Source organism: Hafnia paralvei, assembly GCF_020150375.1.
Taxonomy (GTDB): domain Bacteria; phylum Pseudomonadota; class Gammaproteobacteria; order Enterobacterales; family Enterobacteriaceae; genus Hafnia; species Hafnia paralvei.
Window position 1 is genome coordinate 2,757,685 of the sequence record NZ_CP083737.1, and the last position, 57,441, is coordinate 2,815,125.

Consider the following 57,441-nt stretch of genomic DNA (forward strand, 5'->3'; position numbering starts at 1 on the left):
GTTCACGCAGCAAAATCGCTTCTTCAATGTCGAGTAACGCAAAGCCATCGGTTTTTGCCAACGCTCGCCAAATACGACTTAGCCCATGCCCGTAGGCGTTTGCTTTGACGACTGACCAGATTTTAGCCTCTGGCGTCTGCTGGCGAATCTGATCGAGATTGTGAGTTAAGGCCGACAAATCGATGATCGCACGAATGGGACGAGGCATAGCCCTCTCCTATAAAAATAATACGAAGATGCAGGTGAACCGCAGCCGTATAGAAGGAGTAACGATCCTCCCGCGTAATGCTGATCGTTTAAGAGATCGAGATACACGGGGCTAGCATTAACCGCTCCTGCGGCGTTTTTAATTGTTAGTGTGCGGTATGAATATCGCTTAGGCTACGTCCGCTCTGTTGGCGAAAAGATTTGTCATAGCGTGCGACAGAAAGATCTTCAGATGGAATCGCTGGCGTGACGCCTGAAATAATATCCGCCAACAATTGACCGGAACCACAAGCCATAGTCCAACCTAATGTACCGTGCCCAGTGTTTAAATAAAGGTTCTTGATCGGCGTTTTACCGACCATTGGCGTGCCGTCTGGCGTCATTGGTCGTAGGCCAGTCCAGAATTTGGCCTGTTCAATATTACCGCCGTTTGGATAGAGATCGCGCACAACCATTTCCAGCGTTTTACGTCGCGCGTCCAATAAATGTGTATTGAAGCCCACAATCTCAGCCATTCCGCCGACGCGGATCCGTTGGTCGAAACGCGTAATAGCAATCTTGTACGTTTCATCCAAAACGGTAGACACTGGCGCTCCGTCCGGACGCGTAATCGGAATAGTCAACGAATAACCTTTAAGCGGATAAACCGGTATCGCGAGCATGTCGTGTAACAGCGCCGTTGAGTAAGAGCCAAAAGCCACGACATAGGCATCACCAGTGATAACGTCGTTCCCGCATTGCACACCCGCAATCTGATTTCCCTGTTTCAACAGGCGATCGACCGGCGTGTTAAAACGGAACTCGACACCTTCACGCTGCGCCATTGTCGCTAACTGTTGAGTAAACAGCTGACAGTCACCGGTTTCGTCATTAGGCAACTGCAGGCCACCAGTCAACTTATGCTGTACCTGCGCTAAAGCAGGCTCCACCGAGCCAAGCTCAGTGGCTTCCATTAATCGATAGGGAACGCCAGCGTCTTTCAGCACGTCAATATCACGAGCGGCATTTTCAAACTGTTGAGCGGTACGAAACAGTTGTAGAGTCCCTTTCTGGCGACCTTCGTAATGGATATTGGTTTCTGCACGTAGTGCTTTCAAGCAGTCGCGGCTGTATTCTGACAGGCGAACCATGCGAGATTTATTGAGCGCATAGTGCGAACTATCGCAGTTACGCAGCATTTGCCACATCCAACGTAGCTGATCGGTAGTGCCATCCAACCGAATAGCCAAAGGCGCATGCCGTTGAAACATCCATTTGATGGCTTTCAACGGCACCCCAGGCGCAGCCCAAGGAGCAGCATAACCGGGCGATATTTGTCCTGCGTTTGCTGCACTGGTTTCGAGAGCAGGACCATCTTGTCGATCCAGCACCATGACCTCATGACCAGCCCGCGCCAGATACCAAGCACTCGCAACGCCGACTACCCCACTCCCCAGCACGATAATACGCATAGACAACTCCACATCCCGATGGTTAAAAGCACAATATTCTGGTTACACAAAAATAACCAAATATAAAAATCCGACCAACAACTCTTACTGTAAATGTGAATGAAATCACGATTATTCCAATGTTGCGATATATCGACAGTGTTTTGCCTTCTGTGCCAAAACAAATTTAATTCATTGAAAAATAAAGAATTACAGAATGCAGGTAATTACATATTTGCAACATTTAGTTTAAGCATATGACATTCGTGATGGCTTTGCTTTTATCTGGCGTTTACTTTATGTTGCGTAAATTTTTATCGCCGCAGCTAGTTCTGATTCATTAGCAACAAACCTCTCACTCTCTCTATTATTAAGTTGATACTTGGAATATAACGGTGATTTTCACTCTCACACTTATGGAATTCACCTCTGGACTTTTCCCTAGCTCAACCATCACCCACCTCACTAAAAACCATTTAAAACACAAAACTAAAAACCAACAATTCACCTAAATTGCGAAATAAAACTCCGACAAATTGCATTTTTATCGGCGCTGGATTTTCCCCCTCAGCGTACCAGCCGCCCTAACGCAGCAACTTTAAGTCACTGGTACAACGACAAAACATCTCGCTTTTTCTTCCTTGAGCTACGCTTGTTACAGGGTCTACATATCTGATAGATCCGCTGACAAAGAATCCACTGACAATCATGTTTTCGTCGGGAGATGCGCTAATGACTATTTCAACTCGCAAGCAGGCACGGGAAGCCGCCACACTAAGTGATGGCCCAGATTGGACGTTCCCGTTGCTACAGGAATATTTAGATCAAATCGATCGCGTCGCGAAGCATTATCGACTAGATACCTATCCGCATCAGATTGAGGTCATTACCGCTGAACAAATGATGGATGCCTACTCTAGCGTCGGTATGCCCATCAACTACACCCATTGGTCGTTTGGGAAAAAATTTATCGAAACCGAGCAACTGTATAAGCACGGTCAGCAGGGGTTGGCTTATGAGATTGTCATCAACTCCAACCCCTGTATTGCCTATTTGATGGAAGAAAACACCATCACTATGCAAGCGCTGGTGATGGCGCACGCGTGTTACGGGCATAACTCATTTTTTAAGAACAATTATTTGTTTCGCAGTTGGACAGATGCCAGTTCCATCGTCGATTATCTGCTGTTTGCCCGTCACTACATCAGCGAATGTGAGGAGCGCTATGGCGTGGATGAGGTCGAGCGTTTGCTGGACTCCTGTCATGCATTAATGAATTACGGCGTCGATCGTTACAAACGACCGCAGAAAATATCAATGGAAGAAGAGATTGCGCGTCAGAAGTCACGCGAGGCGTATCTACAAAGTCAGGTCAACGATTTGTGGAAAACACTGCCTCGTCGAGAACGCGAAGAACAGGCGGTTGAAGCCGTACGCTTTCCCAGTGAACCACAGGAAAATATTCTCTATTTTCTAGAAAAGAACGCACCGTTGCTGGAGCCATGGCAGCGCGAGATTGTGCGCATCGTGCGTAAAGTAAGCCAATATTTTTACCCGCAGAAGCAGACTCAGGTGATGAACGAAGGTTGGGCTACCTTCTGGCACTACACCATACTGAATCATCTCTACGATGAAAATTTGGTTAGCGATCGCTTCATGTTGGAATTTCTGCACAGCCACACCAACGTTGTATACCAGCCTGCCTACAACAGCCCGTATTACAGCGGTATTAACCCGTATGCGCTCGGTTTCGCCATGTTCCAAGATATCAAACGAATCTGTCAAAATCCGACAGAAGAGGATCGCCACTGGTTCCCCGCCATTGCCGGCTCTGATTGGCTAGAAACGCTGCACTTTGCCATGCGTGACTTTAAAGATGAGAGTTTTATCAGCCAATTTTTATCACCGAAACTAATGCGTGATTTTAGGCTATTTACGGTATTGGATGATGATAGAAACAACTATCTGGAAATTGACGCAATCCACAACGAAGAAGGTTATCGTCGGATACGTGAACAGCTTTCAGCCCAGTACAATCTCAGTAATCATGAGCCAAATATTCAGGTGTGGAACGTTGCATTGCGCGGTGATCGCTCCTTAACCCTGCGCTATGTGCCGCACAATCGGACACCGCTGGATAAAGGTCGGCGCGAAGTGCTTAAACATTTGCATCGCCTATGGGGTTTTGATGTTTATTTAGAGCAGGTAAACGAAGAGGGGAACGTTGAGCTGTTGGAGCGTTGCCCCTCTCGCCCCAACCCGCTTTAATATTTTGGCACTTTAGCCGAATGCAAAAAGGGCGCTAGATGCGCCCTTTTTCTATCTTATTTGCGACGTGATCAACGACGAAGCAATCAACGACTAGCGACGACCTTCAGCCAAATCGCTTGGGATGGAACCCTGCATGCTATGCCAAATGGCACCGCTGTCTTTACCATAATTACGCACATATTCCATAACTTTCTCGTAATTCTGCTCATGGCACAGCTGGCTCAGCTTGGCATAAAACGAAAGTGCAAGCTTACGCGCGTCAGGATTGGAGAAGTAATAGCGCCCTACGCGAGTGTATAACCCTTTTAATCCATTGAGGATTAATCCATAGATCGGGTTGCCCGAAGCAAATGCCAAACCACGGAAAATACCATAATCCAAATCGGTAAAGGCTTCAGCGTGATCTTCTACCGTTTCGGCTTGTGCCAAGATCTCTTGAACTTTATCAGGATGCTGACGAACCGCAGTGCGGATAAAAATAGAAGCGATGTTTGTGCGTACGGATAACAGGTTATCAATAAGCTGCGGAACGCTGTCGTGATCAAGGCGAGCCAATGTTTCCAAAATGTTTAATCCTGAGGTTTCCCAGAAATTATTCACTTTTGTTGGTTTACCATGCTGAATCGTTAACCAACCATCTCGCGCTAAACGCTGTAGAACTTCACGCAGAGTGGTGCGAGTGACACCAATAAGCTCAGATAGCTCGCGCTCTGCTGGTAAGATTGATCCAGGTGCAAAGCGGTTATTCCAAATACTTTCAATGATATACTCTTCTGCAAACCCTGCTGGACTCTGCGCCTTAATAACCATATTTTTGACGTTCCGTAACGACGATATTCCACTAATAACATAGCGCTCATCATACCAGATCGACTATGGCTGATATAGCATTGATGCTCGCGATTATACGAAACAATAGATCACTCATCACAAAAACCACCTCATCTCGCGGCGGTAATTATGTTGCATGCCTGCATTTCTATGTAAAAAACTCAATCTCTACTTAACACTTACGTAGCAAATAAGAATAAAACTCAATTAGATCTGGATTGATAGCTGGCATGAGAGTTAAAATAAAAATCGTTATCAATCATGTTCAGAGGACAGTATGGATCTTGCAGGTATTTTGATTAGCGCATCCTGTGTGTTGACGACTTCCGCCCTACTGGTGACGGTCTATGGTGGTAGCGGTATGCCACGATTTTTCCGCAAACCTCAGCCTAAGTCTGAACCACAATACCAACAGTCAGTCGAGGCCTCAGCGCTAGAGGATGGCAAATCACCTGATGTTGGTGACCTCAATATTTCGTTGCCAGCCATGAGCGCAGTGGGCGATCTGAATATCGCTCTCCCTGTTGCTCAAACCGTGATCGGTGATATCAGAGAAGCGTACTAACATTTACATTTCTCTCTGGCATAGAAAGAAAACCACCCTGTCAGGTCTCACTCACAGGGTGGAAGAATCACTTCTTTTAAAACCGTCCTCAAATTTGATTAGCCCAGTACGTTAGTACCAAAGGCTCCTTGCCAGTCTTGCTCAAATTTCTCAACCGCTGACTGCACCGCAGGACTGAGCAGCATTTGCTCGGCGATATCAATAGGCAACGTAATGGCTTCGCAGCCCGCCAGCATGCAATCTAGAGCCTGACGAGGCGTTTTGAAGCTAGCCGCTAGCACGCGGGAATCAGGTGCATGCATTTTTAGCAACTGATGTAATTCGCGCACCATACCAATGCCGTCACCGCCCTGCGCATCCACGCGATTCACGTAAGGTGCAACATAAGCGGCTCCCGCCATCGCAGCCAGCAAGCCTTGACCTGCACCGTATACGGCTGTGCCTAACGTCGCGATATTCATCGTGTTCAGCTTCTTGATTGCCGCTAACCCTTCGGCCGTGGTGGGTATTTTCACAATAACGCCAGATACCCGCTCGGTCATCATCACCGCTTCGGTGACCATGCGCTCTGAGTCATTCGCAATGACCTGTGCAAATAGTTTACCCGTCCCACCCAGCGCATCTCGCAGCGCCGGCAGAACTTCCCACAGAGATTTCCCCTCTTTGGCAATGATGCTTGGGTTAGTGGTGACACCCTGTAATGGCAAAACGCGCGCCAATCTTTTCACCGCAATAACGTCTGCCGTATCCAGATACAGTTCCATTTACTTCCCCTCACGAAAATGTGCTCAACGTCTAATTGTGAACACTATAAAGCATTAAACCAATCTCTAGTTGATCAATGTCAAACTCACTTTCATTCGAAAGTGTATTAATCTTCGTTAGAAATATTTGCACAATTAATACGCTTCGGAGTTCGCATGCTATTCAACCTGCAACGCTATTCCACTCATGACGGTCCAGGTATTCGCACCGTGGTATTTCTCAAAGGATGTTCTTTGGGTTGCCGTTGGTGCCAAAACCCAGAAAGCCGTTCACGTAAACGTCAGGTGCTGTTTGATGCACGTCTGTGTATCGAAGGTTGTCAGCTGTGCGAGCAATGTGTGCCACAGGCCATTCTTCATGGCGATAGCGGCATTGCGATCAACCGTGAAGCACTCAGTGAAGCCGATTTAGATCGTTTACAAGAGTGCTGTCCCACTGGCGCGTTATCTGTGTGCGGTTCCACGCTGGATCTAGAAGAAGTGATGGCCATCGTATTACGCGACGCCCCCTTTTATCAGCGCACTGGCGGAGGATTAACACTCTCCGGCGGCGAACCATTTATGCAACCCGAAGCCTGCTCAGAATTACTCAGACGTTGCCATGAACACCTGATCCATACGGCGGTAGAGTCCTGTCTGCACGTACCTTGGCACAATATCGAACCCAGTCTTGAGTACCTAGACCTGCTACTGGCCGATCTTAAACACGTCAACGCAGAGACCTTTAAGCTGTGGACTGACGGTTCTGCAAAACGCGTTATGGATAATTTTCGTCGTCTTGCCCAGCGCGATGTAAACATGACCATCCGCGTCCCCCTTATTCCCGATTTCAACGCCGATGAAGCCTCTATTCGCGCCATTACCGATTTTGCCGCTGAAGAGCTTGGCGTTAAAGATATTCATTTTTTGCCCTACCACACCCTTGGTATTAACAAATACCGTCTGTTAGATATGCCCTATCTAGCCGCGGACAAACCATTGGATAATCCAGAGTTACTCGACTTTGCGCAGCAATACGCCCGCGATAAAGGTCTAACGGCTCTGTTACGAGGATAATGCTATGACTCAACTTGATTTGACTACGCTGTCGCCACGCATTCGCGCACATAAAGAAACTCTGATCCATATTGGTAAACCGCCGGTATGTACCGAACGCGCTCAACACTACACCGCAATGTATCAACATCATCAGGATAAGCCGTTACCCGTTCGCCGCGCGCTGGCGTTGGCTCACCATTTGCAACAGCGCACGATCTGGATCAAACACGATGAATTAATTATAGGTAATCAGGCCAGCGAAGTCCGTGCCGCGCCAATATTCCCAGAATACACCGTCAGTTGGATTGAGCAGGAGATCGATGAGTTAGCCGATCGTCCTGGCGCAGGGTTCTCTGTTTCAGCAGAAAACAAAGCGGTATTACACAAAATTTGCCCATGGTGGCGTGGACAGACGGTACAAGACCGCTGCTACGGTATCTTTACCGATGAGCAGAAAGCATTGCTAGCGACGGGCATTATCAAAGCTGAAGGGAATATGACCTCCGGCGATGCCCATCTGGCGGTGAATTTTCCGTTGTTATTAGAAAAAGGTTTGGATGGACTGCGTGAAAAAGTCGATGAGCGTCGTGGCCGTTTGCAGCTCACAGACTGGGATGACTTGCATAAAGAGCAGTTTCTTAAATCTATCGATATCGCATTAGCCGCGCTGAGCGAGCACATTTTACGTTATGCTGAATTAGCGCGAAAAATGGCGAAGCAGGAAACCCGTGCCGAGCGCCAATCTGAGCTCATTCATATCGCTGAAAACTGCGAGCTGATTGCCCATCAGCCACCGCAAACATTCTGGCAGGCACTCCAACTCTGTTATTTCATCCAGTTGGTATTGCAGATTGAATCCAATGGTCATTCGGTTTCGTTTGGCCGCCTCGATCAATATCTCTATCCGTGGTACCGATGCGACGTGGAGTTAACTCAACATATCAGCCGTGAATTTGCGATTGAGCTTCTGCAAGGTTGCTGGCTGAAACTGCTCGAGGTGAATAAAATCCGTTCGGGGTCTCACTCTAAAGCGTCTGCGGGAAGTCCGCTGTACCAAAATGTCACCATAGGCGGACAAACACTGCTAAACGGACAGCCGTGTGACGCGGTTAATCCCCTCTCCTATGCGGTGTTGGAGTCTTGCGGCCGTTTACGCTCAACGCAGCCAAATCTCAGCGTCCGCTATCACGCGGGAATGAGTAATGATTTTCTTGATGCCTGCGTGCAGGTCATTCGCTGCGGCTTCGGTATGCCTGCGTTTAATAACGATGAAATTGTGATTCCAGAATTTATCAAGTTAGGCGTTGAACCGCAGGATGCCTACGATTATGCCGCTATTGGCTGTATTGAAACCGCCGTCGGCGGCAAATGGGGATATCGCTGCACCGGCATGAGTTTTATCAACTTTGCTCGGGTGATGCTCGCCGCGCTGGAGCAAGGACGTGATGCCACCAGCGGCAAAGTTTTCCTCCCTCAAGAACGCGCCCTGTCGAAAGGCAATTTTAATGATTTCGATCAGGTCATGCAGGCATGGGACGAGCAAATTCGTTACTACACGCGCAAATCCATCGAAATCGAATGTGTGGTTGATACCGTGCTGGAAGAAAATGCGCACGACATCATTTGTTCCGCGCTGGTTGACGACTGCATAGAAAGGGGCAAAAGCGTGAAGCAAGGCGGAGCTAAATACGATTGGGTATCCGGTCTACAGGTAGGGATCGCCAATTTGGGTAACAGCTTAGCCGCCGTGCGTAAACTGGTGTTTGAGCAAGGCGCCATTGGTCAACAACAACTGGCCGCCGCATTGGAAAATGACTTTGATGGTTTAGACGGAGAACTGCTGCGTCAACGCTTGATGAACCACGCCCCTAAATACGGCAATGACGTGGATGACGTCGATAATCTGCTGGTTCGCGCTTATCAAACCTATATTGAGGAGTTGAAGCAATATCACAATACCCGCTATGGTCGCGGCCCTATCGGCGGCACCTACTACGCAGGGACATCGTCCATTTCCGCCAACGTGCCTTTTGGTGCAGCCACTCAAGCCACGCCGGACGGACGCAAAGCCAACACACCTTTAGCCGAAGGCGCTAGTCCAGCATCAGGAACCGACCACCTAGGACCAACAGCGGTATTTAACTCACTGGCTAAATTGCCAACCCAAGCAATACTGGGCGGCGTATTGCTGAATCAAAAATTGAACCCGGCAACGCTCGAAGCTCCTCGGGATCGTGAAAAGCTGATGCTGATGTTACGCACCTTCTTCGAAGTCCATCGCGGCTGGCACGTTCAGTACAACATTGTTTCACGCGAAACGTTGTTAGAAGCCAAAGCGCATCCAGAGCACTACCGCGATCTCGTTGTTCGCGTCGCAGGCTATTCTGCCTTCTTTACGGCCTTATCTCCTGACGCTCAGGATGATATTATCGCCCGTACCGAACATACGCTTTGATGTGTGGCGACTCACCTCTGAACCATCGGTGGCTGCGGCCACCGATGTGATGCGACGCTAAGCCAAGGAACTCATGAATTCAAGACAGCAAGCCATTCTGCAATATGTTAACGATCTACGCCGTGTCAGCGTGGCGGATTTGTCACGTAATACCGGCGTTTCAGAAGTTACGATCCGTCAGGATTTGAATCTGTTGGAAAAACGTAACTACCTTAAGCGCATACATGGCTACGCCGTTGCCTTTGAGAGCGACGACGTTGATGCTCGAATGATGATTAACTTCACGCTAAAGCAGAAGCTTGCCGCCTATGCCGCCTCGTTGGTCACCGATGGAGAAACCATTTTCATCGAAAACGGCAGCACCAACGCCCTACTGGCTCGCTATTTGGCAGAACGCAAACGGGTCACGTTAATCACCGTCAGTACCTATATCGCCCACTTATTAAAAGAAACCGAGTGTGAGGTCATCCTGATGGGCGGATTATATCAAAAGGGAAGTGAAACCATGGTTGGGCCGCTCACCCGCCAATGTATTCAGCAGGTCTATTTCAGCAAGGCTTTCCTGGGAATTGACGGCTATCATGCCGAAACCGGTTTTACCGGACGCGATATGATGCGCGCCGATGTCGCCAACACGGTGCTAGCCAAGGGCGTGGAGAATATCATACTTACCGACTCATCAAAATTTGGGCAAATTCATCCTAATCCGCTGCAACCGCTGAAGGCTATTTCCCGAGTCATTACCGATTATCGCCTTGCCGATGGGTATAAAAATCACCTTAAACACCAAAATATTCTTGTTGATACTGTTGATGAAGATCAGGCCATGCTATGAGTGAAATAACGTTCAGCCGTGACCAAACGGCCCACATGGTGGATAAACTGCAAAAGTATCTGCAGCGCGAATTAGACGTGGAAATCGGCGATTTTGACGCTGAGTTTTTGCTGGATTTTTTCGCCAAAGAGCTCGGCGCTCATTTCTATAACCAAGGTATGGCAGACGCACTACGCGTGGTGGAAGAAAAAACTGAAAGTTTGGTTGATACTTTAACCTGGCTGCAAAAGCCAATTGATTAACTTAGCGAGGCAGACATTCTGCCCCGCTAAATCTATGCATTAGTATTCAGAGTTGACGATAACCTCTTCCCCCAACGCACCGGCCTTCGGCAACGGCTGGTAGCTTGAGTTTGAAGCACGCAACACGCGGATGCCTCGGATCCCAACATCACGAGCCGCGTTGATGTCTCCATCAGAATCACCGTAGTAAATCTTAATCTTCTTGTCCTTAATCCAATTCACCTTGGTATTTTGCCCAGGCAAATCGCCTGCAAAGATCACCGAATTCATACTGGCAGCCGGAATTGAGAAATCGTCGCGCAGCGTCTCTGTCACCGTTTCAGTTTTCGTTGGGCTGCGTCCGGTGATGAAATAGATGCTATCCCCACGTTTAAGATGCATGGCGATCAAATCTTTGCCCACCTGCTTTGGCATACTGAAACTGTCCCAGCCGTTGTTCATCTTTTCCCAAAACTCAGGATTCTTCAGATAGCTTTGATCTTGTGGCGAATATTCCTTCTGTCCACGATAAAAACCGGGGCTGGAAAAAAGTACGGTATCGTCAATATCAAAGCCGACTGCCATCGCAGGAATGCCTTGTAAACTGTTCTCAATCTGTTCTACGGACACCCAGTGAATTGGCATTTGGTGCGCCAATTGGGCCACGGTCACCCCAGCATTAAGCGGCGTATCCGTTGATATCTTTGCTTGTACCGAGTGGTTTAGACCAATCACAAGAGCGATAGCACTGAGTGCCAAGGTAATCTTACGCATGGAGGATCCTTTTATTTGTTGTTTTTCACATAAAATTGCTTCTATACCCAAACTAAAACATCGCCAATGGAGCGTTGCACAGCCAAGTTATCGCTAGTTTACCTAGGGTCTTTATCACAATGAGGTTTCATAATATGCAGCATAAACATTAGAAAATGTGCACTGGCTCGAATTTGGCATGCTACGCAGAAGCATAAACCGGAGGCGGTTCGCAGATTCAGGGAAAAATGTGGCGATAACGACTGAGAAATCAAAAAATATTGCTTGTACAGTATTGCGTTAGATTTACAGTGACTGTATATATATACAGTATATTATGAATGCGGAGGCGACCATGCGCATTGAATTAACTTTGGATAAACGCAACAAACTCCCAGAGGGTGCTCTGGAAGCATTAAACCATGAATTTTCTAAGCGAGTAAACCATATCTATCCTGATACCGCTGTACAGGTACGAATGACTAACTCGAATACGCTTACCGTTATGGGTGGCTTAAAAGCGGATAAAGAACGCATCGAGGAAGTCCTGCAAGAAACGTGGGAAAGTGCCGATGACTGGTTCGATAACGGATTTAGCGAATAACTCAATTCAACAGCATAAGAAAATATCAATCTTGTGCCAATAATAGGCCTAGTTCACTGCCTGTAATGGGTGACAATAGGCTATGAGTTCCATCTCCGTTAGCCATAGGCTATTTCTACGGATATCTGCGGATATAATAAAATACGTAGGCCGGGAGTCGCTTCCCGGCTTTTTTTTACCTAGCGCTAACGACATTTTTCATTCACCGAGCTTACAACACGGCCTTTCGCTACGTGGAATCAAACGCCCCTGTAATAACAAGATCAGCGTTTTAATCATCAGCAACGCGATCACTCCGTTAGTAAAAATAAACATCGGTACAGCAAGCGCTGAGAACAGACCGTCCTGCTCACCCACGCTGAGGTGCAAAGCAGTGGTCGCGAGCGCTGAGATACCAAATGAAAAACTCCAGAACGACGCGTTAAACGGCTGTTTTAAATACCAAGGCATCAGCCTGAACATAAAAATCAGCTGCAACAAACCGTAGCCAAACAGCATTTTGGCGACAAAATCGGTGTGCCCGCCGTTGACGCTGAGATAGGCACTGCATGCCACCAGCGCAGGCGCTAGCTGGATCCCTAGCGATGTTCGCACCGGTTTTGCCATCTCTCCGTGGCTACGCATACGGTGTAGAATTGCGGGTTCTAGACTCAGCCATGAAAATACGCCTGCGCCAAAAAACATGATTCCCAGATCGTGAAAACCCAACGCCCCACACGCCATCGCGCTGATGAAATTATTTGCGACCGTTGGTAAATATAGCCCTGGAGTGGTGGCCTCTGCCGGATGCTCGCCACGCCATAATCCCGCACTTTGCCATGCGGCGTAGCACAACTGCACGCACGCTCCCACAAAAAATAGGATATCGGCTAAAAGACGCGTCTGTGAATAAGCCGCTAGCCCAATGGATACCAGCATGGTCGTCGCCGGAAAAAGGCTGACAAAACTACCGGTCAGTGGATGGCGCATTTCGGCAACAACCAACGAGGGATAACGTAAAAGGCGGTATACAAAAGCGAACGCTAAGCTCAACCAAATAAGCGTGGCGACCGCCACTAGCCCTTCCCCTATGAAAGGCGAAACCGGCCAGATCGTTGATGCGTAACGCCACGCAAACCCCATACCGATGATACCCAGCACCATACCAAAGTATCCCGCGGGAATATTGATGACTTGAGGAGCTCGCTCAAGCGTCGAAGGATGCAAAGAACTATTCATAAAAATCTTAACCAGCCAAAAACGGGACGCAAATTATAGCGGATACGGCTTTGAACGGATCGCCGTTCATCCTACAAAAGCGAAAAGCAGCATTATTTTTACGAGTTATGTCTTTTGTACATCCTCATAAATCTCCTTTGTCTGATGGTATTGGTATAAAAGAGTGGTCTACGCTTAACTTCAACATGTGGTTTAGATTTCATACCCTAGGACATTTGCCAGAGGAGCAGCAGTAATGAACAGCGACAACCCTGAACATGCAATGACATTTGGTGAGCTTCTAGAACTGATTCACGATCAGCAGCGGAGAATCAATGTATTGGAAACTGCCTTTTCCTATTTGGCATTCGGTCTCGAGAAAAAAAGCTGCCAATTGCTGACTCATAGCTTGAAATTAGAAGCCAACAACCAAACCTATGATGAAAAGACGCAGCAGTATTTCGCCAAACTTGCTGAGCTGTTTGAAATGCGTAATTCAGGAATGGGGGACGTTCCGTCTACTAACAGCGATCGCGTCAGCTAAGTCGATTTTTAGCCAAACCGACATCACAAAACTTTTTTAGTAAAAGAACGCAAAAAAGGCGCCATTCAAACAGTTAGATGCGTATACTGAAAGTGCCCAGTCATTATGGGCCACATAGATCCTGGTTAGTAGCTCACGACAGTCACTATGTTATAGGGGGTCTTTATGAATGGAAAAGATGAAGTAATTCAGACACACCCAGTAGTTGGTTGGGATATTAGTACTGTTGATAGCTATGATGCTCTAATGATTCGCCTGCACTATCTTTCTTCACGCGATCAAGATCCTGAGAAAGCGGAAGTGGATCGCACGCTGTGGTTAACCACTGACGTGGCGCGGCAGCTCATTGACATCCTCGAAGCCGGAATTGAAAAAATAGAGTCCTCGGAATACCAAGACATTGATTACCTCAAACATTAGTATATTTTTGCAACGCTAAAACACCGCCCCTCACAAGGCGGTGTTTTTTTATCTTTCGATTGCCCTACGCCTTCGGTGCAGAGGTTATCATCAGGTTGTAAAATAGATTATAGATGTTGTGAATTCCAAATGATTGAAACAACACAATACTGGTTTCGAACAATAATGGCGCAATCATGGAAAAAGCCATGACACGGAGGATCCCCTATGAAGTACGATTTAGCTATCATTGGCTGTGGCTCTGTCGGTGCAGCAGCCGGCTACTATGCCGCTATGTCCGGCCTCAACGTCCTCATGCTCGATAGCCATACCCCGCCCCATCGTCATGGTAGCCATCATGGTGATACTCGTATTATCCGTCATGCCTATGGTGAAGGTGAGAAATACGTTCCATTAGTGCTTCGCGCACAGCAGCTTTGGGAGAAACTGGAGGACGTGTCCGCCGTCCAACTTTTCCATCGTAGCGGTGTACTTAGCATCGGCCCTGCTACATCTGAATTCATGCGTAACGTAGAAAACAGTGCGACGCACTATCAGCTCAATGTTGAAAAAATGAACGCCAGCCAGCTACAACAACGCTGGCCAGAATGGAGTGTCCCCGATGACTACATCGGCATATTAGAATCCAACGCGGGATATCTGAAATCAGAATTAGCCGTTGGACTATTGAATGAGAAAGCGGCTGAGGCGGGAGCGACGTTGCATTTTAACTGTCCGGTGACTGCCATTACCCCTGAGCAGGACGGCGTTAAAATCTCTACCGCCGAGGGTGAATTCAGCGCAGCGCGGGTCGCAGTAACAGCGGGAACATGGGCAAAAACATTGCTACCTGAACTTCCTATGACGCCGGTGCGTAAGGTTTTTTCTTGGTATCAGGCTGATGGGCGCTATAGCGAGAACAATAAATTCCCCGCGTTTACCGTTGAAACTCCCGATGGAGATCAGTTCTATGGTTTCCCATTCAACAACGATGGATTGAAGCTCGGTAAACACAACGGCGGCCAACCGCTCAGTGGACCTGAACAACGACGTCCGTTCGGTTCAAATCCTCAGGATGGTAGCGAAGTTTTCGGCTTTTTACGCCGATTCTTACCTGGTGTCGGCGTTTGTTTGCATGGTGAGGTCTGTACTTACGATGTTTCACCCGATGAAGATTTCATTATCGATACTCTGCCAGACGCCCCTCAAATCAGCGTTGTGACGGGTTTAAGCGGTCATGGTTTCAAATTCGCTACCGTTCTCGGCGAAGTTATCGCACTACAGGCTGCTGGGAAACCGGTTCCGTATGATCTTTCCGCGTTCAAACTTAATCGTTTCTAATTTATTGCCTATCTGCCCGCATGCCTATGCGGGCAAGTATTAATGAAATTCATCGATATCCAGTCAGATTGTTATTTTTAAATTGACAACCACGGTTTAAAACCACTAAGTTATAAGGGATTTGATTATATAAACATTAGTGCTCGACATAACACGTTATTTTCAAGGATGATGAATGAACGTATTAATTGTAGACAAATGTCTCTACACACGAATAGGTATTTCTTGTTTTTTTTCAGAAGCGCCCGCTATAAATATTCACCATGTGAATTCAGTCATTGATGCTTCCGAACAAAATGATATGCCTAACCCCGATGTTATTCTGGTAAATCTGACAGATTATTGTCGAATTAATGGGCAGGACTCAACGTTACTCCATTTTTTCACCCAGTTCTCTTCGGCTAAAATATTCATATACATCGATACCGAGTATCCGAACAGCGCCAGACCCGTGATACTAGACAGTCATGTCTATATCATTAATAAACAAAACTTAATCCCGTTACTAGTCACCCTGTCAGACCTTCACCTTAAGCCTAACCTGCAAAAAACGTTACAGCAATATTTTGGCGATTACCCTGTGCTCACTGAACGAGAATCCTCTATCATCCAATATTGGATGGAGGAAATGCCTAACTATAAAATTGCACGTAGACTCAATATATGCAGTCGCACAGTTTATGTTCACAAGCAACATATTACCGAAAAGATGCATGTTAGAAATCGTCTTGAGTTTTGCTATCTCTATAACGTTATCAAGTATGTTATTTTTCCAGCACCAGCAAGAATAACGACAGCTTAATTCAAACTTAAAAAGCCCGAACAATCGGGCTTTCTTATATCAAACTCGTTTATATCGTGATGTAAATTATTGCATACTTATTTATACAACAATTAAATAATGCAATGCATTAATTTACAGTACTTTGGTTATTTTGTAGAACAAGGTCATGCTCTTTTCGCTGACGGCGTAAGCGTAGCTTATGGATCAGTGCCTTAGCCTCAGCCTTCGTGGCAACGGCAGGAGCCGAACCGCGTAGCGGTTTACGTGCGGTTTCTCGCATAAACATCACCGTGATCGCACCAATCACACCAGCCCCCATCAAATAGTAAGCAGGTACCAGATGATTACCCGTGGTAGACACCAACCATGAGGTAATCAGCGGCGTAGTACCGCCAAACAAAGAGACGGAGATATTAAAGCCGACGGCCAACGCGCTATAGCGTGTTTGTGTAGTGAACAACGCAGGCAGTGCCGATGGCATCGTCCCACTAAAGCAGGTATGCAATACGCCTAAAATCATGAGGCCAGCGAACACCGCCCACATACTGCCAGTACCAATCAGCATCAACGATGGAATAGCCAGTACAATCAAACCAAGCGCACCAAACATAATCACCGGTTTACGTCCTAACCGATCGTTCCAGTGCCCCCACAGTAACGTCAGCGGCATCATGATAAACATCACCACCATAATCAGCATCAGGCCACTCAATTCACTCAGGCCTAACACGCCGGTTAAGTAACTCGGCATATAGGACGTCAGCATATAGTTTGAAACGTTAAACAACAGCACTAGGCCGATACATTTCAGCATCTGCTGCCAGTAGGTTCCCATCATTTCGAACAAGCCCATTTTTGGCTTGCTCTCTTCGATAGCTTCCTGCTTTTCCATATGTTTTTGGAACGCTGGTGTTTCCTCCAGCTTCAGGCGGATATAAAGGCCAAATAGTCCCAAAGGTGCGGCAATAAAGAACGGAATTCTCCAGCCCCAAGCAAGCAAGGTTTCCTCTGGCATCGCCGCGGTTAAACCCGTGACCAACATCGCACCAAGCAAATAACCGCCAAAGGTGCCAAACTCTAACCAGCTCCCCATAAATCCGCGGCGTTTGTCCGTGGAGTATTCCGCGATAAAGGTCGCCGCACCACCATACTCACCGCCGGTCGAAAAGCCTTGTACCAAACGAGCAACCAGCAGCAATATAGGCGCCGCAATACCAATACTTTCATAGCTAGGGATGAGGCCGATACAGAATGTCCCTACCGCCATCATAATCATGGTGAAGGCCAGCACCTTCTGACGACCGATTCTATCGCCTAAGGGACCAAAGACCATTCCGCCCAATGGACGAACTAAAAATGCTGCAGCAAAGGCGGCGAAAGTCGCAATCAACTGTGCCGCGGGACTTCCGCTTGGGAAAAAGACTTTACCGATGGTGACGGCTAAAAAGCTGTACACACCAAAATCGAACCACTCCATAGCATTACCTAACGCAGCCGCGCCAACAGCGCGCTTGAGCATGCTGCGGTCTACGATAGTGATATCATCGACGGTCATTTCTGGTTTTTGATTTGTCTTCTGGTTTTTACGCCAGAAAGCGAGATGTGAAGAATGTGGTTGCGCGCTATTCTCTCGCGAATTGGATACGAGTGTATCTTTAGGATCAGTCATAGTTACCCTTGATGTGCATTAAATTAATTCTCAGCAGCACCATAGATTTCGCGTCCCCGTAATTACGGCTTAATCACATTTAAGGATCGCAGCGTGAGGCGAGATCTATGCAGCAGCGTTAACGAAAACTCGTTAATTTTACCCGTGAAATTATTGTATTAATTATCGCTCCTTAGCTGTTTTTTTATTTCTTGCTTGGTCTTTACATATCTTTATATTGACACATTTTAGTGACATTGGTCAAGTTTTTGACTTTTTGTCTAAGATAACTCACCACTAATTTCCTGACGTTACCAATCTAGCCAATTCAGATTAATATCTATATATTTCAGTTAATTAAAATAAAATCATCGCCATTTATAAAGCATGAAAAACGGTAAATCACACGCTAATTTCAGTAAGAAATATGCCTCTTTTTCTGAGGATAATGGCAGGACGAATTGACAAAAAATGACAACTTTATCAAGCAAAAATACCGTTCAAAATAGTCACAAAAAAGTGATGATAAATATCCGTGTCACATTGTGATTTGAAATATAAAAATTTATAATTTCCGCAACGACATTTTTGAGTAGCACTCATGTTTGACAAATTAATTCAGATGATTATTAACAATGTTCGTAGCCATCTGGTCTTTTATCTCGCTATTTCGCTTTTGCTACTCCTGTTAGATATTTATCTTTTCTACGCTTAAAACCGCCGTTTTGCCGTCTCCCCTTCACGAATAGAAGGGGGCAAGCAGAACAGCGAATGTCTAAGATGCTTTCCTCTCGTCAATACCTTCCCCCAGTAAAACGGCAAACCGAGAGCCAACCGGAGTCAGCTCCAGAAGAATTTTCACCACAATAGTTAGCGGTACTGAAAGCAACATGCCTATCGGACCCAGCAGCCACCCCCAAAATATCAATGATAGAAATACCACTAGCGTCGATAACCCCAAACCACGCCCCATGACTCGTGGCTCCAGAATATTGCCAAACACCATATTGATGGCGATATACCCTGAAGCCACCATGACTGCATCACCAAAACTGTTAAACAACAGCGCTTGAATAACCGGTGGAATAGCGGCAATCACCGACCCAATATTCGGAATATAGTTGAGAACAAAGGCTAAAACCCCCCACATCATGGCAAAACGAATGCCCATCAGATGCAGCATGAGCCATACCACTACCCCCGTAATCAGGCTGATCCCCGTTTTGAGCGCCAGATACTGCGTTACACCGTCGAGCGCACGCTGAATACTCCCCATCCCTGCATCGGCGTTTGATAGGGATTTGCGCAATTTATAGGGCAAATGAGGAACTTCCATCAGCATAAACACCACGGTCATCAGCAACAGAAACAGGCTCGACATGGCGCCCGATAGCTGCGTAACTATTCGTGTCGCCATATTCATCACCACGCCGGGATCGAAATGGTTCGCCAACTCTACAGCTGAAAAGTTTAAATTTAATCGCTCAGCAATATGCTGCAAAGCCACCAATTTGCTGGCGAGCATTCCACGATATTGTGGCAAGGTTCGGCTAAAGTCATTCAGCGATGCTCCCAACATGCCAATCATTAGCGTCAAACCTAGAATAATGATGACCAACACCAGTCCCACCGCGGCGGAACGAGGCAGGCGTAGCTTCATTAAAATTTTTACTAGCGGGTTGAGAATGATGGCCAGAAACAATGCCAGAAGAAATGGCACAATAATCTCTGATGCGGCGCGAACGCCGGCCAAAATAATGACTAAGGCTGAAGCCATAATCGCGATACGCGTCCCCTGAGCGCTCAGTACAGTTCGGGACATAGTATTTCCTTGTATAAATGCATCCTGATCGGCGCGTTCCGCCCCCAATCTTGCTAACCCAATATTTTTTGCCAGCTGTCTCTATTCAGAAACCCTAACTCGTTATAGATTATCGCAAGAAAGCTTCTCATGACCAATATAGGTAAACAAGCTCAGCGAATGAGATGCATTGGTAAGTAATTAATTGATTATAATGTATTTAGTATCAACATATTGATGGTTATCCCATTCAACTTACTAAAATCACGTATACTGGCGTTTTTACTCTCTTTGATCCGGATTCCGAATGCTGTCGTTTAACCTCGATCGCCACGACTCATTGTCGCTGCAAAAACAGATTTATCAGCAAATTCATACGGCGCTGCACAACGGAGTGTTAACCAATGGAGAACGACTGCCATCCATTCGAGAACTCGGAGAGAAGTTACAGGTTTCGCGCAACACGATTACCGCTGTATATGAAAAACTGGTGCTCGAAGGTTTTATCGCCAGCCGCCCAGGCGTTGGCTATAACGTCATTCGCTCTTCTCGCGTTGAGCTGCCCGAGATAAAAACACCGCAGAGTGATTTAGATCATCCGCCAAGCGTCTTGCAGACTCAGGCTCCAGACACCTATGTAGACGTCGATAGCCCGATGTTCTTCAGTCTAGGAAATCCAGATGAATCTTCATTTCCGTGGCAGCGCTGGCGCAGTTGGAATAATAAGGCGTCACGCAGCAAACATCTTTTGATGACGCGCTACCACCCCCCTGCTGGACTGATGTCTTTACGCCAAGAGTTGGTGAAGTATCTGGCGAATGCACGTGGTATTCATACTGACCCTGACCACATCATCATTACTAATGGCGTTCAAGAAGGACTCGCCTTAGTCGCGCGCACGTTGCTAACGCCGCAGGAGCATATTGCGGTTGAATCCCCCTGCTATTCCGGCGCATGGAATTTGTTCAGTAGCTGTACACCACACAGGCACGCCATTCCCGTTGATGACTTTGGTCTACAAACAGAGCGCTTACCAAATCAGCAATGCGCGCTCGCCTATGTAACCCCCTCTCACCAGTACCCCGTGGGAGGAACGTTACCGCTCGAACGACGAAAAACACTACTCGAATGGTCGCGACGTTCCAATGCGTACGTGATTGAAGACGACTATGACACCACGTTTCTTTATGGGACTCAGCCACTGCCCGCACTTAAATCGCTAGAAAATGCCAATAACGTGATTTATCTCAGCAGCTTCTCAAAGACGTTGGGACCAGGAATGCGAATTGGTTTCATGGTGTGTCCTGAGCGCTTAGTGGACCCCATTCTGAATTTAAAAGCGCTATGGAATCACGGCGCAAGCTGGCTGTATCAGCAATTTTTGGCTGATTTCATGCATGATCAAGGCTACCACCGCCATTTGCGTAAGCTGGAAATTGAATACGGCGCGCGGCAAAAACTATTGTGTGAAGGTCTAATGACGCTTTTTCCGCAAGCGAAGTTGCTCGGCATCTCTTCAGGTTTACATATCACCTTAAAAACCGCGCTATCTGCTGATACCGTGAGTCAGCTACGTGAGCGCTGCCTACATGAGGGGGTGCGTTTCGACACCTTAGGCAGCATGTGTAACGGTTCCGAGAATGCCTATCTGGCTGAAAATCAAGATACACTGATGTTGTTTGGCTTCAGCGCACTGTCGCAGGGACATATTCGGTTGGCACTCGAAATCATCGGCAAAGCCTGCCGGGAACTGGGGATCTCGTCCTCCGGCAAAGCTTGATTGATTATTCGTCGCGGTTGGGAATACGAAGACGCAGCGGTTTGTGGCGTGATTTATTAAAAATCATATTGCCGTTTTCACGCCCTGCGCGACGAGCGCGCTGCTCTTCTATCGGCAACACACTTTCTTCCTGACACTCGGGGCTACAGCAGCCGCTGTATTTCTCGGCACAGACTGGGCACTGAATAAACAGTAAATGACAGCCGTCGTTTAAACAGTTGGTGTGCGTATCGCACGGAGTACCGCACTGGTGACAATGCGATATCACGTCGTCGGTAATACGCTCGCCCATGCGCTCGTCAAAAACGAAATTCTTGCCGATAAACTTCAGCGGTAGCCCCTGCTCACGCGCACGTCGCGTGTATTCTATGATCCCGCCTTCCACATGATAAACGTTGTTAAAGCCGTTATGCCGCATGTATGCGCTGGCTTTTTCACAGCGGATACCTCCCGTGCAATACATAACAATCTTCTTGTCTTTATCCTGCTGAAGCATGTCCACCGCCATCGGGAGTTGCTCGCGGAAAGTATCTGATGGAACTTCCATAGCGTGAGTAAAATGGCCGACTTCATATTCATAGTGGTTACGCATATCCACAAAAACGGCATCAGGATCGTCCAACATGGCGTTGACTTCTGCTGCGTTGAGATATTGCCCCACGTTTGCCGCATCAAAACTTGGGTCGTCTATACCATCGGCTACGATACGCTCGCGCACCTTCATACGTAGCACCCAGAACGATTTTCCATCGTCATCTAGTGCCACATTCATTCGTAGGCCGTCAAAATCGGGATGAGCCTGATATAAGGCTGCCTTCATGGATTCATAACGGCTAGCTGGCACCGAAATCTGCGCGTTTATGCCTTCTTGGGCAATATAAATTCGCCCAAAAACGCTGAGCTCACGAAAAGTGATATACAGCGCATCGCGAAAGCGTTGCGGGTCGTCGATACGGCAATATTTGTAAAATGAAACCGTGGTGCGTGGTTCCGTCTCAGCCAGCATGCGGGCTTTCAGTTCCTGATTTGAGATTTGGTTATGTAACACTGGCATGGTGTCCATTTCCTTTTATATTTGGCGTTGCAGGTGAATCTGGCTAACGTTATCCCGCCATACTGGTCGCAGCCTCCGAGCCCACGCATTTGCAGGTCTGATGCCACTCCAACTATTTTAGATATAACGAGCAGAAATCGTGTAGGGCGGCGATTATGGATATTCATTGATGAATATTCCACCGACAGAGTGTGTGGTTATCTAAAATAGTTGCCCGTCAGACTTCACGCTGCATCTTAGTGGGCTGTGAATAATGCACAATGTTATGGAATTTTGCGACCGCTGAACCACGATTGCGATAGCTGTGAGTCTGCTCGGCGCAGAAGCGTAAAGGCTTGGAAACGGTAACGCTATGCCAGGTTCCTTCTACTTGTACTTCCACCTCACCTTCAATCATTAAAATATCTTCCACGACGCCTTTATCATGCGCATAGGAGTTATGGGTGTAACCTGCCTGTAGCGTAATCAGCAGCACCTCATAGCCGAGTTGGGCATCATAGCCAAGCAGCGTCTGGGCGGTAATCGCTTCATCCTCATGATGAAGGCTTGCAGGTTCCGCGTCGGTTAACTGTTTGGGTAAAAACTCACTGAATGAAGCTTGTAAACCACTGGAGATACGCCACAGCGTCACCACCGTAGGACTAGATTCTCCGCGTTCAATCTGCCCGAGCATCGCTTTACTCACACCTGTCGCCTGTGCGGTCTTGTCTAAGCTCCATCCCCGCTGCTGACGCAGGTCACGCAAAGTTTGTCCAATATGGAGGGAAAGATCGGTCATGAGGTTCTCTTTTTTGTTTGTGCGTTATAACGCACAGTGCTAATCTTTGACCTTGTGCGTTATAGCGCACATGTCCGGTGAAATTGTAGCTCAGTACGCGCATGTCACCAATCGTCTCAAATAAATAATTCGGACACCTTAATGCAGGCTATTGTGTACGGCGTGATCGCCTCCCTATTTTTCGCGTTCACCTTTATTCTAAATCGCGCAATGGAAATTGGCGGTGGTGACTGGATGTGGAGCGCGAGTCTGCGCTTTTGGTTTATGGCGCCCATGCTATTCGTTTTAGTCGCATTGCGTGGCCAACTGCGCCAAAGTCTCAGTCATTTGTCGCAGAATATTGGCACTTACCTGCTGTGGAGCACCTTAGGGTTCGGCCTGTTTTATGCCCTAATTACCCTCGCCAGCACCTATGGACCAGGCTGGCTAGTCGCCGGAACGTGGCAGTTCACCATCATCGCGGGATCGCTGCTGGTTCCATGGCTTGGTGTGAAAGGTGAGCCTCGACACAAAATCCCGTGGTATGGACTACGCTGGTCGCTGCTGATCCTTCTTGGTATTGCCCTGATGCTATGGCAGCAGGCTGAGCATATCAGCGTATTTCAGGCTGTTGCAGGGCTGGTTCCCGTACTTGTCGCCGCATTTTTATATCCACTAGGCAATCGTAAGATGATGAATATCTGCCATCACAACGTGGATACCTTACAGCGTGTTTTGAACATGACGCTCGCCAGTCTGCCGTTTTGGCTGCTGCTCTCGCTCGTTGCTTACCAACGCGTAGGATGGCCTTCCACGACTCAAGTCGAACAATCGGTTCTGGTCGCTCTCTTTTCTGGCGTGATTGGCACCCTGCTCTTTTTTGCCGCCACGAACATTGTGCGCAATGACCCCACTCAACTGGCCGCCGTTGAAGCGACTCAGTCTGGAGAAGTGCTATTTACCCTACTTGGCGAAATGATTTTTCTTGGTGCTACACTGCCTGCACCGATATCGTTACTCGGTATCACGTTAGTCATTTTAGGCATGATTGCACATAGTCTGGCGTCCACTCGCGGATCAGGCAAAACGCGGGTCAGACGCAAAACGGCTAACCAGAAAATCGAGGAACACACGTAATGTCGTGGGCATAAATTGGCGCGACGTATAAACGCCATATATGCCCAACGTTTCAGGCTGATAATCAGGTAACACTTCCAGTAGTTGCCCCTCTTCTAGCAATTGATTAACTAAATAACGCGGCAGCAAACTAATACCAAATCCTCGTAGCGTAGCCGACGTGAGTACCGTTGCGCAGTTGGCACTGAGGTTACCGCTCACAGGGACCACTACCGAGTTTCCATGATATGTGAACCCCCATTGATGATGGGAATAGTGCTCATGTGTTAGGCAGTTATGCTTACTCAACTGCTCTATTTTTTGAGGCAAAGGATGCCGCTCCGCATAGTTAGGCGACGCACACATCACGGAATAGCAGGTGCCTAAACGACGAGCTATGAGATTTGAATCGAGCTGGTTCGTGATGCGAATAGCGAGATCAATACGTTCATCAACCAAATTAAGCGTTTTTTCCTGTCGGCAAATGTCAATTTGCGCCGGCGGATTGGACGTTAAATAGTCACATACAGCATCCGTAAGAAAAGCTTGAATCAGTGATTGGCTGCTCGTTATTCGCAGCAACCCTCGCGGAATTTGCTGGTTATTATCAACGATCTGTTCAATCTCATCACTCAGCAATAACAGTGCCTTACAGCGAGCGAGAACCTCTTCTCCGGCGCTTGTTAAGCTTTGGCTGCGAGTCGTACGGTGTAACAAACGTCCACCAATCCACTTTTCCAAATCAGCCAGATAGCGGGAAACCATCGCACGTGACAGATTCAGCTTTTCTGCAGCGCGGCTCAAACTGCCTTGCTCAACGACACAAACAAAAACCCGCATCGCGCTGAGTCGATCCATGTCCTTCCCCCTTCAATTTGCTCGATTTGGTTAACAGTATGTCTACTATTCTGACGTATTTCTTTCGCCAAATGCTGAATATACTGCCAAACAGTAATAACTCACATTAATAATAAAGGCCTGTCATTATGCAACCAATCATCGCAGTTAAACCTCTGGTTTTGTCACTTATTCTCGCAGGAGCCGCTTTTGCTACTCAGGCAAAGCCGCTTGAAATTTCGGTCTATAATCCCGGTGCTACCAGCCTATTCCCCGTCTCATCAGAGCTCATTACCGGCGACAAGGAAGCGGTGCTGATTGATGCACAATTTGAGAAAAAAGATGCTAATGCTCTGATCAACATGATTAAGAAAAGTGGCAAAACGCTGACTACGATTTATATCAGCCACGGAGATCCTGATTTCTATTTTGGTCTAGATAGCCTGCTGGCGGCCTATCCACAGGCTAAAGTGGTAGCAACTCAGCCCACGGTAGCGCATATCAAAACCACCCAACAGGCCAAGCTGCAATACTGGGGTCCTTTGATGAAAGATCAGGCTCCAGCGAAAATCATCACCCCCGAGGTGTTATCAGGCAATGAGATTGTGCTTGAAGGCCAAAAACTGATTATCAAAGATCTTGATAGCGCTTCCCCAGATCGTACCTATGTGTGGATCCCATCGCTGAAAGCCATCGTTGGCGGTGTGCTCGTTTCAGCTAATCAGCATATCTGGACCGCAGATACGCAAACCAAAGCTTCGCGTGAAAATTGGATTATGGCCTTAGACCGCATGCAGGCACTTCATCCTGAAACCGTCGTTCCTGGTCACTATTTAGGAACCGCACCAAAAGGCGATGCCGCTATCGTCTTTAGTCGTGACTATCTGAAAAAATTTGAGCAGGTGCTCAGCACCAACAAAAACAGTCAAGCTGTCATTAACGAAATGAAAAAGGCTTATCCGACGCTCAAAGATGCTGAAAGCTTAGATCTCAGTGCCAAAGTGAATACCGGTGAAATGAAGTGGTAATTAGACAGATAATTTGATGTTTTTCATCAAGATTATCTAATTACTTACGGGCCTTAATGGCCCGATAATCCCCACACTATTGACTCATGCTGTTCATTTAAGAGATACACGGGCTAGTACACCGCAGGGCACTCCGGCGGTTTCGCCGCTACGCCCCCATCGGTGTACTTCCCCTAAAATCGGGCTTACCTGACAAGCATTACACTCTATTTACCCAATACTTTTTCTATTCGTGCAGATAAATGCCCTGCCTACTAAGGATGTAGCAATGATCACTTCATTAAATCAGTCTTTTACACGTTTAACCGATCATCAGGACGGCGGCAAACTATTGCTACGACTCACTTTTGGCCTACTCATGTTATTCCATGGCGTCGCGAAAATTGAGCATGGCATTGGTTGGATTTCAACCATGCTACAAGAACAAGGCTTACCCGGTTTTATCGCCTATGGCGTGTTTATTGGTGAGATCGTGACGCCTATTCTGATCATTTTAGGGCTATTCACTCGCCCTGCCGCGTTGATTTATGCCATCAACTTACTAGTCGCCACTCTCATGGTGGGCACAGGTAAGTTCTTTACCTTGACCGATGTCGGCGCATGGGGACTGGAAAATGAAATGCTGTACTTTATGGGCGGCATTGTCGTTATGTTATTGGGGAGCGGGCGCTACTCAATTATGCGTAATGAAGCGCTGAGATAACGGAAAACACGCCGCTAGAAATAACACTTTCACTCTTGATTCAATCACCAAGAATGAATTAGCTACGGCAAGTTTCATTAAGCACCATGCACGTGAAACTTGCTATAAAAACTAAACTCCCCATTTATCCCACCACTGTCGACTACGCGATATAAAATCACACCACCACTCCATTGCTCAGAGTATTTAACCAGCAGGCTGATGTCTTGATTAAAAACATGCTATGGCGATGACAACGATTCTTAGCGACTAACATCAACAAAACCTCACAATCGTCGATGTTTACCCTGCTTAACACCTCATTTCCGTTACAAAAAACCAAATAACTGTTCACAAAACAACGATTTTGATGATAAAAAGATGACCTCGCGTGCAAATCTATGTTAGTTTCCAAATCCCGCATTATTAATGAATATACGAATAACATGGCAAAAGCCTGATTGTTCATTAATAAATGCTATAAATACAAGAAGTTAAATATTTAAATTTTAAGTTATCAATCATACGCTCTCGTTCTTTGCGTATAGTTAATGGGAATACAACATGCAATCCTCTGATAATACTCAGCAAGGCCGTACTTTCCTCGGTCATCCCTATCCACTCGGTTCGCTGTTCTTCACCGAGATGTGGGAACGATTCTCTTTCTACGGTATTCGTCCCCTTCTGATCTTATTCATGGCCGCCAGCGTTTTCGAAGGCGGAATGGGCATTCCACGCGAGCAGGCTTCTGCTATCGTCGGTATTTTTGCCGGTAGCATGTATCTTGCCGCTCTGCCCGGTGGATGGCTGGCTGATAACTGGCTAGGACAGCGCCGAGCCGTTTGGTATGGTTCGATTCTGATTGCTCTCGGTCACTTAGCCATTGCGCTATCCGCGCTATGGGGCAATACCCTGTTCTTTATCGGCCTGCTGTTGATTGTTCTTGGTACCGGTCTATTTAAAACCTGTATTTCCGTCATGGTTGGCACCCTGTATAAAGATGGCGATTCCCGTCGCGATGGCGGATTCTCGCTGTTTTACATGGGCATTAACCTAGGGTCATTTTTGGCGCCATTGGTCACCGGTTTGCTGGTCGGCGAAAAAGGCTGGCACTGGGGCTTTGGTATCGGTGGTCTGGGAATGCTGGTGGCATTGCTGATCTTCCGTTTCTTCGCAGTGCCTTCTATGCGTCGTTACGATCGCGAAGTTGGTTTAGACTCCAGTTGGAATCACGCTGTCGTTGAACGTAAAAACGTAGGCCGCTGGATTTCACTGTTGGCCGTCGGCGCGATTGTACTGATCGGTCTGCTGTCTTACGGCATTATCCCTATCAATCCTGTGTTGATCGCCAGCGTCATGGTTTATGTGATTGCCGCTTCGGTGACCCTGTACTTTGTTTATCTGTTTGCCTTTGCCGGCTTGGCCTCCGAAGAGCGCGTTCGCTTGCTGGTTTGCTTTATTCTTTTGGTTTCCGCCGCGTTCTTCTGGTCAGCGTTTGAACAAAAACCGACCTCATTCAACCTGTTTGCCAACGACTATACCCAACGTCAGTTTGGTGATTTTGAAATCCCAACCGTTTGGTTCCAGTCTCTGAATGCGCTGTTTATTATCATCTTAGCTCCGCTGTTTAGCTGGTTATGGCCTGCGCTGGGTCGCCGCAAAATGCAGCCAAGCAGCATGGTAAAATTTGTTATCGGCATCCTGTTTGCCGCAGCAGGTTTCGGCATCATGATTTTAGCTGCGCAAGATGTACTGGCAACCAGTGAAGCCGTTTCGCCATTCTGGTTAGTGGGAAGTATTCTACTGTTAACGTTGGGTGAACTGTGTCTAAGCCCAATTGGACTGGCAACCATGACTTTACTGGCACCCGACCGCATGCGCGGACAGGTGATGGGACTCTGGTTCTGCGCAAGCTCATTAGGTAACTTAGCCGCGGGCTTGATTGGTGGGCAGGTGAAAGCCGACCAACTCGACATGCTGCCAGATCTGTTTGCGCGTTGCTCTATTGCATTGGTGATTTGTGCCGTGGTTCTGGCGCTGCTGATCAAACCGATGCGCCGTATGATGCAAAATGCGGAAATCTAAACCAATCACCTCTACTCCCATCAAATAAAATAACGCACTTAAGGCACCCTACTGGGTGCCTTTTCTGTTATTTAGGGATGAAGACCTGACACATACCGCCATCCATTTTGCGCTAGATTTACATTTGTCATACTAAAAACATGGTAAAATACAAGAAAAGTAGGTGAATCATTTTTCAAAAGAACGTTACGGGAACCCCCCATTTGAAAAATAAGCCTATTTGCCAATTAAACTATCAATAAGCAGTAAATTGATGAGCGGTATCTCCGAAACTTCGTGGCATTTAGATTACAATGACCCCATGAGCTCGGTTTTTCCAAGTACACTTTGATCACATAGCGTACGCAGTCATAAAGGTAGAGTAATGGAAGTAATTAAAGAGATCCTGCACGCTCTGTGGGCCCAGGACTTCACCGTGCTAAGCGACCCTAAAATGATATGGGCGATTTACGGTATTTTATTCACCACGCTGTTATTGGAAAATGGGCTTCTTCCTGCAGCATTTTTACCCGGTGATAGCCTGCTATTACTAGCCGGCGCGTTAATCGCCAAAGGTGTGCTACCTTTCTTTCCCACCATCAGCGTTCTGATTATTGCGTCAAGCCTCGGCTGCTGGATGAGTTACATTCAAGGGCGTTGGTTAGGTGACACTAAGCTGGTACAAGGATGGCTAGTACAGTTACCTGCGCATTACCATCAGCGTGCCTATCACATGTTCCATAAGCACGGCTTGGTTGCGCTGCTTGTTGGTCGCTTCTTGGCTTTTGTGCGGACTATTTTGCCTACTATCGCGGGTTTATCGGGGCTCAAGAACGCCCGTTTTCAGGTATTTAACTGGCTAAGTGCATTGCTATGGGTTTGTTCTGTGACAGGGGTTGGCTTAGCCATCAGCTATATTCCGTTCGTCAAACGCCACGAAGATCAGGTCATGACCTGTTTGATGATTTTACCTATCATTTTGCTCATTAGCGGATTGGTGGGAACCATTGTGATGGTTGTACGTAGAAAGCGTCAGACCACGGCGCAATAAATCAATACGTTATGGATACAGTCCTGTAAGCCCTCAAACTGACCTTACAGGACTGAGATAACCGCAGAACAGCCTGACTCAAAGCTCTTCGAATCGCAGCAGTTCCGCCTTCAGTTCCTCATAAGATGTGAAGAGCTTACCTGAAGGCAGTAAACGCTCTCCCTGGGCACCAACCACGACCAGAGCAGGAACACCCTTCACATTATGTCGGTCCAATAAACGCTGAGTATCACGCAAACAATGCTCATAGCGGCGTAATAATGCTTCTGTTGGTCGAGAAACGGCCAAGGCTTCTGTTTCAAACCCCTCACGTTCTAGGATTTCAACCACTCCCTTACTGCTGGAATTATCTAAGCCCTCAACATAACGTGCTCGCTGTAACGTTTTCAACACGGCGAAAACGCGCTCAGGCTCGCTGAGTTCGGCGGCTATCAATGCTAACGTGGCAGAGAAAGAATCAAACACGCCACCTTGATTCAGCACATTTTCACGATAGTCTTCACTAAATACTTGTCCAGTTGCCGATTCAATACGCATATCATTTTGCCACGCATATTGAGCAAACTCGGGTGTCAACTCTCGAGCGCCTTCGCGAGCAAACAAACCTGTCGGGCGGAAAGTGACGTGAAAATCGGGATCGTCTATCAGTTGGCTAATTCTTGGCGACGCGCCATAACACCAGCCACAAAGGGGATCAAAAAGGTAAACAAGTTCTCGGGTCTTCATTCGGACTCCTTGATGTTGTTCAGCTCATAGCACCATGGGTACTGCAATAGCTATTATGGATGCTTGTGATGCAGCCAATATTCGACATGCGAATAATTTATAGTCTGGCTCAAAATCATAGAGTTGCCACCTGCTGCCAGAATTCGCCGTCGTTTAATCCATAAATAACGTTAAAGTTCGATGCTACGGATACTTTTATTTCGTCGCGATTTTTTAGGTTTAATGTCAGGATCTGAGTAGTAAGACCACAGAAACAACAGTATCCCCCCAGCGGCGAGGCCTGCACCTACCCAACCTGTCGAAGACCAGCCAAATCCTGCAGCAATGCTTACACCGCCCAACCATGCGCCTAACGCGTTGGCAATATTAAACGCCGAATGATTCAACGCCGCAGCCAACGTTTGAGCATCTTCCGCAACATCCATTAAGCGCGTTTGCAAGGCAGGCACCAACGCAAAGCTACCGCCGGTGAGCAGCACAACCAGCACCGTTGCCCAGGCAATGTCAGCGACCCAATAGAAAGTGGTGAGGATAACCACATTCCAGATCAACACGCCGACTATGGTGCCCATCAGTGAACGATCTGCCAGACGCGAACCGAAGATATTGCCTAAAATCATACCGACGCCAAAAATAATCAGCACTAAAGGCACGCTAGATGGCGACATTCCCGTTTGATGAATCAGTGTCGGCGCGATGTAGCTAAACACCGCAAATAGTCCCCCCGATCCAACAGCGGCAATACCTAGCGTGAGCCAGACTTGCTTACGCTTCAAAGCCCCCAATTCACGCAGCGGGCTCGCCCCTTCCTCCACGCGATCTTTCGGCAACCACAGCATAACCAGAAGCGCGGTCAGAGCACCGATAACCCCAACCATCACAAAAGCCGCTCGCCATCCCATCAGTTGACCAATCCATGTTGCAAGCGGTGAGCCTAATAATGTTGCCAGCGTCAGCCCAAGCATGACCCGCCCTACGGCTTTAGCTCTCTGCCCGACGCCTGCCATCGAAGCCGCCACCAGCGACGCCACACCAAAATACGCACCATGCGGTAACCCACTAATAAAACGGAACACCATCAGGTTGCCATAGCTAGAACTCAGCGCGCTGGCAATATTCCCCACGGCGAAGAGCACCATTAACAGCAACAGCAGCGTTCTACGCGACAGACGCGCCGCGAGCGTAGCGATGACTGGCGCACCAATCACCACTCCCAGAGCGTAAATACTGATGACGTGTCCGGCCTGAGGGATCGAAATCGCCAGATCTTTGGCGACATTAGGCAACAATCCCATAATGGCAAATTCGCCGGTGCCGATCCCGAAACCGCCAACGGCCAATGCAATTTCAGCGCCGCGGCGATGCGCCACCGGTGATGGTGTCGGTGGCAATGATGATGTTGACATATCGGCCCCTGATATCAGAAAAATATTCGTGTCACCGTTCATGACAGAAATAGTGATTTAGGTCACATTATAAATAAGGTGAGCAGAATACCGAAGCTACCTATTAGCTTCTACTATTTTGTTAATTTTTCGTTGAATTTGCGGTTCTGTGTTGTTGTGGTCGATGTGCCTGCGATGGCAGGTAGTGCAGCTTAATTCTGAATTACGTTATTAAGCTGAGTATCTCGCGAGAGTCCCATGACGTAGCAATATGGTCAGGTTAAGATTTCTCCCCTAAAAATGGCCAATGATATAAGGACATCCATGTCGCCATTCTCGTTACTCGATCAACATTTGCTCCGCCAGCGAAATGCGCCTGAGCTCACCGGAATACGTCGATTCTGTACTGAATTTTGGTATTTTGGACTGAAAGAAGCGCGCGCCTGTCTATTTGTCGGCCTATTTTTTATCGCCGTTTTCTCTGTGCCACGCGCTGGTTTTCTCCATATTGCTCGCTACGATCTCTTATTTATTATCGCTATTTTTATTCAGCTATGGATGGTCGCCAGTAAGTTAGAAACCTGGGATGAGCTAAAAGCGATCACTCTTTTTCACATGGTAGGATTTGCGCTCGAGGTATTTAAAACGTCCGGTAGCATACAGTCATGGAGCTATCCCGATTTTGCTTATACCAAACTGTTTGGTGTTCCTCTGTTTGCCGGTTTTATGTATGCCTCGGTAGGTAGCTTTATCATTCAGTCATGGCGCCTATTCGATCTGAAAGTTCGTCACCACCCGCCCTATTTTTACAGCACCTGCGTTGCGATACTGATCTATATAAACTTCTTCACTCATCACTATATCGGTGACTATCGCTGGTACATTACGGCTTTTATATTAGGCATTTATGCTCGTAGCACGGTGATTTTCACACCTTACGATCGCGAACGTAAAATGCCACTGCTGTTGGCCTTTATTCTCATTGGATTTTTCATTTGGCTAGCGGAAAACATCAGCACTTTCTTTGGGATCTGGAAATATCCTAATCAATTAGGTGCATGGTCGGCCGTACACGTCGGCAAATGGAGTTCATGGGCGCTGCTCGTTATCATGACGTTTACGATTACCACCTTTCTGAAAAATATTAAGCGACGTATCCATATCGCCCAGTAGCCCATGATTCGAAGCAGATACCAGAGACAAAAAAGCCCACGGCGTTTCCCCCGTGGGCTTTTATCAAAATCTGACCATTAGAACAGCGTAAAGGCCATCATCCCGACAATACCGCCCACGGTTCCCAAAATGGTCTCCATCACGGTCCATGTTTTTAGCGTTTGCAGTTCGTTGGCTCCGGTAAATTTCCCGAATAGCCAGAAACCGGCATCGTTCACATGGCTAAGCACAATTGACCCACCAGCGATACAAATCGCCAATGCCGCCAGTTGTCCCCCGTTTAACCCTAGTTGAGCAGTGACTGGCAAAACCAATCCCACGGTCGTTAAACATGCCACAGTGGCAGAACCTTGGATCACACGCACTGCGGCAGATAATACAAAACAGGCAACTGCGATTGGCAAACCCGCGCTAATCAGCGCATCCCCCAGCGCAGGGCCTACGCCTGAATCGACTAGGATCTGCTTAAATACACCGCCCGCACCGGTCATCAGCAATATGATCCCCGCCGGCTGAATGGCTGCCGAGCAAATAGACATGATCTGTTCTTTGCTCATGCCGCGTGGCTTTGCCAGTCCGTAGATGACAATGAGGCAGGCAATCAGAATCGCGGTAAATGGATGGCCGATAAATTCTAACCAATCATACAAAGAGGTATTCGGTGTAACAAATCGCGCTCCAATGGTTTTCATCCCGACTAACACCAGCGGACATAGCACCAGTATCAGGCTAAGACCAAACGACGGCATATTGGACTTATCCAGTACTGGCGCATTCTCTTCCTCTGGCATTGGCCAGCTAACATGTTTGCTAATGAAGTTACCAAACAATGGACCCGCTAGCAGCATCCCCAAAATAGCAGCCACTAAACCGATAGCAATCATCCAGCCAAAATCCGCATTCATCTGAGCCGCCAGCAACATCGGTACGGGGCCAGGCAACAAGAACGCAGCAGCGCTGGCCACGCCAGCAAACAGTGGGATCGCCATTTTGACAACGTTACCGTTAGTGCGACGCGCTACGGCAAAGACCACGCCAATCAGCAATACAATGGCGACATCGAAAAACAGCGGTAGTGCACAGACTAAACCCGCAATCCCTAGCGCATAGTGAGCGCGTTTTTCGCCAAAGCTTTTCAGCAGATGAGCGGCGATTTGATCCAGCGCCCCTGTTTCATGCAGAATTTTGCCAAACATTGCGCCTAGCGCGACAACGATAGTCAGGAAGCCAAGGGTGCCCCCCATACCATCCTGCATAGCCTGAGTAATTTTGCTCAATGGCATGCCTGAGAAAATACCAGCACCAATAGAGACCAGCATCAGTGCCACAAAAGCATGCAATCGTGCTTTCATGACTAAAAAGAGTAATAGCAATACAGAGCCGACAGCGGTGCCGACGAGAGTCATGGTATCCACAGATTTATTCCTGAATCGAACGTTGTTGGATGTGTTTCAACGTGTCAGCAATGACCGCGTCGAGTGGCTGATTGATATCAATGGCGCAAACATCCTGTTCATCCGCGTTAGGCACTTCCAGTGCTTCAAACTGAGAAACCAGCATTTGAGGTTTGAAGAAGTGTCCCTTACGGGCCTTCATACGTGATTCGATGAGATCGAAATCGCCATCCATATAGATAAATGAGAGGTTAGCGTTACCTTCACGCAGTCGGTCGCGGTAACGTTTTTTCAGTGCAGAGCAGACAATTACGGATACATCGTTGGTGCGCTGCATGGCAAATGCAGCGTCGTTCAAAGCACTCAGCCACGGAGCACGGTCTTCATCATTCAGCGCATGACCTTCGGACATTTTATTAATGTTGCTACGCGGGTGTAGAAAATCGCCATCTAGGAAACCACACGACAATTTTTGAGCCACTGCGCTTGCGACAGCAGATTTGCCGCTGCCAGATACGCCCATCACGACATACACATGGTGAGGTTTTAGTGTGTTTTTCATAGATTGGCTCCAGACATTGAATGGTTGGTTGGCGCCGAATAACTATTCTTCGCCAATGTTACCGGTAATTGTTATCGGTAACATTGTCAGCGGCTTTACATAAACTTGCAATGTGAGCCAGCGCACAAAACCTTCTTGTGTGATCTATATCTCATAATTAATTAGCATCAAAACAATCACCATGAGAATAGATAACAGAAATGTAACAGTTATTGATGCACTGACAGGCTTGAGCTAAATTGCCTTTAGCCCCAACTTTGTTGATGGGAGTTATTATTTCTATATAAAATCAGTTAGTTAATCGATTATGAGAGCATAAAAAAAGAGCGCTTATGCGCTCTTTTTGCTAACGATAGACTGCCACTACTGCCCATAATATGCATTCGCTCCATGTTTGCGTAAGTAATGCTTGTCGAGCAGTTCTTGCTGCATATCCGACAGCTGTGGGCTAAGCTGACGCGTAAAAATAGCCATATACGCCACCTCCTCCAATACCACAGCATTATGCACTGCGTCTAACGCATCCTTACCCCAAGCAAATGGCCCATGTGAATGAACGAGCACAGCAGGCATCTGATCGGGATCTAGATGAGATTGCTGGAAAGTTTCAATTATCACCTGACCTGTCTTCCACTCATAATCATGCTGAATCTCTGACTCAGTCATTAAGCGTGTGCAGGGAATGTTGCCATAGTAATAATCAGCATGTGTTGTTCCCCAAGCGGGAATGTCCAAACCAGCCTGTGACCAAATCGTCGCGTGCCGCGAGTGCGTATGCACAATTCCGCCAATATGAGGGAATGCCAAATAAAGCCCGCGATGAGTTTCGGTGTCTGACGATGGTTTCCATTTACCTTCCACCACTTCACCGGAAACGATATCGACCACGACCATATCATCAATACCCATTCCTTCGTAATCCACCCCTGATGGTTTGATGACCATCAGTCCACTTGCGCGATCAACCCCACTTACGTTGCCCCAAGTGAAAGTGACCAGACCATATTTTGGCAACGCCAGATTGGCCGCCAGCACCTGTTGTTTCAATTGTTCCAGCATGAGTTATCTCCCGCGTTAATAACCTTATTGTCTAGAACACCATCCGGTTCGGGTATGGGAGAACTGGCTACAAAGCGCGAGTGAATTAGCTGAATAAGAAAACGTGGGAACATCGACAGTCGTGGTTCTTAGCACGATAAGCTAAAAGGCAGTGATTCAAAATAAGAATATTTACCTATTAGGAATTTAGCAAATGAATATACTGAGCCGCACTTGTGACATGCTGTTATGCAGAATTATATTTTGCAAAAAACGATTTTTGCGAGCACTACCCATGGGGCAACCTATATGCAGCAGCTAATTTCTCGCACAAATCATGTCCTATACTTATAGAGAAATATAATCGTCAGAAACTTAAAAGGAGTAAGTGATGAATACCACTATGAAACGTTTTGCAGCGGCAGCACTGGCAGTGACGCTGGTTGCTTCTCTAAGTGCCTGCTCTAACTGGTCTAAGCGTGACCGTAACACCGCAATCGGCGCAGGCGCAGGTGCTTTGGGCGGTGCCGTTCTTACCGATGGCAGCGCGCTCGGTACCGTGGGCGGCGCAGCTGTTGGCGGAATTATCGGCCATCAGGTTGGTAAATAATATGCCACGGGCTGAGAATCATCTCAGCCCGTATAAAACAACATGGATGAGTGAGATCTACTTTGAGGTAATGCTTAGCCACCAGCCAATTTGACTTTATGCCCTTTGGCTTCCAACAGTTGCTTAAGTAAGTCTCGTTTATCCCCCTGAATTTCAATCACGCCCTCTTTCACCGCGCCACCGCAGCCACATTTTTTCTTCAGTTCAGCAGCCAGCTTTTGCAATTCGGCGTCATCAATATCTAAACCCGTAATCAGACATACCCCTTTGCCTTTTCGCCCACTGGTTTGCCGTTGAATTCGGACAATACCGTCCCCTTTCGGGCGTACCACTGGTACTTTTTCTTCATCGATTCGGCCAGTATCCGTTGAATAAACTAGTCTGCTGTTCTTGTCCTGCATAGAACTTCCTGCTTAAGCTAAAGAATTTAAAATGGAGCGCAATGTTTCTGCTGGCGTCGCAGATTGGGTAATAGGACGGCCAATCACCATATAGTCAACGCCCGCTTGAACCGCCTCAACCGGCGTCATAATTCTACGTTGATCGCCTGCTGCACTGCCTTCGGGACGGATCCCCGGTGTTACCAGTTTGAAATCTTTACCGCAGCTATTTTTTAAACGCGTTGCCTCATGAGCTGAACACACAACCCCATCGAGTCCACAGGCTTTAGTGAGTTTAGCCAGACGTTCAGCGTAATCAGCGGGTGATTGTTCAATGCCAATGCCACGCAAATCTTCCGCTTCCATGCTCGTCAAAACGGTAACGGCGATCAACAGCGGTGCATCTTTGCCGAAGGGAACCAGTGCCTCACGCGCTGCACTCATCATACGAGCTCCGCCACTGGCATGGACATTCACCATCCATACACCTAATTCAGCCGCAGCCGCAACTGCATGCGCAGCCGTATTAGGAATATCGTGAAACTTCAGGTCGAGAAAGATTTCAAATCCACGTTGTTGTAGCTCGCTAACCAACTGAGGGCCATACAGAGTGAACATCTCTTTGCCCACTTTTAGGCGACAGTCACGCGGATCGATATTATCGACAAACGCCAAAGCGGCATTTTTATCTGCATAATCAAGAGCAACTAGGATCGGTGACGAGGTAGCGTTTGCCTGAGATGGCGTAGAAATGGACATGGCAACTCCCTGAAGCTGGCGGTAAATGAAATAAGGCCTTTATCAGGGAGGGCATTGTACACAGCGTTAGACCGTGTGCCTAGCGCAGAGAGGCGCTAAATTACTGCCCATCAAGTCCGCGAATCGGTTTGATGGTTGCCCATGCGCGACACGACGGACAATGCCAATACATCGTATGGGCAGTAAACCCACATTTCATGCAGCGGTAGCGCGGCTTAGTGCGAATTTGCTCGCCAACCATATCTCGCAGCAATTGCAGGCTCTCTTTCGCTCGGCCCTCTTCGGCTTCCGCCAAATGGTAATCCATCAAGCGATAGAAGGTGCGCATAGTTGGATGCCGCTGTAATTGACGTCCAACGTAAACCTGTGCCGCCTCAATGCCTTCATTTTGCTCCAAGACCTCGGCCAACATAAGTTCAGCCGCAGCGCCCGTATTTTCCTCTACACAGCGACGTAAAAAAGCCACCCATTGCTCGGGCTGATTGAGCTGTTGATAGCAATCATGCATCATAGGCAAGACTTCGCTGACCAGATCCTTGTCCTGGTCTAAAACCTGAGACAACGCTTCGACCGCCTTGGCGGGTTCATCTTTGGCAATATAGATCCTACCGAGCATCACAGACACGCGCGCACAATTTTTATCTGCTGAGGCGGCCTTTTTTAGCAGCGCCAGGCCTCGTTCTAAATCATCGCTCCCCATCGCCTGCAGCGAAAGCTCGCAGTAAAAATGTGCAATTTCGATGCGCTGCTGATCTTTGCCCTGCTTAACCAACTTCTCAGCCACGTCTATCGCTTTTTGCCAATCGCTAGTGGCTTGGTAGATAATTAATAATTGCTGTAACGCCGAGACCTTAAAGTCTTGCTCATCGACCAACTGATTAAACATTTCTTCAGCGCGATCATAAAGCCCCGCGGCCATATAGTCGCGCCCAAGCTGCTGAACAGCCAACAAACGCTGATCAAAAGTCAAAGAAGCACTCTCCATCAGAGCCTGATGGATTCGAATAGCGCGGTCAACTTCGCCACGCGAGCGGAATAAGTTACCTAACGTAAGATGCGCTTCGACCGTATTGCTGTCCTCTTTAAGCATATCGAGGAACAGGTCAACCGCTTTGTCCTGCTGGTTAGAAAGCAGAAAATTTACCCCTGCCACGTATTCACGCGAAAGGCGGCTGGCTTCCTGCTGCTTATCCTGCTGAGCACTTCTGCGTCCCATATACCAGCCATAGGCGGCAGCAACGGGAAGAAGCAGAAACAGCAGCTCTAACATAGTCTCTATTCCTTCAGCGTCGCGGGAGGCGCCAGATTATCAGGCTCCGCAGGCGCAGCTTGCTGTTCTAAGCGGCGAATTTTACGCTCGGCACGAACCAACCCCAAACGGACGCGTATATAAAATAAGCCGCAGATAATCCAACCCAGAATGAACCCACCCGCGAACAGCGTCGCAAGTAGCGTAGAAAGGCGGTATTCACCTTGGGCGATCAAATAATTGAACGCAACAGTCTGATCGTTATGCGCACCTAACGTGACGGAAAGCACAAAAACAGCCAAGATGATCAAAAAAATTAGCAGATATTTCACATTTCTTCCTGTAAATCAGGTTAACCGGATGAATTATGCCAAAGAAAACAGCACCCGAATGCTTAAATTATCATTTAGTTATATCGTAGGGGAACCCCACGCAGCACTAAAACCCTGTTTCAGTACTCCCAGATCTCATTATGTCTCATGCAATTCACTTTTGAGATTCAAAGGTATCCCAGTCAAACAACCAGTATATAGATATGAGAACTATATGGGGGTTATCCCCTAAAACTTCAAGTTTTCCTTGAAGTTACTCGTCTTCAGTGCGTTGTTTTATCTCTTGAGATTCCGGTGCACTAATATCTAAAGAACCGCAAAATCGTTGTACCAGCGCGCACGATATCGTCACTAATACCCAGCTAATTAAGGTTGCGACAATCAAGTCCTGCGGCCAGTGCATCCCTAGCACTAAACGACTTCCCATCACACTAATAGCCCAAATGCTGATCACCAACGTCGAAATGTATCGACGTCGTGGAAGCAACAACCCAAACGCGAGCAAAGCCCACGTTGCAACAAACATAGTGTGCCCTGAAGGAAACGCAAAACCGGTTTCAAATGCCCAATGGCCTTTTAACCACTGTGGGATACGCGTTTCATTCTGTAGTTGTTCAGTCACCAAATCACCGCGAGCACCACGTTTGAGGCTATAAAATGCCTTCACATCAACATTGTGTTCACCTTCCAACCACATGACATAAGGACGAGGCTCTTGCACCCAATTTTTAATTGTCGATTTTATTTGTTGTCCCACAACAACAGTTATTGTCAGTATAATAAATAAGATAACCGTTGCTTTGATCCGAAAGCGTAAACACCACAGAAACCATCCTGCCAATACGATGCTAGTGAGCGCCCCCCACGGCGAGGTCACCGTTTCTGTCATCGCAAACAGCGCTTTGAGAATGTAATCAGTCCCCCCTGGCTGCCAGTGCCAGCCGCTCATCCAGACGGTCACGGGCATGGCGAGTAACACAATCAGACCTACCGTGGTACGCTTTGCAATCTGTAACATCAATTAATCCTTTCTTTCTATTGAATATTCAGTGTAGCAATACCATATCAATGAAGCCTATCAGGAAATATCACGCGGTGTTTTATTGAACGCTTAGAACAAAAAAGACGCGGTCATCACCGAAAACTGCTGTATCGCCAATAGTTGTGGCAAAATAGGCGTCATATTAAAGATTCGGTTTTTCCGGATTTACTTCGGTTGTGCCTGCACTCACCTGCATCGGCAGCACACAATAACCGGTGTCCATAATGGGCAGTATCTAAAAAGATGTAGTTGTGGAGATCAACATGCAGCTTAAACGAGTGGCTGAAGCAAAATTGCCGACACCTTGGGGTGACTTTTTGATGGTCGGCTTCGAAGAAATTGCTACCGGCCATGATCATCTAGCCTTAGTCTATGGTGATGTGTCTGGCGCAACACCCGTGCTTTCGCGCGTACATTCAGAATGTTTAACCGGCGACGCACTCTTCAGCTTGCGCTGTGATTGTGGTTTTCAGTTAGAAGCTGCACTTGAGCACATTGCAGAAGAAGGTCGGGGTATTTTGCTGTACCACCGCCAAGAAGGTAGAAACATCGGACTGCTGAACAAAATCCGCGCGTACGCTTTACAAGATAAGGGCGCAGACACGGTGGAAGCAAACCATCAACTTGGCTTCGCTGCTGATGAGCGCGACTTCACCTTATGTGCGGATATGTTCAAACTCTTAGGGGTAGATCAGGTTCGGTTACTGACAAATAACCCGAAAAAAGTTGAGATTCTGACCGAAGCGGGCATTAACATCACCGAGCGCGTTCCTCTTATTGTTGGCCGTAATCCGAAAAACGAGCGTTATCTATCGACTAAAGCCGCTAAAATGGGTCATCTGCTCGATTAATTCCGCATCACACCATTATACCGACAAAAGAAAGGAGGCCATGGCCTCCTTTCTTTTTCTTCATAGTCCAATCACGGATTAGTGATTACGCATGTATTCGTCCATATCCGTTTTTAAGTTATCTGATTTGGTACCAAAAATAGCCTGTACGCCTGAACCAGCTACCACAACGCCTGCGGCACCTAATTTCTTCAAACCAGCCTGATCCACTTTCGCCACATCCGCTACGCTCACACGTAGACGAGTGATACACGCATCCAGGTTAGTAATATTGTCTTTGCCCCCAAACGCAGCCACTAACGCCGCAGACATTTCGTCACTGCTCTGGGCCTTCTGTTCTGAAGACGAATCTTCACGGCCAGGTGTTTTCAAGTTCAGTTTGGTTATTAGCACGCGGAAAATAACGTAGTACACCAAACCGTAAGCAATCCCCACAATAGGGAACAACCAAATTTTGCTGCTGTGACCACTTTGTAAAATAAAGTCGATCAGCCCAGGAGAGAATGTCGTGCCATCACGCATTCCCAACATGATGCAAATAGGGAACGCCAGACCGGCCAAAATAGCATGAATAGCATACAAAATTGGGGCAACAAACATGAACGAGAACTCGATCGGCTCGGTGATCCCCGTCAGGAAAGAGGTCAACGCCGCCGAGATCATAATCCCGCCGACTTTAGCGCGGTTTTCTGGCTTAGCAGAATGCCAAATCGCAATCGCCGCTGCCGGCAGACCGTACATTTTGAACAAGAAGCCACCAGACAGTTTACCTGCTGTTGGATCACCCGCGATATAGCGAGGAATATCGCCGTGGAACACCTGACCGGCCGCATCAGTAAACGAACCCACTTGGAATTGGAATGGGACGTTCCAGATGTGGTGCAAGCCGAAAGGTACTAACGCACGTTCAACGGGGCCATAAATACCAAATGCTACTTTTGGATTTTGATAGGCCGCCCACTGGGAGAACCACTGAATGGCCGAACCCACCGGTGGCCAAATAAAGGCCAAGGCAATACCGAACGCAATAGCAGTTAGGCCTGAAATGATCGGAACAAAACGTTTCCCCGCGAAGAAGCCCAAATAGTCAGGCAGCTTAATGCGGTAGAAGCGGTTAAACATATAGGCTGCGATAGAACCTGCAATGATCCCCCCCAGCACACCGGTATCGGCTAAATGCTTTTCGGCAATCTCAGCAGCCGGAATATGCAATACCAGCGGTGCAATAACGGCCATGGTTTTCACCATGATGCCATACGCAACCACTGCAGCCAGCGCAGAAACGCCGTCGTTATTGGTAAAGCCAAGTGCGACACCAATTGCAAAAATCAACGGCATATTGGCGAATACCGAACCACCGGCTTCAGCCATCACGTGCGAGACTACTGCGGGTAGCCAAGTGAAGTTGGCCGAGCCGATACCCAGCAGAATGCCTGCAACGGGCAAAACGGACACCGGCAGCATTAGCGACTTACCTACTTTTTGCAGGTTTGCGAATGCGTTTTTAAACATAGTTGAGAGTGCTCCTGAATAAAATAGTGCTCTTTTATTAGCGCGTTCGCGTATACCCGAGAATCACGCCACGCGCAGGAAGAGAACCTGAACGCAGTAGAAGTGTCGTTGCACTTCCTTAATTTTTACACAGGGTAAAATAAATACCCTCTAATGTGTATGATGGTTGTCACGCTTCAGCAAATACAGAGATCTAAATAACACTTTTGGTATTTAATCGTTAAAAAAATCACCACTGTGATGCGTATCAAACCTTTGAAAAGCTATTTTCGACCAGAAAGATACGCGTTTGAATGATTAATTACGAGCTATAAAATAAATAGATATTATCCACGTTGCGGCAAAGCCACTCCAAACAGGCTAACAAAGTTATCTGTCGTTTGTTGCGCTAAAGCCTCTGGCGTCATTCCTTTTAGCACCGCAAGATATTCAGCGACGTCACGCACATAAGCGGGCTGATTCTCTTTACCACGATGTGGAACAGGAGCCAGATAGGGAGAATCGGTCTCAACCAGCATTCGGTCAATCGGTACGTAGCGGGCAACTTCACGCAACGCATCGGCGTTACGAAAAGTCACAATGCCAGAGAATGAAATGTAAAAACCCATATCCAACAGTTGGCGAGCCGTGTCCTGATCTTCAGTGAAACAGTGCAAGACGCCACCACATTCATGCACCTGCTCTTCTCGCAAAATGTCTAATGTGTCCTGACGCGCATCTCGCGTATGAACAATCACCGGCTTATGCAACTCACGGCCGATGCGGATATGCTGGCGAAATGACTCTTGTTGCAAAGGAATATTGTCTTTCTGATAGAAGTAATCCAGACCCGTTTCGCCCATGGCAACCACGTCTGGCGCGCTAGCAAGCTGACGCAGCTCGGCATAATCATAGCCGCCATCCAGATTGAGTGGATGTACACCACAGGAAAATGCAACATTATCGCGCTGACCAATTTGCTTGCGCATCGCCAGATATCCCGGCAGCGTCGTTGCTACCGCCAATACAAAACCCACATCACGAGCTTTTGCATCGGCTAAAACGCTATCGACGCTTTTGTGCAGGTTTTCGTAGTCCAGTCCATCTAGATGGCAATGGGAATCAACTAAATACATAATTTATAACCTGATAAAATAGCTAGCCGTGCAGCCGTCAACGACGTTACTACACGGCAGGAGGGAAAGACTCGCTCCACAAGCACAACTGACGCGTGAGCATAAGCTCACGATTCAGCCCAACGGTGGTGAGAAGCTGATGGCGGCAGAAAATCCATTGCTCTAGCTGCTGTTGCAGCACTAGGGTTGCCTGAGTTGATGCTAACTGATGTACCAGCGGCTGTTGATCCAAATTCATGAGCGCCGTAGTGACACCCTGCTGAAGTTTTATTGCATCCAGTAACAATGCACATAACCATGTAAGACGATGATCAACGTTTTCATGATTCAGCAGCGGCAATAACTGCATCCACTGACGCTGAGTAATGGCCTGCTGCAATCCCTGACATAGTTGAAGGCGTTGTTTCCAGATAGTTGGCTCAAGCAGTGCTAACGCAGCAACTGGGGCGCCTCCATTCAGGCGTAATGCCGTACGCATCGCCGTTTCGTCACCTGGCTGCTGTGTGTGCAACCAACGTAGGCTTAGCGCTTCGTCAGGAACAGGAAGGTGGAGATAGAAGCAGCGGCTACGCAAGGTAGCCAGTAAGTTTGCCGGTTCGCGAGTACCTAAGAGAAAATAGGTTTTCTCGGGTGGCTCCTCAAGCGTTTTCAAAAGCGCATTGGCCGCCGCTTCTGTCAAGGTTTCAGCCAATGGCAAGAGAACGACTTTTGCGCCCCCTTGCTGAGCATGCGCATAGAGTTGCTCGATAATCTGGCGTACGGGTTCGATCCCGAGGCTAGATTTCCCTTTTTCTGGCTGTAAGTGATACCAATCGGGATGATTGCCGGCCAGCATCAAACGGCAGCTATGGCACTCGCCACAGCTTTTATCGCCGTTTGGCCTTTGACACATCAGCCAGCGCCCAAGAGCATACATCAACGAATCATCGCCACATCCTGCAATCGCATGAACCAGCAAAGCATGATGCCCTCGTCCAGCCTGATGTTGCCCTACCAGTTGGCGATAAGGTGCACTCAGCCACGGATACCAGTTCACTCGCCATGCTCCTGCTGTTTGAACCAAGATTCAAGCGCTAAGCGAATCGCTGCGGTTACTTCAGGAAGCGTTTGTGATGCATCAACGGTGATAATGCTTGCGTCCTGCGCCGCTAATTCCAGATAACGTGTGCGAGTACGCTCAAAAAACGCCAAAGATTCCTTTTCAATACGGTCTAAAGCACCTCGACTACGCGCACGCTCTAGGCCTATCGCCGGCGGTAAATCCAGATAGAGCGTTAAGTCCGGTTTGAAATCACCCAAGACAGTATCGCGCAGCGACTGCATCAACCGAGAATCAATACCACGTCCACCGCCTTGATACGCCTGTGAAGAGAGATCGTGACGATCGCCGACCACCCACGCCCCACGAGCCAGCGCAGGTTTAATCACGTTATCAACCAGCTGTACCCGCGCGGCGTAAAGCATCAACACTTCTGCTTTGTCGGTAAGTTTTTCGTTCTCGACGCCCTGTTTGACGAGATCGCGTAGTTTCTCTGCCAATGGTGTACCGCCGGGCTCACGTGTGAAAACGATATCCTGAATCCCCTGCTGACGTAATACATCAACCACGGTATCACGCGCTGTCGTCTTCCCTGCCCCTTCAAGGCCTTCTATCACGATGAACTTACTTTCCATTCTTTTCCCTTAGCACCTGCAAATAATCCCGCACGGCTTGATTATGACTCTGTAAGTTGGTGGTAAATACGTGCCCACCTTTACCATCAGCGACAAAATATAAATAAGATGTTTTATCTGGATGCGCCGCCGCCTCTAATGAGGCTCGGCTTGGCATCGCAATCGGCGTTGGCGGCAATCCTGATATAACGTAGGTATTGTATGCGGTTGGCTGCAGTAAGTCGCGCCGCGTCAAGTTGCCGTTGTAAGCGTTGCCTAGGCCATAAATGACGGTAGGGTCGGTTTGCAGACGCATCCCAATACGCAGACGATTGATAAATACCGAAGCAACTTTACCTCGCTCCTCGCCCACACCCGTCTCTTTTTCGATAATTGACGCCATAGTGACTAATTCTTCCGGCGTTTTATACGGCAGATTTTTCTCACGTCCCTGCCATATTTCATCAACTTCTTTGTTCATGCGGCTATAGGCGCGCTTAAGCAACATCTCATCACTGTTACCTGCGGTGTAATGATAGGTATCAGGATACAGCCAGCCTTCAAGGGATCGCCCTTCGGGTAAGCCAAGCATTTTAGCAATTTCAGCCTCGCTTTTATTGGCTACGTTTTGCTTCAAACTAGGCGATGCAGCTAGTACCTGCATCCAATCCTGTAAACGCGTCCCTTCGATAAAGCGCACCGTAAACTGCGCTTCTTTGCCACTTTTCAGCAACTCAAGAAACTGACGTACGGTCATCCCCGGCGTAATGCGATACGTGCCCGCTTTAAAATTAGCGAGCTCTGGTTCTATTTGTAATAACCATGGGAAGTAATAAGAATGAGTCATCAGTTTATCTCTCACCAATAACCCTTCAAGCGCAACGCGGCCAGTTCCAGCCGGAAGTTTAAAGAGTGTTTCCTGAGAGATCGCCAAAGGCGTTCGGGCAAACTTCTGCACCTGATAATAGCCCCAAAACAGGGTCGCCATCAGAATCAGCATGCAGACAACAAGGAGTCCAAACAGTTTTTTCTTCATTCAACCGCCAATCTTTACTCACGCCACGGGGCTAAGACACCCTGGTAATAAATAGTTCGCCAACTGCCGAGAATGGAAGTGATACTCCCCCACTTCATTTACTGGCAGTAACGGCATTAAAGAGTTACATACAAAAACTTCATCCGCATCCTGCAATGTCTGCATAGGTTCGGAAACCACGGCTAATTCGTACACGCTGTCTGCTAGCAAGGCCATAATCCGTTGGCGCATCAAACCGTTTACCCCTGCGTACTCAAGAGACGGAGTGTAAACCTGCTTTCCTTTACGCCAAAACAAATTAGCCGCACAGCATTCCACTAGCCTATCCTTGGTGTCAAGCACCAAAGCCTCATGCGCGTCTGTCTGCTCAAGACTTGCCTTAATCAGTATCTGCTCCAAACGATTAAGATGTTTTATGCCGGCTAAGGTAGTGTTGATGCCTAGACGGATTGGGCTAATCGCGAGTGAGATACCCCTCTGCTGCCATTGGGAATATTGCGGCGGCAACGGGCCGTTAGTGAAAATGCGTCTTGGCTGATCGGCTCCCGCAATAGAATAACCGCGGCCTCCACTCCCTCGAGTAATGATAGCTTTAACAAAGCCATCCCCAGCAGATCGTGCAACAAAAAGAAACTCATCTCGCCACACAGTCCAGTTCACATTGCCGATCAGCAACTGTTCACAGGCCGTCTGCATTCGATTTAAATGTGCTTCTAGATGATCGATTTTTCCCTGCACGCAGCGTGCGGTGGTAAAACAGCCATCACCGTAGTGCAACCCCCGATCGTCGAGCGGTATCGTCTCTGCAGGTTTCCCATTAAGCCAAAACATAACAAACTCCCGACGCGGCCCAAGACACGCTATCTCAGTGTGATTTTCATATTTTAGCGTTTCAAATTACGCAGGTAAAAAAAATGGCCCCATAAGGGCCATTCGATTTATGCAGATAATAACGCTACCCGCTAACGTAGCTTAGATTTTGCGAAAAATCACAGAACCGTTAGTGCCACCAAAGCCGAAGGAGTTACACAGCGCATATTCCAGCCCCTTCACCTGACGAGCTGCACCAGGTACAAAGTCAAGGTCGCAACCTTCATCTGGATTATCCAGATTAATGGTTGGCGCAACGATTTGGTCACGCAGTGTCAGAATGGTAAAGATGGATTCAACCGCACCAGCGGCACCTAAGAGGTGACCTGTCATCGATTTGGTAGAACTCACCATGACTTTACCGGCATCTGCCCCGTATACGCTTTTCACAGCCTGAGCTTCTGCTTTATCGCCCGCCGGAGTAGAAGTTCCGTGAGCGTTGATGTAGCCAACCTGAGATGCATTCAAGCCCGCATCACGCAAAGCATTCACCATCGCCAGTGCTGCACCTTCACCGTTTTCCGGTGGAGAAGTCATGTGGTAAGCATCGCTACTCATACCGAAACCTACGATTTCAGCATAAATTTTTGCACCACGCGCTTTCGCATGTTCGTATTCTTCAAGAACCAGAATACCAGCGCCATCACCGAGAACGAAACCGTCACGATCTTTATCCCATGGGCGGCTTGCCGCTTGCGGGTTATCGTTACGCGTTGACAGTGCGCGTGCGGCACCAAAGCCACCAACACCCAGAGGCGTGCTCGCTTTCTCTGCACCACCTGCCAGCATGACGTCTGCGTCGTTGTACGCGATCATACGTGCTGCATGTCCGATGTTGTGCACACCAGAAGTACACGCCGTTGCAATGGAAATGCTCGGGCCACGTAGACCTAACATGATGGTCAAATGACCTGCCACCATATTCACGATGGTTGAAGGCACGAAGAATGGGCTGATTTTACGTGGTCCGCCTTTAACAAGCGCACCATGGTTTTCTTCAATCAGGCCAAGCCCGCCAATACCAGAACCGATAGCGGCACCAATACGTGGAGCATTTTCTTCTGTAACTTCAATCCCAGAATCTTTAAATGCCTGAATACCGGCAGCGATCCCGTACTGAATGAAGGCGTCCATCTTGCGTGCATCTTTACGCGAGATATAGTCTTCACTATTAAAATCCTTTACTAAGCCAGCAAAACGCGTTGCATAGGCGCTAGTATCGAAATGGTCGATTAGGCTGATGCCACTCTGCCCGGCCACGATAGCATCCCAAGTGGAATCTACAGTATTGCCGACAGGAGACAACATGCCCAGTCCGGTCACAACAACTCGACGCTTAGACACGTTTGTCCTCCAGGGAGGGAATTTAATTTGAAACTCTATGAGAGCAGGAAAAAACGTAGGCGGTCGAATGACCGCCTAGATGTGTTCGATTACTTGTTCGCAGATTCGATGTAGTCGATTGCTGCTTGAACAGTAGTGATCTTTTCTGCTTCTTCGTCCGGAATCTCAGTATCAAACTCTTCTTCCAGAGCCATAACCAGTTCAACGGTGTCAAGAGAATCAGCACCCAGATCGTCAACGAAGGAAGCAGCATTCACGACTTCGTCTTCTTTAACACCCAGCTGTTCGATAATGATTTTCTTAACGCGTTCTTCGATAGTGCTCATACTCTTAAATTTCCTATCAAAACTCGCTTTCGCGATGGTTTTCGTAGTGTATTGAAAGTTGAAAAAGATGCAACTAAATCCCGGCTGGTCAAACCACGATTTTGCGCTATTTTGCGGTCATTCCCTCAAAAAACGCAAATTTTTTTCGTGATTTTTAGATCATATACATGCCGCCATTGACATGTAAGGTCTCACCGGTGATATAGCCAGCTTCATCTGAAGCTAAAAAAGCAACAGCATTCGCGATTTCTTTTGCATCACCCAAGCGGTTAGCCGGGACCTGCGAAAGAATACCGGCACGCTGTTCATCCGTTAACGCACGAGTCATATCAGTTTCAATAAAACCGGGTGCCACGACGTTAACGGTAATGCCACGAGAAGCAACTTCTCGTGCTAGAGACTTACTAAAGCCAATCAATCCTGCTTTAGCGGCCGCGTAGTTTGCTTGTCCTGCATTACCCATTGTACCAACAACAGAGCCAATGGTGATAATGCGGCCACAGCGTTTTTTCATCATAGCTCGTAAAACCGCTTTTGACAGACGGAATACGGAGGTCAGATTTGTGTCTAAAATATCCTGCCATTCGTCGTCTTTCATACGCATCAACAGGTTATCACGAGTAATACCGGCATTATTGACTAAAATGTCAATTTCACCAAATTCAGCACGGATAGCGCTTAAAACTGCATCAATAGAAGCCTGATCGACGACGTTTAGGTTATAGCCTTTGCCGTTTTCACCAAGGTAAGCGCTAATATCTGCAGCACCCTTATCGCTTGTTGCTGTGCCAATAACGCGTGCGCCACGGGCCACTAAACTTTCAGCAATAGCGCGGCCAATACCACGGCTAGCGCCAGTGACCAGTGCAATTTTTCCTTCGAAGCTCATCATTTTCCTCTTCTTATTGTGCAAGCGCTGCGGACACTGATGCGGCATCGTTAATCGCTGCTGCAGTCATAGTGTCTACAATACGCTTGGTCAGGCCAGTCAGAACTTTGCCCGGTCCAACCTCCAGCAGATGCTCAACGCCCTCACCTGCCATAAATTCTACCGACTCGCTCCAGCGAACTGGGCTATACAATTGGCGAACAAGTGCATCGCGAATCGCCTCTGGAGAGGTTTCGGTTTTCACATCGACGTTATTGATTACTGCAAACTTCGGAGCATTGAATGTCACTTCTTGCAGCGCAACGGCCAATTTCTCAGCCGCTGGCTTCATTAGCGCACAATGCGATGGCACGCTGACAGGCAACGGCAACGCACGTTTTGCCCCGGCAGCTTTGCATGCAGCACCGGCACGTTCAACGGCATCTTTGTTACCAGCAATAACAACCTGACCTGGCGAGTTAAAGTTTACAGGAGAAACAACTTCCCCTTGCGCAGACTCTTCACACGCTTTAGCAATAGCGTCATTATCCAGACCGATAATGGCAGACATCGCACCTGTTCCTGCTGGAACGGCTTCCTGCATCAGCTTGCCGCGCAGCTCAACCAGACGGATCGCCTGTTTGAAATCCAGCACACCGGCACAAACCAGCGCGGAATACTCGCCCAAGCTGTGACCCGCCATCATCGCAGGCTGTGCACCATTCTGCTGCTGCCATACACGATAAATAGCGACAGACGCCGCCAACAGCGCTGGCTGAGTCTGCCAAGTTTTATTCAACTCTTCGGCTGGACCTTCCTGAACCAGTTTCCACAGGTCGTAACCCAAAGCATCAGAGGCTTCAGCAAAAGTCTGCTCTACAATCGGAAATTGAGTCGCGAGATCGGCCAGCATGCCGACAGTCTGCGAACCCTGCCCCGGAAATACCATTGCGAATTTAGACATTTTTATATTCCTGATATTCTATTTCTAATTCAGCACGATAGAACAAAGTTACCCTGTCACTTAGGATAACTTCATCCCACACATTATTAGAAAAAGCTTAACAATTAAAAGCGAACTAAAGCAGAACCCCAGGTGAAACCGCCACCAAAGGCTTCGAGCAGAATCAGTTGACCACGCTGGATACGACCATCGCGCACCGCTTCATCTAGTGCACAAGGCACCGATGCGGCAGAAGTATTACCGTGACGATCCAGTGTTACCACCACATTATCCAACGTCATACCCAGCTTTTTCGCCGTCGCGCTGATAATGCGCAGATTTGCCTGATGCGGAACTAGCCAATCCAAGTCACTGCGTTCAAGGTTATTCGCAGCAAGAGACTCGTCAACAATGTGGGCGAGTTCTGTCACAGCAACTTTAAACACTTCGTTACCTGCCATCGTCAGGTATGCTTGATCGTCGGTATAACGCTGGCGATTTGGTAACGTCAGCAATTCGCCATAACGACCATCAGCGTGAATGTGCGTAGACAAAATACCCGCCTCGTCAGAAGCGCCCAGCACCACAGCTCCCGCCCCATCACCGAATAAGATCACCGTGCCGCGATCTTGAGGATCCAATGTGCGGCTCAAAGTATCAGAGCCAATCACCAACGCATGTTTTACCGCACCGTTTTTGACATATTGATCGGCAATGCTCAGCGCATAGGTGAAGCCAGCACAAGCGGCAGCAACATCAAACGCCGCGCAACCTTTGATCCCCAGCATATTTTGAACTTGGCAAGCGGCGCTTGGAAACGCGTGAGTCGCAGATGTTGTCGCAACAACAATCAGGCCAATCTCATCTTTATCAAGCCCAGACATCTCAAGCGCATGCTTAGCCGCTTCAAATGCCATGGTTGACACGTTTTCATCCGGCGCTGCAATGCGGCGTTCGCGGATACCTGTACGGGAAACAATCCACTCATCAGACGTTTCAACCATACGTTCTAAATCAGCGTTGGTACGCACTTGTACGGGCAGATAGCTCCCCGTACCGAGAATTCTTGTATACATGTACGATCAATCACTCTTGGGTAATATCGCCTCAAGGCGCAGGGCAATTCGCTGAGGAATTTGCCTTTGCACCGCCTGCACAGCCTGTTCGATAGCAACAGCGAACGCTTTTTGGTTCGCTGCGCCGTGGCTTTTAATCACGGTGCCACGCAATCCTACCAGACAAGCTCCATTATACTGGTCGGGGTTCAAGTCACCGAAACGCTTAGCGATTCTTTTTTGTATCCAGCGTCCCAATAACTTTAACCACCAGGAGCGTCTGCGCTTCTCTCCCGGTGATTTAAGAAGGGACAGGAACATACGCACCACCCCTTCCATTGTCTTTAACGTAACATTACCCACGAAGCCGTCACAAACCAACACATCTGTTTTGCCCGTTAGCAAATCATTGCCTTCCAGATAGCCGATATAGTTAATCGCTGGCGTGCTCTTAAGCACAGCGGCGGCTTCGCGGATATTGTCTAAACCTTTACACTCTTCTTCACCAATATTTAGCAGGGCTACGCGTGGCGTTGCTACGCCAACGAGTTCTTCGGCCATTACCGCACCCATCACGGCAAACTGCACTAACATGGCGCTGCTACTTTCAACGTTAGCGCCTAAGTCCAGCACTACCGTTTTACTTTTTTGCTGATTAGGCAAAACCGTCATTAACGCTGGACGCTCAATACCGTCTAAAGGCTTAAGCATCATTTTTGCCAGCCCCATCAGCGCTCCGGTATTTCCCGCGCTAACGACGGCCTGCGCTTCACCATTCTTCACTAAGTCGAGAGCAACGCGCATCGATGTTCCCTTGCTCGTACGGATCGCGTGCGAAGGTTTAGCATCGTTGGAAATTACAGACTCAGCAGGAACCACACGCAAACGTTCTTGAAGCGACGGATCGGCTTTAGCAAGATAAGGTGCGATGGCGTCGGGTTGTCCGACAATCAGAAGGTATAGCGACGAAGTAGAGGCCAGTGCCTGCAAAGCTGCAGGCACTGTGATGCAAGGACCAAAATCCCCGCTCATAGCATCTAACGCTAGGGTTAGACGAGTCAAAGTATCGCCTTGTAAATACTAAAAGTATTACTTAACGATAACCTTGCGACCGCGGTAGAAACCGTCCGCAGTGACATGGTGACGCAGGTGAGTTTCACCGGAAACCTTGTCAACAGAGACGGTAGTCGTGGTCAGCGCATCGTGTGAACGACGCATACCACGGCAAGAGCGGGTTTTTTTGTTCTGTTGTACGGCCATTGACCTTACTCCTTGATTACTTACGCTTTAAACTGGCTAATGCGGCAAATGGGTTTGGTTTCTCCGCCTCTGGAGGCAGTTTGCCAAAGACCATGTCCGCTTCGGACACTTCACAGTGTTCAGATTCATGCACCGGAACTACCGGCAGGGCGAGGATAATTTCATCTTCTACCATTGCCAGCAAATCGACTTCACCAAATTCGTTGACTTCGATCGGCTCGTAAGCTTCCGGCAATGCCTCAGCCTGCTCGTCATTGGCGACCGGGCTGAAACAATACGTTGTATGGACTTGCTGTTGGAACGTCTGATTACAGCGCTGACAACATAACGTTACCGTTACGTCGGCATGACCAGTAATCACCGCTAACCGCTGGTTATCAATATTAAATGACAACGACACGGCAACATCGCTATCCACACTGACCACAGATTCAGCAACTCGCGTTACCTGCTCAGACGAATAGAAACCAACGTAATCTAATCGTTTCTGTGCAGTACGAACTGCATCGAGGGTCAAGGGTAATTTTACCTTTTGCATAGGGCGCGCATATTAACTTTGTAAAGACCGAGAGTCAAAGGAAAAGGCCTTGTGGGCGCACTTTCCCTCCAATATTCGCTTCCTGAGCGGCGGACAGTTTAAAATGTCAGATTCAATTACGCCATGCTTTATGGAAAAAATATGTCACCTTTGATTCTAGCCTCTACTTCGCCTTACCGCCGAGCTTTGCTTGAAAAGCTTGGCGTTGAGTTTATCTGCGCAGCGCCCGATACCGATGAAACGCCGAAAGATGGGGAGTCAGCAACCGATTTGGTTCAACGTTTGGCGTTAGAAAAAGCGCTATCGCTGACAAATAAATTCCCAAATAATTTTATTATTGGTTCCGATCAGGTATGTGTCATCGATGGAAATATCGTCGGTAAACCGGGTTCGGTGGAGAATGCACAGCGCCAATTACGCGCCGCCAGTGGAAAAATGATCACCTTTTATACCGGTCTGTGCGTAGTTAATAGTCACACCATGCATAGAGAGATGATCTGTGAAACATTCCACGTTCATTTTCGTTATTTAAGTGATGAAGAAATTCGCGCTTATATCGAGCTAGAAATGCCACTCAGCTGCGCAGGAAGCTTTATGTGTGAAGGTGCGGGAATTTTACTATTTAGCCGTCTCGAAGGCCGAGATCCCAATGCGCTGATCGGCCTCCCGCTGATTGCGCTCAATGAAATGCTACTTAAATCAGGTTACAACGCCCTGCTACACAGCAAAAACAAAGCATAAAAAAAGCCGGAATCACTCCGGCTTATTCATGAGCAATAAGAAAAGTATTACGCCTTTGTCTTGCGCAATACGTCAAGGCAATGGCGCAATTTCTTATCCAACGGCGCTTCAACACGCATGGTTTCCCCCGTATTCGGGTGCTCGAAACGCAATGCTGCAGCATGTAGGAACAAGCGATCCAAGCCCGTGCCTTTCAGTTCGCTATCAAACTCGCGATCGCCATAGCGATCGTCAAAGGCAATCGGATGCCCCGCATGCAGCGTATGAACACGAATCTGGTGTGTACGTCCCGTGACAGGACTTGCTTTCACCAGCGTAGCATTCTCAAAGCGCTCCTCCACTTTGAAGCGAGTCTCTGACGGTTTGCCCTCGGCATTCACCCGCACGATACGCTCACCGCTTTGCAGAATGTTCTTCAACAATGGCGCCTGCACCACTTTACAGTGCGACTGCCACTGTCCACGCACCAGTGCGAGATAATCTTTCTGCATGCCCTTCATACGCAGTTGTTCATGCAGTGCACGCAAAGCAGAGCGTTTTTTAGCCACTAACAGCACACCCGAGGTTTCACGGTCCAAACGATGAACCAATTCAAGGAAACGCGCTTCAGGGCGCAGTGCACGCAATCCTTCGATAACACCAAAGCTTAGGCCGCTGCCGCCGTGAACCGCTGTCCCAGAGGGCTTATTCAGCACCAACAAATAATCATCTTCAAAGATAATGCAGTCGTTGAGCGCGGCGACTTTGTCCAGTTTCGCGGATACAGGCGCTTCATCTCGCTCCGCAATGCGCACCGGAGGAATGCGAACCTCATCTCCAGACTGCAGTTTATATTCTGGTTTAATGCGTTTTTTATTAACCCGCACCTCGCCCTTGCGCACGATGCGATAAATCATACTTTTTGGCACGCCTTTCAGCTGATTGCGCAAAAAATTATCAATACGCTGCCCAGCCTCATCGGCGGCAATCGTGACTAACTTTACTGAGGTGTTATTCATATTCATGGGCGCGATTTTAAAGAGGCAACTCTCTGCATGCCACTTCTTTTTTGAACTCGCCGAAGATAATCATGAAAGGAATGAAAAAGAGACGATGTGGACACGGTTGAGAGAACGTTTGCGCCCGCATTATGCCTAATATACGAGCAACCAGACAGCCTTGTTGTGAACTACTGCAAGAATCTTCCGGATAAGGGCAAAAGTCGTCTTGCTATACAGGGCATTGCAGTGGAATAATGACAAAGATTTCCGCGTTTATTCTCATTAAGACAGGGAAAACGACGGGATTTGACGTTTACTTGATGACACAGAAATGCAGCAATGGCGTAAGACGTAGTGTGAAATCAAGTAATTAGCGGGCTGTGGGTAGCAGTCTGACCAAAATCATGGAATCAGTAATACTCAAATTTTGTAGGGTTATCTACTGATAAACAGTGCTCTGTTTCACAAAGCTGTTTTTTCGCTAAGAAACATAGGCTTACCGAAATATGCGCCCCTATGCAGGCGACAACCGTGAGGTTGACGACTTTGCGATAAGACTCGGGGTCATCGGTCTTCCTCTCGGTCAGGACGTTATTTTGCCCGCAGCTTAGTTGCCAATGCAAAAAAAATGAGTAAGTTTAAGATGAAAAGAATGTTGATTAACGCAACTCAGCAGGAAGAGTTGCGTGTTGCCCTAGTAGACGGACAGCGTCTGTACGATCTGGATATTGAAAGCCCAGGCCACGAACAGAAAAAAGCGAATATCTACAAGGGAAAAATAACCCGTATTGAGCCAAGTCTGGAAGCTGCTTTTGTAGATTACGGTGCTGAACGACATGGTTTTCTCCCCCTCAAAGAAATCGCCCGCGAATATTTCCCTAGCAATTACTCCTCTCATGGCCGCCCAAACATCAAAGATGTTTTGCGCGAAGGTCAGGAAGTTATTGTTCAGGTTGATAAAGAAGAACGTGGAAACAAAGGCGCAGCGCTAACAACGTTTATCAGCCTAGCTGGTAGCTACTTGGTATTGATGCCGAACAACCCGCGTGCAGGTGGTATCTCTCGTCGTATCGAGGGTGATGACCGTACAGAATTGAAAGAGGCCCTTTCTTCTCTGCAGTTGCCTGATGGAATGGGTCTAATTGTTCGTACCGCAGGCGTGGGTAAATCTGCCGAAGCTCTGCAATGGGATCTGTCATTCCGCCTGAAACACTGGGATGCCATTAAAAAAGCCGCTGAAGGCCGCCCTGCTCCATTCCTAATCCATCAAGAAAGCAACGTTATCGTTCGCGCATTCCGTGATTACCTGCGCCCTGATATCGGCGAAATCCTGATTGATAACCCAAAAATTCTCGATCTCGCCAAACAGCATATTGCAGCGTTGGGGCGTCCTGATTTCAGCAGCAAGATTAAACTGTATACCGGTGAAATCCCGCTGTTTAGCCACTACCAGATCGAATCCCAGATTGAGTCTGCATTCCAGCGTGAAGTACGCCTACCTTCCGGCGGCTCTATCGTTATTGACTCGACTGAAGCCTTGACCGCTATCGATATCAACTCCGCTCGTGCAACTCGCGGCGGTGATATCGAAGAAACAGCGTTCAATACTAACCTTGAAGCGGCTGATGAAATTGCTCGCCAG

Annotated in this window: 59 protein-coding genes (2 of these 59 cut by a window edge); 23 read left to right on the forward strand and 36 right to left on the reverse strand. The window is 47.9% G+C overall.

What is annotated here, in order from left to right; translation table 11 throughout:
* Together dadX and K9N75_RS13070 are read right to left on the reverse strand one after the other, a co-directional pair.
* Nucleotides 1-208: the 5' end (the start) of a catabolic alanine racemase DadX gene (dadX, locus tag K9N75_RS13065; protein WP_224451715.1), read on the reverse strand. Its footprint begins 863 nt before the window's first position; only the first 208 of its 1,071 coding nucleotides appear in the window; it begins with the start codon at nt 206-208; its stop codon lies off the left edge, out of view.
* Between the two features lie 145 nt (nt 209-353).
* Complete coding sequence (locus K9N75_RS13070) at nt 354-1,658, reverse strand: D-amino acid dehydrogenase (protein WP_008813755.1); 1,305 nt, start codon at nt 1,656-1,658, stop codon at nt 354-356.
* Between the two features lie 711 nt (nt 1,659-2,369).
* On the opposite strand from K9N75_RS13070, the gene K9N75_RS13075 reads away from it, so the two are divergent.
* Nucleotides 2,370-3,905 (forward strand): SpoVR family protein, encoded by a 1,536-nt coding sequence (locus K9N75_RS13075; protein ID WP_224451716.1) that lies wholly within the window; start codon nt 2,370-2,372, stop codon nt 3,903-3,905.
* A gap of 93 nt (nt 3,906-3,998) precedes the next feature.
* On the opposite strand, the gene fadR is transcribed toward K9N75_RS13075, so the two are convergent.
* A complete protein-coding gene (gene fadR / locus K9N75_RS13080; protein ID WP_004093015.1) occupies nt 3,999-4,718 on the reverse strand; it encodes a fatty acid metabolism transcriptional regulator FadR in 720 nt (239 codons plus the stop codon).
* Nucleotides 4,719-5,016: 298 nt separating this feature from the next.
* Between fadR and K9N75_RS13085 the strand changes: the two genes are divergently transcribed.
* A complete protein-coding gene (locus tag K9N75_RS13085; RefSeq protein ID WP_008813757.1) occupies nt 5,017-5,304 on the forward strand; it encodes a hypothetical protein in 288 nt (95 codons plus the stop codon).
* A 98-nt stretch (nt 5,305-5,402) separates the two neighbouring features.
* On the opposite strand, the gene fsa is transcribed toward K9N75_RS13085, so the two are convergent.
* Nucleotides 5,403-6,068 carry a fructose-6-phosphate aldolase gene (gene fsa, locus K9N75_RS13090; protein ID WP_004093003.1) on the reverse strand — a complete coding sequence of 222 codons (666 nt, stop codon included), beginning with the start codon at nt 6,066-6,068 and terminating at the stop codon, nt 5,403-5,405.
* A 156-nt stretch (nt 6,069-6,224) separates the two neighbouring features.
* Here fsa and K9N75_RS13095 point away from each other — a divergent pair, with 156 nt between their 5' ends.
* From K9N75_RS13095 to K9N75_RS13110, 4 genes are all read left to right on the forward strand, one after another.
* Nucleotides 6,225-7,124, forward strand: a complete 900-nt coding sequence (locus K9N75_RS13095) for a glycyl-radical enzyme activating protein (protein WP_224451717.1) — start codon at nt 6,225-6,227, stop codon at nt 7,122-7,124.
* A 4-nt stretch (nt 7,125-7,128) separates the two neighbouring features.
* Nucleotides 7,129-9,561 carry a formate C-acetyltransferase/glycerol dehydratase family glycyl radical enzyme gene (locus tag K9N75_RS13100; protein ID WP_224451718.1) on the forward strand — a complete coding sequence of 811 codons (2,433 nt, stop codon included), beginning with the start codon at nt 7,129-7,131 and terminating at the stop codon, nt 9,559-9,561.
* A 73-nt stretch (nt 9,562-9,634) separates the two neighbouring features.
* Nucleotides 9,635-10,396, forward strand: a complete 762-nt coding sequence (locus K9N75_RS13105) for a DeoR/GlpR family DNA-binding transcription regulator (RefSeq protein WP_224451719.1) — start codon at nt 9,635-9,637, stop codon at nt 10,394-10,396.
* The gene (locus K9N75_RS13110) at nt 10,393-10,638 is read left to right on the forward strand and encodes a DUF2164 domain-containing protein (RefSeq protein ID WP_008813763.1); all 246 of its coding nucleotides are present in this window, start codon (nt 10,393-10,395) and stop codon (nt 10,636-10,638) included. The genes K9N75_RS13105 and K9N75_RS13110 overlap by 4 nt, the downstream gene beginning before the upstream one ends.
* A gap of 39 nt (nt 10,639-10,677) precedes the next feature.
* Here the strand turns inward: K9N75_RS13110 and aphA are convergent, their stop codons facing one another.
* Nucleotides 10,678-11,391 carry an acid phosphatase AphA gene (gene aphA, locus K9N75_RS13115; protein WP_004092994.1) on the reverse strand — a complete coding sequence of 238 codons (714 nt, stop codon included), beginning with the start codon at nt 11,389-11,391 and terminating at the stop codon, nt 10,678-10,680.
* A gap of 334 nt (nt 11,392-11,725) precedes the next feature.
* On the opposite strand from aphA, the gene dinI reads away from it, so the two are divergent.
* Nucleotides 11,726-11,974 (forward strand): DNA damage-inducible protein I, encoded by a 249-nt coding sequence (gene dinI / locus K9N75_RS13120; RefSeq protein ID WP_008813764.1) that lies wholly within the window; start codon nt 11,726-11,728, stop codon nt 11,972-11,974.
* A 198-nt stretch (nt 11,975-12,172) separates the two neighbouring features.
* Here the strand turns inward: dinI and tehA are convergent, their stop codons facing one another.
* The gene (gene tehA / locus K9N75_RS13125; protein WP_008813765.1) at nt 12,173-13,192 is read right to left on the reverse strand and encodes a dicarboxylate transporter/tellurite-resistance protein TehA; all 1,020 of its coding nucleotides are present in this window, start codon (nt 13,190-13,192) and stop codon (nt 12,173-12,175) included.
* Between the two features lie 235 nt (nt 13,193-13,427).
* Here tehA and K9N75_RS13130 point away from each other — a divergent pair, with 235 nt between their 5' ends.
* From K9N75_RS13130 to K9N75_RS13145, 4 genes are all read left to right on the forward strand, one after another.
* On the forward strand, nt 13,428-13,715 hold the full coding sequence (locus K9N75_RS13130) for a hypothetical protein (protein WP_008813766.1): 288 nt from the start codon (nt 13,428-13,430) through the stop codon (nt 13,713-13,715).
* 165 nt (nt 13,716-13,880) lie between these two features.
* Nucleotides 13,881-14,135 (forward strand): biofilm formation regulator BssS, encoded by a 255-nt coding sequence (bssS, locus tag K9N75_RS13135; RefSeq protein ID WP_004092990.1) that lies wholly within the window; start codon nt 13,881-13,883, stop codon nt 14,133-14,135.
* A gap of 207 nt (nt 14,136-14,342) precedes the next feature.
* Nucleotides 14,343-15,455: an N-methyl-L-tryptophan oxidase gene (gene solA / locus K9N75_RS13140; protein WP_224451720.1), complete on the forward strand. Its 1,113-nt coding sequence runs from the start codon at nt 14,343-14,345 to the stop codon at nt 15,453-15,455.
* A gap of 175 nt (nt 15,456-15,630) precedes the next feature.
* Nucleotides 15,631-16,257 (forward strand): LuxR C-terminal-related transcriptional regulator, encoded by a 627-nt coding sequence (locus K9N75_RS13145; RefSeq protein ID WP_039186403.1) that lies wholly within the window; start codon nt 15,631-15,633, stop codon nt 16,255-16,257.
* 109 nt (nt 16,258-16,366) lie between these two features.
* Here K9N75_RS13145 and proP read toward each other — a convergent pair whose 3' ends face one another.
* Nucleotides 16,367-17,908: a glycine betaine/L-proline transporter ProP gene (gene proP, locus K9N75_RS13150; protein WP_008813769.1), complete on the reverse strand. Its 1,542-nt coding sequence runs from the start codon at nt 17,906-17,908 to the stop codon at nt 16,367-16,369.
* 601 nt (nt 17,909-18,509) lie between these two features.
* Between proP and K9N75_RS13155 the strand changes: the two genes are divergently transcribed.
* The gene (locus tag K9N75_RS13155; RefSeq protein WP_224452612.1) at nt 18,510-18,602 is read left to right on the forward strand and encodes a DUF2770 family protein; all 93 of its coding nucleotides are present in this window, start codon (nt 18,510-18,512) and stop codon (nt 18,600-18,602) included.
* A gap of 60 nt (nt 18,603-18,662) precedes the next feature.
* Here K9N75_RS13155 and K9N75_RS13160 read toward each other — a convergent pair whose 3' ends face one another.
* Nucleotides 18,663-19,709 (reverse strand): AI-2E family transporter, encoded by a 1,047-nt coding sequence (locus K9N75_RS13160; protein WP_039186400.1) that lies wholly within the window; start codon nt 19,707-19,709, stop codon nt 18,663-18,665.
* A gap of 286 nt (nt 19,710-19,995) precedes the next feature.
* Between K9N75_RS13160 and pdxR the strand changes: the two genes are divergently transcribed.
* Nucleotides 19,996-21,468, forward strand: a complete 1,473-nt coding sequence (gene pdxR / locus K9N75_RS13165) for a MocR-like pyridoxine biosynthesis transcription factor PdxR (protein WP_096080722.1) — start codon at nt 19,996-19,998, stop codon at nt 21,466-21,468.
* A 4-nt stretch (nt 21,469-21,472) separates the two neighbouring features.
* On the opposite strand, the gene trhO is transcribed toward pdxR, so the two are convergent.
* On the reverse strand, nt 21,473-22,522 hold the full coding sequence (gene trhO, locus K9N75_RS13170) for an oxygen-dependent tRNA uridine(34) hydroxylase TrhO (RefSeq protein ID WP_096080721.1): 1,050 nt from the start codon (nt 22,520-22,522) through the stop codon (nt 21,473-21,475).
* A gap of 217 nt (nt 22,523-22,739) precedes the next feature.
* Nucleotides 22,740-23,300, reverse strand: a complete 561-nt coding sequence (locus K9N75_RS13175; protein ID WP_008813773.1) for a helix-turn-helix domain-containing protein — start codon at nt 23,298-23,300, stop codon at nt 22,740-22,742.
* A 141-nt stretch (nt 23,301-23,441) separates the two neighbouring features.
* Here K9N75_RS13175 and K9N75_RS13180 point away from each other — a divergent pair, with 141 nt between their 5' ends.
* Nucleotides 23,442-24,416 (forward strand): DMT family transporter, encoded by a 975-nt coding sequence (locus K9N75_RS13180; protein ID WP_061059953.1) that lies wholly within the window; start codon nt 23,442-23,444, stop codon nt 24,414-24,416.
* Here the strand turns inward: K9N75_RS13180 and K9N75_RS13185 are convergent.
* Nucleotides 24,357-25,253: a LysR family transcriptional regulator gene (locus K9N75_RS13185; RefSeq protein ID WP_224451721.1), complete on the reverse strand. Its 897-nt coding sequence runs from the start codon at nt 25,251-25,253 to the stop codon at nt 24,357-24,359. The genes K9N75_RS13180 and K9N75_RS13185 overlap by 60 nt on opposite strands.
* Nucleotides 25,254-25,381: 128 nt before the next feature.
* On the opposite strand from K9N75_RS13185, the gene K9N75_RS13190 reads away from it, so the two are divergent.
* The 4 genes from K9N75_RS13190 (at nt 25,382) to K9N75_RS13205 (ending at nt 30,057) form a co-directional block, all read left to right on the forward strand.
* On the forward strand, nt 25,382-26,260 hold the full coding sequence (locus K9N75_RS13190; protein ID WP_224451722.1) for an MBL fold metallo-hydrolase: 879 nt from the start codon (nt 25,382-25,384) through the stop codon (nt 26,258-26,260).
* Nucleotides 26,261-26,528: 268 nt separating this feature from the next.
* Complete coding sequence (locus K9N75_RS13195) at nt 26,529-26,963, forward strand: DoxX family protein (RefSeq protein ID WP_008813777.1); 435 nt, start codon at nt 26,529-26,531, stop codon at nt 26,961-26,963.
* Between the two features lie 543 nt (nt 26,964-27,506).
* Entirely contained in the window at nt 27,507-29,027 is a 1,521-nt protein-coding gene (locus K9N75_RS13200; RefSeq protein ID WP_008813778.1) for a peptide MFS transporter, read from the forward strand.
* A 364-nt stretch (nt 29,028-29,391) separates the two neighbouring features.
* A complete protein-coding gene (locus K9N75_RS13205; RefSeq protein WP_008813779.1) occupies nt 29,392-30,057 on the forward strand; it encodes a DedA family protein in 666 nt (221 codons plus the stop codon).
* A 78-nt stretch (nt 30,058-30,135) separates the two neighbouring features.
* Here the strand turns inward: K9N75_RS13205 and K9N75_RS13210 are convergent, their stop codons facing one another.
* Both K9N75_RS13210 and K9N75_RS13215 read right to left on the reverse strand, forming a co-directional pair.
* Entirely contained in the window at nt 30,136-30,783 is a 648-nt protein-coding gene (locus K9N75_RS13210) for a DsbA family protein (RefSeq protein ID WP_008813780.1), read from the reverse strand.
* A gap of 170 nt (nt 30,784-30,953) precedes the next feature.
* Entirely contained in the window at nt 30,954-32,189 is a 1,236-nt protein-coding gene (locus K9N75_RS13215; RefSeq protein ID WP_008813781.1) for an MFS transporter, read from the reverse strand.
* A gap of 303 nt (nt 32,190-32,492) precedes the next feature.
* On the opposite strand from K9N75_RS13215, the gene K9N75_RS13220 reads away from it, so the two are divergent.
* Nucleotides 32,493-33,341, forward strand: coding sequence for a DUF817 domain-containing protein (locus K9N75_RS13220; protein WP_064573608.1), 849 nt, complete (start codon nt 32,493-32,495; stop codon nt 33,339-33,341).
* Nucleotides 33,342-33,418: 77 nt separating this feature from the next.
* Here K9N75_RS13220 and gntU read toward each other — a convergent pair whose 3' ends face one another.
* From gntU to araD, 3 genes are all read right to left on the reverse strand, one after another.
* Complete coding sequence (gene gntU / locus K9N75_RS13225) at nt 33,419-34,756, reverse strand: gluconate transporter (RefSeq protein ID WP_224451723.1); 1,338 nt, start codon at nt 34,754-34,756, stop codon at nt 33,419-33,421.
* A gap of 4 nt (nt 34,757-34,760) precedes the next feature.
* Nucleotides 34,761-35,297 (reverse strand): gluconokinase, encoded by a 537-nt coding sequence (gene gntK / locus K9N75_RS13230; RefSeq protein ID WP_020303706.1) that lies wholly within the window; start codon nt 35,295-35,297, stop codon nt 34,761-34,763.
* A gap of 363 nt (nt 35,298-35,660) precedes the next feature.
* Nucleotides 35,661-36,356: an L-ribulose-5-phosphate 4-epimerase gene (araD, locus tag K9N75_RS13235; protein WP_008813785.1), complete on the reverse strand. Its 696-nt coding sequence runs from the start codon at nt 36,354-36,356 to the stop codon at nt 35,661-35,663.
* A gap of 370 nt (nt 36,357-36,726) precedes the next feature.
* Here araD and osmB point away from each other — a divergent pair, with 370 nt between their 5' ends.
* A complete protein-coding gene (gene osmB / locus K9N75_RS13240) occupies nt 36,727-36,945 on the forward strand; it encodes an osmotically-inducible lipoprotein OsmB (RefSeq protein ID WP_004092957.1) in 219 nt (72 codons plus the stop codon).
* A 74-nt stretch (nt 36,946-37,019) separates the two neighbouring features.
* Here osmB and yciH read toward each other — a convergent pair whose 3' ends face one another.
* The 5 genes from yciH to pgpB form a co-directional block, all read right to left on the reverse strand.
* Nucleotides 37,020-37,346 (reverse strand): stress response translation initiation inhibitor YciH, encoded by a 327-nt coding sequence (gene yciH, locus K9N75_RS13245; RefSeq protein ID WP_004092956.1) that lies wholly within the window; start codon nt 37,344-37,346, stop codon nt 37,020-37,022.
* 12 nt (nt 37,347-37,358) lie between these two features.
* Entirely contained in the window at nt 37,359-38,084 is a 726-nt protein-coding gene (pyrF, locus tag K9N75_RS13250; protein ID WP_039186372.1) for an orotidine-5'-phosphate decarboxylase, read from the reverse strand.
* 100 nt (nt 38,085-38,184) lie between these two features.
* Entirely contained in the window at nt 38,185-39,354 is a 1,170-nt protein-coding gene (gene lapB / locus K9N75_RS13255) for a lipopolysaccharide assembly protein LapB (protein ID WP_224451724.1), read from the reverse strand.
* Nucleotides 39,355-39,359: 5 nt separating this feature from the next.
* On the reverse strand, nt 39,360-39,665 hold the full coding sequence (locus K9N75_RS13260; protein ID WP_004092950.1) for a LapA family protein: 306 nt from the start codon (nt 39,663-39,665) through the stop codon (nt 39,360-39,362).
* A gap of 253 nt (nt 39,666-39,918) precedes the next feature.
* A complete protein-coding gene (gene pgpB, locus K9N75_RS13265; RefSeq protein WP_096080714.1) occupies nt 39,919-40,683 on the reverse strand; it encodes a phosphatidylglycerophosphatase B in 765 nt (254 codons plus the stop codon).
* Nucleotides 40,684-40,970: 287 nt separating this feature from the next.
* On the opposite strand from pgpB, the gene ribA reads away from it, so the two are divergent.
* Nucleotides 40,971-41,558, forward strand: coding sequence for a GTP cyclohydrolase II (ribA, locus tag K9N75_RS13270; RefSeq protein WP_008813790.1), 588 nt, complete (start codon nt 40,971-40,973; stop codon nt 41,556-41,558).
* Between the two features lie 78 nt (nt 41,559-41,636).
* Here ribA and ptsG read toward each other — a convergent pair whose 3' ends face one another.
* The 14 genes from ptsG to yceD form a co-directional block, all read right to left on the reverse strand.
* Nucleotides 41,637-43,070, reverse strand: a complete 1,434-nt coding sequence (gene ptsG, locus K9N75_RS13275) for a PTS glucose transporter subunit IIBC (RefSeq protein WP_224451725.1) — start codon at nt 43,068-43,070, stop codon at nt 41,637-41,639.
* 326 nt (nt 43,071-43,396) lie between these two features.
* Nucleotides 43,397-44,185, reverse strand: coding sequence for a metal-dependent hydrolase (locus K9N75_RS13280; protein WP_008813792.1), 789 nt, complete (start codon nt 44,183-44,185; stop codon nt 43,397-43,399).
* Nucleotides 44,186-44,234: 49 nt separating this feature from the next.
* The gene (holB, locus tag K9N75_RS13285; protein WP_224451726.1) at nt 44,235-45,221 is read right to left on the reverse strand and encodes a DNA polymerase III subunit delta'; all 987 of its coding nucleotides are present in this window, start codon (nt 45,219-45,221) and stop codon (nt 44,235-44,237) included.
* Nucleotides 45,218-45,859, reverse strand: coding sequence for a dTMP kinase (gene tmk, locus K9N75_RS13290; protein ID WP_008813794.1), 642 nt, complete (start codon nt 45,857-45,859; stop codon nt 45,218-45,220). The genes holB and tmk overlap by 4 nt, the downstream gene beginning before the upstream one ends.
* On the reverse strand, nt 45,849-46,874 hold the full coding sequence (gene mltG / locus K9N75_RS13295) for an endolytic transglycosylase MltG (protein ID WP_096080712.1): 1,026 nt from the start codon (nt 46,872-46,874) through the stop codon (nt 45,849-45,851). The genes tmk and mltG overlap by 11 nt, the downstream gene beginning before the upstream one ends.
* A gap of 18 nt (nt 46,875-46,892) precedes the next feature.
* Nucleotides 46,893-47,705: an aminodeoxychorismate lyase gene (pabC, locus tag K9N75_RS13300; protein WP_224451727.1), complete on the reverse strand. Its 813-nt coding sequence runs from the start codon at nt 47,703-47,705 to the stop codon at nt 46,893-46,895.
* A 141-nt stretch (nt 47,706-47,846) separates the two neighbouring features.
* Nucleotides 47,847-49,088, reverse strand: a complete 1,242-nt coding sequence (gene fabF, locus K9N75_RS13305; protein WP_008813797.1) for a beta-ketoacyl-ACP synthase II — start codon at nt 49,086-49,088, stop codon at nt 47,847-47,849.
* A gap of 89 nt (nt 49,089-49,177) precedes the next feature.
* Complete coding sequence (acpP, locus tag K9N75_RS13310; RefSeq protein WP_004092933.1) at nt 49,178-49,414, reverse strand: acyl carrier protein; 237 nt, start codon at nt 49,412-49,414, stop codon at nt 49,178-49,180.
* A gap of 154 nt (nt 49,415-49,568) precedes the next feature.
* Nucleotides 49,569-50,303, reverse strand: coding sequence for a 3-oxoacyl-ACP reductase FabG (gene fabG / locus K9N75_RS13315; RefSeq protein WP_008813798.1), 735 nt, complete (start codon nt 50,301-50,303; stop codon nt 49,569-49,571).
* A gap of 13 nt (nt 50,304-50,316) precedes the next feature.
* Entirely contained in the window at nt 50,317-51,246 is a 930-nt protein-coding gene (gene fabD / locus K9N75_RS13320) for an ACP S-malonyltransferase (RefSeq protein WP_008813799.1), read from the reverse strand.
* Nucleotides 51,247-51,350: 104 nt separating this feature from the next.
* Nucleotides 51,351-52,301 carry a beta-ketoacyl-ACP synthase III gene (locus K9N75_RS13325; protein ID WP_008813800.1) on the reverse strand — a complete coding sequence of 317 codons (951 nt, stop codon included), beginning with the start codon at nt 52,299-52,301 and terminating at the stop codon, nt 51,351-51,353.
* Between the two features lie 6 nt (nt 52,302-52,307).
* Complete coding sequence (gene plsX / locus K9N75_RS13330) at nt 52,308-53,342, reverse strand: phosphate acyltransferase PlsX (protein ID WP_008813801.1); 1,035 nt, start codon at nt 53,340-53,342, stop codon at nt 52,308-52,310.
* 27 nt (nt 53,343-53,369) lie between these two features.
* The gene (rpmF, locus tag K9N75_RS13335) at nt 53,370-53,540 is read right to left on the reverse strand and encodes a 50S ribosomal protein L32 (RefSeq protein WP_004092921.1); all 171 of its coding nucleotides are present in this window, start codon (nt 53,538-53,540) and stop codon (nt 53,370-53,372) included.
* 16 nt (nt 53,541-53,556) lie between these two features.
* Entirely contained in the window at nt 53,557-54,078 is a 522-nt protein-coding gene (yceD, locus tag K9N75_RS13340) for a 23S rRNA accumulation protein YceD (protein WP_004092920.1), read from the reverse strand.
* A 141-nt stretch (nt 54,079-54,219) separates the two neighbouring features.
* Between yceD and K9N75_RS13345 the strand changes: the two genes are divergently transcribed.
* Nucleotides 54,220-54,819: a Maf family protein gene (locus K9N75_RS13345; RefSeq protein ID WP_130961120.1), complete on the forward strand. Its 600-nt coding sequence runs from the start codon at nt 54,220-54,222 to the stop codon at nt 54,817-54,819.
* Nucleotides 54,820-54,866: 47 nt separating this feature from the next.
* Here K9N75_RS13345 and rluC read toward each other — a convergent pair whose 3' ends face one another.
* The gene (gene rluC, locus K9N75_RS13350; RefSeq protein WP_008813803.1) at nt 54,867-55,823 is read right to left on the reverse strand and encodes a 23S rRNA pseudouridine(955/2504/2580) synthase RluC; all 957 of its coding nucleotides are present in this window, start codon (nt 55,821-55,823) and stop codon (nt 54,867-54,869) included.
* A gap of 619 nt (nt 55,824-56,442) precedes the next feature.
* On the opposite strand from rluC, the gene rne reads away from it, so the two are divergent.
* On the forward strand, nt 56,443-57,441 hold the 5' end (the start) of the coding sequence (rne, locus tag K9N75_RS13355) for a ribonuclease E (protein ID WP_224452613.1). Its footprint extends 2,403 nt past the window's final position; only the first 999 of its 3,402 coding nucleotides appear in the window; the start codon lies at nt 56,443-56,445; its stop codon lies off the right edge, out of view.

Excerpts from the sequence above, each read along its gene's own strand:
- pabC (WP_224451727.1), bottom strand. The coding sequence starts at position 47,705 with ATGTTTTGGCTTAATGGGAAACCTGCAGAGACGATACCGCTCGACGAT.
- K9N75_RS13160 (WP_039186400.1), bottom strand. The coding sequence starts at position 19,709 with ATGTCCCGAACTGTACTGAGCGCTCAGGGGACGCGTATCGCGATTATG.
- tmk (WP_008813794.1), bottom strand. The coding sequence starts at position 45,859 with ATGGAAAGTAAGTTCATCGTGATAGAAGGCCTTGAAGGGGCAGGGAAG.
- K9N75_RS13095 (WP_224451717.1), top strand. The coding sequence starts at position 6,225 with ATGCTATTCAACCTGCAACGCTATTCCACTCATGACGGTCCAGGTATT.
- K9N75_RS13325 (WP_008813800.1), bottom strand. The coding sequence starts at position 52,301 with ATGTATACAAGAATTCTCGGTACGGGGAGCTATCTGCCCGTACAAGTG.
- yceD (WP_004092920.1), bottom strand. The coding sequence starts at position 54,078 with ATGCAAAAGGTAAAATTACCCTTGACCCTCGATGCAGTTCGTACTGCA.
- aphA (WP_004092994.1), bottom strand. The coding sequence starts at position 11,391 with ATGCGTAAGATTACCTTGGCACTCAGTGCTATCGCTCTTGTGATTGGT.
- K9N75_RS13100 (WP_224451718.1), top strand. The coding sequence starts at position 7,129 with ATGACTCAACTTGATTTGACTACGCTGTCGCCACGCATTCGCGCACAT.
- rpmF (WP_004092921.1), bottom strand. The coding sequence starts at position 53,540 with ATGGCCGTACAACAGAACAAAAAAACCCGCTCTTGCCGTGGTATGCGT.
- K9N75_RS13215 (WP_008813781.1), bottom strand. The coding sequence starts at position 32,189 with ATGTCAACATCATCATTGCCACCGACACCATCACCGGTGGCGCATCGC.
- K9N75_RS13200 (WP_008813778.1), top strand. The coding sequence starts at position 27,507 with ATGCAATCCTCTGATAATACTCAGCAAGGCCGTACTTTCCTCGGTCAT.
- ribA (WP_008813790.1), top strand. The coding sequence starts at position 40,971 with ATGCAGCTTAAACGAGTGGCTGAAGCAAAATTGCCGACACCTTGGGGT.
- K9N75_RS13105 (WP_224451719.1), top strand. The coding sequence starts at position 9,635 with ATGAATTCAAGACAGCAAGCCATTCTGCAATATGTTAACGATCTACGC.
- trhO (WP_096080721.1), bottom strand. The coding sequence starts at position 22,522 with ATGCCAGTGTTACATAACCAAATCTCAAATCAGGAACTGAAAGCCCGC.
- K9N75_RS13175 (WP_008813773.1), bottom strand. The coding sequence starts at position 23,300 with ATGACCGATCTTTCCCTCCATATTGGACAAACTTTGCGTGACCTGCGT.
- K9N75_RS13070 (WP_008813755.1), bottom strand. The coding sequence starts at position 1,658 with ATGCGTATTATCGTGCTGGGGAGTGGGGTAGTCGGCGTTGCGAGTGCT.
- fadR (WP_004093015.1), bottom strand. The coding sequence starts at position 4,718 with ATGGTTATTAAGGCGCAGAGTCCAGCAGGGTTTGCAGAAGAGTATATC.
- pgpB (WP_096080714.1), bottom strand. The coding sequence starts at position 40,683 with ATGTTACAGATTGCAAAGCGTACCACGGTAGGTCTGATTGTGTTACTC.
- yciH (WP_004092956.1), bottom strand. The coding sequence starts at position 37,346 with ATGCAGGACAAGAACAGCAGACTAGTTTATTCAACGGATACTGGCCGA.
- K9N75_RS13085 (WP_008813757.1), top strand. The coding sequence starts at position 5,017 with ATGGATCTTGCAGGTATTTTGATTAGCGCATCCTGTGTGTTGACGACT.
- K9N75_RS13145 (WP_039186403.1), top strand. The coding sequence starts at position 15,631 with ATGAACGTATTAATTGTAGACAAATGTCTCTACACACGAATAGGTATT.
- K9N75_RS13130 (WP_008813766.1), top strand. The coding sequence starts at position 13,428 with ATGAACAGCGACAACCCTGAACATGCAATGACATTTGGTGAGCTTCTA.
- dinI (WP_008813764.1), top strand. The coding sequence starts at position 11,726 with ATGCGCATTGAATTAACTTTGGATAAACGCAACAAACTCCCAGAGGGT.
- K9N75_RS13220 (WP_064573608.1), top strand. The coding sequence starts at position 32,493 with ATGTCGCCATTCTCGTTACTCGATCAACATTTGCTCCGCCAGCGAAAT.
- K9N75_RS13075 (WP_224451716.1), top strand. The coding sequence starts at position 2,370 with ATGACTATTTCAACTCGCAAGCAGGCACGGGAAGCCGCCACACTAAGT.
- fsa (WP_004093003.1), bottom strand. The coding sequence starts at position 6,068 with ATGGAACTGTATCTGGATACGGCAGACGTTATTGCGGTGAAAAGATTG.
- K9N75_RS13195 (WP_008813777.1), top strand. The coding sequence starts at position 26,529 with ATGATCACTTCATTAAATCAGTCTTTTACACGTTTAACCGATCATCAG.
- ptsG (WP_224451725.1), bottom strand. The coding sequence starts at position 43,070 with ATGTTTAAAAACGCATTCGCAAACCTGCAAAAAGTAGGTAAGTCGCTA.
- K9N75_RS13185 (WP_224451721.1), bottom strand. The coding sequence starts at position 25,253 with ATGGATCGACTCAGCGCGATGCGGGTTTTTGTTTGTGTCGTTGAGCAA.
- acpP (WP_004092933.1), bottom strand. The coding sequence starts at position 49,414 with ATGAGCACTATCGAAGAACGCGTTAAGAAAATCATTATCGAACAGCTG.
- mltG (WP_096080712.1), bottom strand. The coding sequence starts at position 46,874 with ATGAAGAAAAAACTGTTTGGACTCCTTGTTGTCTGCATGCTGATTCTG.
- fabG (WP_008813798.1), bottom strand. The coding sequence starts at position 50,303 with ATGAGCTTCGAAGGAAAAATTGCACTGGTCACTGGCGCTAGCCGTGGT.
- proP (WP_008813769.1), bottom strand. The coding sequence starts at position 17,908 with ATGACTGATCCTAAAGATACACTCGTATCCAATTCGCGAGAGAATAGC.
- lapB (WP_224451724.1), bottom strand. The coding sequence starts at position 39,354 with ATGTTAGAGCTGCTGTTTCTGCTTCTTCCCGTTGCTGCCGCCTATGGC.
- gntK (WP_020303706.1), bottom strand. The coding sequence starts at position 35,297 with ATGAAAAACACACTAAAACCTCACCATGTGTATGTCGTGATGGGCGTA.
- fabD (WP_008813799.1), bottom strand. The coding sequence starts at position 51,246 with ATGTCTAAATTCGCAATGGTATTTCCGGGGCAGGGTTCGCAGACTGTC.
- rluC (WP_008813803.1), bottom strand. The coding sequence starts at position 55,823 with ATGAATATGAATAACACCTCAGTAAAGTTAGTCACGATTGCCGCCGAT.
- K9N75_RS13210 (WP_008813780.1), bottom strand. The coding sequence starts at position 30,783 with ATGAAGACCCGAGAACTTGTTTACCTTTTTGATCCCCTTTGTGGCTGG.
- K9N75_RS13205 (WP_008813779.1), top strand. The coding sequence starts at position 29,392 with ATGGAAGTAATTAAAGAGATCCTGCACGCTCTGTGGGCCCAGGACTTC.
- bssS (WP_004092990.1), top strand. The coding sequence starts at position 13,881 with ATGAATGGAAAAGATGAAGTAATTCAGACACACCCAGTAGTTGGTTGG.
- K9N75_RS13110 (WP_008813763.1), top strand. The coding sequence starts at position 10,393 with ATGAGTGAAATAACGTTCAGCCGTGACCAAACGGCCCACATGGTGGAT.
- K9N75_RS13280 (WP_008813792.1), bottom strand. The coding sequence starts at position 44,185 with ATGTATTTAGTTGATTCCCATTGCCATCTAGATGGACTGGACTACGAA.
- pdxR (WP_096080722.1), top strand. The coding sequence starts at position 19,996 with ATGCTGTCGTTTAACCTCGATCGCCACGACTCATTGTCGCTGCAAAAA.
- K9N75_RS13180 (WP_061059953.1), top strand. The coding sequence starts at position 23,442 with ATGCAGGCTATTGTGTACGGCGTGATCGCCTCCCTATTTTTCGCGTTC.
- K9N75_RS13190 (WP_224451722.1), top strand. The coding sequence starts at position 25,382 with ATGCAACCAATCATCGCAGTTAAACCTCTGGTTTTGTCACTTATTCTC.
- solA (WP_224451720.1), top strand. The coding sequence starts at position 14,343 with ATGAAGTACGATTTAGCTATCATTGGCTGTGGCTCTGTCGGTGCAGCA.
- K9N75_RS13345 (WP_130961120.1), top strand. The coding sequence starts at position 54,220 with ATGTCACCTTTGATTCTAGCCTCTACTTCGCCTTACCGCCGAGCTTTG.
- pyrF (WP_039186372.1), bottom strand. The coding sequence starts at position 38,084 with ATGTCCATTTCTACGCCATCTCAGGCAAACGCTACCTCGTCACCGATC.
- araD (WP_008813785.1), bottom strand. The coding sequence starts at position 36,356 with ATGCTGGAACAATTGAAACAACAGGTGCTGGCGGCCAATCTGGCGTTG.
- K9N75_RS13155 (WP_224452612.1), top strand. The coding sequence starts at position 18,510 with ATGATTATTAACAATGTTCGTAGCCATCTGGTCTTTTATCTCGCTATT.
- osmB (WP_004092957.1), top strand. The coding sequence starts at position 36,727 with ATGAATACCACTATGAAACGTTTTGCAGCGGCAGCACTGGCAGTGACG.
- tehA (WP_008813765.1), bottom strand. The coding sequence starts at position 13,192 with ATGAATAGTTCTTTGCATCCTTCGACGCTTGAGCGAGCTCCTCAAGTC.